Annotated in this window: 53 protein-coding genes; 15 read left to right on the top strand and 38 right to left on the bottom strand. The window is 70.8% G+C overall.

Annotation, left to right across the window (positions count from 1 at the left end; genetic code table 11):
• Positions 1-101 precede the first annotated feature (101 nt).
• The 9 genes from ACIA8R_RS23255 to ACIA8R_RS23215 all read right to left on the bottom strand — a co-directional run bounded on the left by ACIA8R_RS23255 (position 102) and on the right by ACIA8R_RS23215 (position 10,014).
• Positions 102-1,004 (bottom strand): serine hydrolase, encoded by a 903-nt coding sequence (locus tag ACIA8R_RS23255; RefSeq protein WP_397040267.1) that lies wholly within the window; start codon positions 1,002-1,004, stop codon positions 102-104.
• A gap of 81 nt (positions 1,005-1,085) precedes the next feature.
• Positions 1,086-2,030: a zinc-binding dehydrogenase gene (locus tag ACIA8R_RS23250; protein ID WP_357707180.1), complete on the bottom strand. Its 945-nt coding sequence runs from the start codon at positions 2,028-2,030 to the stop codon at positions 1,086-1,088.
• 38 nt (positions 2,031-2,068) lie between these two features.
• The gene (locus ACIA8R_RS23245) at positions 2,069-2,980 is read right to left on the bottom strand and encodes an alpha/beta hydrolase (protein WP_397040265.1); all 912 of its coding nucleotides are present in this window, start codon (positions 2,978-2,980) and stop codon (positions 2,069-2,071) included.
• A gap of 60 nt (positions 2,981-3,040) precedes the next feature.
• Positions 3,041-4,435, bottom strand: coding sequence for an FAD-dependent oxidoreductase (locus ACIA8R_RS23240; protein WP_357707178.1), 1,395 nt, complete (start codon positions 4,433-4,435; stop codon positions 3,041-3,043).
• A gap of 179 nt (positions 4,436-4,614) precedes the next feature.
• Positions 4,615-5,406: an ABC transporter permease gene (locus ACIA8R_RS23235; protein ID WP_357707177.1), complete on the bottom strand. Its 792-nt coding sequence runs from the start codon at positions 5,404-5,406 to the stop codon at positions 4,615-4,617.
• Positions 5,403-6,254 (bottom strand): ABC transporter permease, encoded by an 852-nt coding sequence (locus ACIA8R_RS23230; protein WP_364099747.1) that lies wholly within the window; start codon positions 6,252-6,254, stop codon positions 5,403-5,405. The genes ACIA8R_RS23235 and ACIA8R_RS23230 overlap by 4 nt, the downstream gene beginning before the upstream one ends.
• 2 nt (positions 6,255-6,256) lie before the next feature.
• Complete coding sequence (locus ACIA8R_RS23225) at positions 6,257-7,489, bottom strand: spermidine/putrescine ABC transporter substrate-binding protein (RefSeq protein ID WP_397040263.1); 1,233 nt, start codon at positions 7,487-7,489, stop codon at positions 6,257-6,259.
• Between the two features lie 9 nt (positions 7,490-7,498).
• Positions 7,499-8,566, bottom strand: a complete 1,068-nt coding sequence (locus ACIA8R_RS23220; RefSeq protein WP_364099751.1) for an ABC transporter ATP-binding protein — start codon at positions 8,564-8,566, stop codon at positions 7,499-7,501.
• Positions 8,567-8,580: 14 nt separating this feature from the next.
• Complete coding sequence (locus ACIA8R_RS23215; RefSeq protein ID WP_357707173.1) at positions 8,581-10,014, bottom strand: gamma-aminobutyraldehyde dehydrogenase; 1,434 nt, start codon at positions 10,012-10,014, stop codon at positions 8,581-8,583.
• A 203-nt stretch (positions 10,015-10,217) separates the two neighbouring features.
• Between ACIA8R_RS23215 and ACIA8R_RS23210 the strand changes: the two genes are divergently transcribed.
• Positions 10,218-10,709, top strand: coding sequence for an Lrp/AsnC family transcriptional regulator (locus tag ACIA8R_RS23210; protein ID WP_125631294.1), 492 nt, complete (start codon positions 10,218-10,220; stop codon positions 10,707-10,709).
• Here the strand turns inward: ACIA8R_RS23210 and ACIA8R_RS23205 are convergent.
• From ACIA8R_RS23205 to speB, 3 genes are read right to left on the bottom strand one after another with little or no spacing between them, the layout of a single operon-like run.
• Entirely contained in the window at positions 10,706-11,362 is a 657-nt protein-coding gene (locus ACIA8R_RS23205; RefSeq protein ID WP_397040319.1) for a cyclase family protein, read from the bottom strand. The genes ACIA8R_RS23210 and ACIA8R_RS23205 overlap by 4 nt on opposite strands.
• Complete coding sequence (locus tag ACIA8R_RS23200; protein WP_364099755.1) at positions 11,362-12,867, bottom strand: cytosine permease; 1,506 nt, start codon at positions 12,865-12,867, stop codon at positions 11,362-11,364. The genes ACIA8R_RS23205 and ACIA8R_RS23200 overlap by 1 nt, the downstream gene beginning before the upstream one ends.
• Entirely contained in the window at positions 12,864-13,796 is a 933-nt protein-coding gene (gene speB, locus ACIA8R_RS23195; RefSeq protein ID WP_357707171.1) for an agmatinase, read from the bottom strand. The genes ACIA8R_RS23200 and speB overlap by 4 nt, the downstream gene beginning before the upstream one ends.
• A 70-nt stretch (positions 13,797-13,866) precedes the next feature.
• Between speB and ACIA8R_RS23190 the strand changes: the two genes are divergently transcribed.
• Entirely contained in the window at positions 13,867-15,321 is a 1,455-nt protein-coding gene (locus tag ACIA8R_RS23190) for a PucR family transcriptional regulator (RefSeq protein WP_397040260.1), read from the top strand.
• 10 nt (positions 15,322-15,331) lie between these two features.
• Here ACIA8R_RS23190 and ACIA8R_RS23185 read toward each other — a convergent pair whose 3' ends face one another.
• From ACIA8R_RS23185 to ACIA8R_RS23170, 4 genes are read right to left on the bottom strand one after another with little or no spacing between them, the layout of a single operon-like run.
• Complete coding sequence (locus ACIA8R_RS23185) at positions 15,332-18,055, bottom strand: alpha-mannosidase (RefSeq protein ID WP_397040258.1); 2,724 nt, start codon at positions 18,053-18,055, stop codon at positions 15,332-15,334.
• Entirely contained in the window at positions 18,046-19,134 is a 1,089-nt protein-coding gene (locus ACIA8R_RS23180; RefSeq protein WP_357707167.1) for a Gfo/Idh/MocA family oxidoreductase, read from the bottom strand. Before ACIA8R_RS23180 ends, ACIA8R_RS23185 begins: the two co-directional genes overlap by 10 nt.
• Positions 19,131-20,030, bottom strand: coding sequence for a TIM barrel protein (locus tag ACIA8R_RS23175; protein WP_364099770.1), 900 nt, complete (start codon positions 20,028-20,030; stop codon positions 19,131-19,133). The genes ACIA8R_RS23180 and ACIA8R_RS23175 overlap by 4 nt, the downstream gene beginning before the upstream one ends.
• The gene (locus ACIA8R_RS23170) at positions 20,021-21,199 is read right to left on the bottom strand and encodes a CehA/McbA family metallohydrolase (RefSeq protein WP_364099772.1); all 1,179 of its coding nucleotides are present in this window, start codon (positions 21,197-21,199) and stop codon (positions 20,021-20,023) included. The genes ACIA8R_RS23175 and ACIA8R_RS23170 overlap by 10 nt, the downstream gene beginning before the upstream one ends.
• A gap of 225 nt (positions 21,200-21,424) precedes the next feature.
• Here ACIA8R_RS23170 and iolC point away from each other — a divergent pair, with 225 nt between their 5' ends.
• The 5 genes from iolC to ACIA8R_RS23145 all read left to right on the top strand — a co-directional run bounded on the left by iolC (position 21,425) and on the right by ACIA8R_RS23145 (position 26,999).
• The gene (iolC, locus tag ACIA8R_RS23165) at positions 21,425-22,363 is read left to right on the top strand and encodes a 5-dehydro-2-deoxygluconokinase (protein ID WP_397040255.1); all 939 of its coding nucleotides are present in this window, start codon (positions 21,425-21,427) and stop codon (positions 22,361-22,363) included.
• Positions 22,360-23,265 carry a deoxyribose-phosphate aldolase gene (locus tag ACIA8R_RS23160; protein ID WP_364099778.1) on the top strand — a complete coding sequence of 302 codons (906 nt, stop codon included), beginning with the start codon at positions 22,360-22,362 and terminating at the stop codon, positions 23,263-23,265. The genes iolC and ACIA8R_RS23160 overlap by 4 nt, the downstream gene beginning before the upstream one ends.
• Positions 23,262-24,101 carry a 5-deoxy-glucuronate isomerase gene (gene iolB / locus ACIA8R_RS23155; RefSeq protein WP_397040253.1) on the top strand — a complete coding sequence of 280 codons (840 nt, stop codon included), beginning with the start codon at positions 23,262-23,264 and terminating at the stop codon, positions 24,099-24,101. Before ACIA8R_RS23160 ends, iolB begins: the two co-directional genes overlap by 4 nt.
• Positions 24,098-25,933: a 3D-(3,5/4)-trihydroxycyclohexane-1,2-dione acylhydrolase (decyclizing) gene (iolD, locus tag ACIA8R_RS23150; RefSeq protein WP_397040251.1), complete on the top strand. Its 1,836-nt coding sequence runs from the start codon at positions 24,098-24,100 to the stop codon at positions 25,931-25,933. The genes iolB and iolD overlap by 4 nt, the downstream gene beginning before the upstream one ends.
• Before the next feature lie 61 nt (positions 25,934-25,994).
• Complete coding sequence (locus tag ACIA8R_RS23145; protein ID WP_364099787.1) at positions 25,995-26,999, top strand: AI-2E family transporter; 1,005 nt, start codon at positions 25,995-25,997, stop codon at positions 26,997-26,999.
• Here ACIA8R_RS23145 and ACIA8R_RS23140 read toward each other — a convergent pair.
• A complete protein-coding gene (locus ACIA8R_RS23140; RefSeq protein WP_364099790.1) occupies positions 26,980-27,573 on the bottom strand; it encodes a PadR family transcriptional regulator in 594 nt (197 codons plus the stop codon). The two genes, ACIA8R_RS23145 and ACIA8R_RS23140, sit on opposite strands and share 20 nt — an antisense overlap.
• Before the next feature lie 96 nt (positions 27,574-27,669).
• Between ACIA8R_RS23140 and ACIA8R_RS23135 the strand changes: the two genes are divergently transcribed.
• Both ACIA8R_RS23135 and ACIA8R_RS23130 read left to right on the top strand, forming a co-directional pair.
• Positions 27,670-29,208 (top strand): FAD-dependent monooxygenase, encoded by a 1,539-nt coding sequence (locus ACIA8R_RS23135; protein WP_397040249.1) that lies wholly within the window; start codon positions 27,670-27,672, stop codon positions 29,206-29,208.
• 17 nt (positions 29,209-29,225) lie between these two features.
• The gene (locus ACIA8R_RS23130) at positions 29,226-29,873 is read left to right on the top strand and encodes an HAD family hydrolase (protein ID WP_397040247.1); all 648 of its coding nucleotides are present in this window, start codon (positions 29,226-29,228) and stop codon (positions 29,871-29,873) included.
• On the opposite strand, the gene ACIA8R_RS23125 is transcribed toward ACIA8R_RS23130, so the two are convergent.
• On the bottom strand, positions 29,870-30,370 hold the full coding sequence (locus ACIA8R_RS23125) for a DivIVA domain-containing protein (protein ID WP_397040245.1): 501 nt from the start codon (positions 30,368-30,370) through the stop codon (positions 29,870-29,872). The genes ACIA8R_RS23130 and ACIA8R_RS23125 overlap by 4 nt on opposite strands.
• A gap of 136 nt (positions 30,371-30,506) precedes the next feature.
• On the opposite strand from ACIA8R_RS23125, the gene ACIA8R_RS23120 reads away from it, so the two are divergent.
• From ACIA8R_RS23120 to ACIA8R_RS23110, 3 genes are read left to right on the top strand one after another with little or no spacing between them, the layout of a single operon-like run.
• Positions 30,507-31,274, top strand: a complete 768-nt coding sequence (locus ACIA8R_RS23120) for an ATP-binding cassette domain-containing protein (RefSeq protein ID WP_397040244.1) — start codon at positions 30,507-30,509, stop codon at positions 31,272-31,274.
• Complete coding sequence (locus ACIA8R_RS23115) at positions 31,271-31,942, top strand: hypothetical protein (protein WP_397040242.1); 672 nt, start codon at positions 31,271-31,273, stop codon at positions 31,940-31,942. The genes ACIA8R_RS23120 and ACIA8R_RS23115 overlap by 4 nt, the downstream gene beginning before the upstream one ends.
• A 31-nt stretch (positions 31,943-31,973) precedes the next feature.
• The gene (locus ACIA8R_RS23110) at positions 31,974-32,681 is read left to right on the top strand and encodes an SGNH/GDSL hydrolase family protein (protein ID WP_397040240.1); all 708 of its coding nucleotides are present in this window, start codon (positions 31,974-31,976) and stop codon (positions 32,679-32,681) included.
• Positions 32,682-32,739: 58 nt separating this feature from the next.
• On the opposite strand, the gene rlmN is transcribed toward ACIA8R_RS23110, so the two are convergent.
• Complete coding sequence (gene rlmN, locus ACIA8R_RS23105) at positions 32,740-33,840, bottom strand: 23S rRNA (adenine(2503)-C(2))-methyltransferase RlmN (protein WP_364099810.1); 1,101 nt, start codon at positions 33,838-33,840, stop codon at positions 32,740-32,742.
• Between the two features lie 132 nt (positions 33,841-33,972).
• Between rlmN and ACIA8R_RS23100 the strand changes: the two genes are divergently transcribed.
• Positions 33,973-34,995: a suppressor of fused domain protein gene (locus tag ACIA8R_RS23100; protein ID WP_364099813.1), complete on the top strand. Its 1,023-nt coding sequence runs from the start codon at positions 33,973-33,975 to the stop codon at positions 34,993-34,995.
• Here the strand turns inward: ACIA8R_RS23100 and ACIA8R_RS23095 are convergent.
• From ACIA8R_RS23095 to ACIA8R_RS23070, 6 genes are all read right to left on the bottom strand, one after another.
• The gene (locus ACIA8R_RS23095) at positions 34,975-35,814 is read right to left on the bottom strand and encodes a phosphatidate cytidylyltransferase (protein WP_357707146.1); all 840 of its coding nucleotides are present in this window, start codon (positions 35,812-35,814) and stop codon (positions 34,975-34,977) included. The two genes, ACIA8R_RS23100 and ACIA8R_RS23095, sit on opposite strands and share 21 nt — an antisense overlap.
• Before the next feature lie 57 nt (positions 35,815-35,871).
• Positions 35,872-36,429, bottom strand: coding sequence for a ribosome recycling factor (gene frr, locus ACIA8R_RS23090; protein ID WP_352350337.1), 558 nt, complete (start codon positions 36,427-36,429; stop codon positions 35,872-35,874).
• A 45-nt stretch (positions 36,430-36,474) separates the two neighbouring features.
• Complete coding sequence (gene pyrH, locus ACIA8R_RS23085; RefSeq protein ID WP_357707145.1) at positions 36,475-37,173, bottom strand: UMP kinase; 699 nt, start codon at positions 37,171-37,173, stop codon at positions 36,475-36,477.
• Between the two features lie 145 nt (positions 37,174-37,318).
• The gene (tsf, locus tag ACIA8R_RS23080) at positions 37,319-38,152 is read right to left on the bottom strand and encodes a translation elongation factor Ts (RefSeq protein ID WP_357707144.1); all 834 of its coding nucleotides are present in this window, start codon (positions 38,150-38,152) and stop codon (positions 37,319-37,321) included.
• A 926-nt stretch (positions 38,153-39,078) separates the two neighbouring features.
• On the bottom strand, positions 39,079-40,032 hold the full coding sequence (gene rpsB, locus ACIA8R_RS23075; RefSeq protein ID WP_364099819.1) for a 30S ribosomal protein S2: 954 nt from the start codon (positions 40,030-40,032) through the stop codon (positions 39,079-39,081).
• Positions 40,033-40,274: 242 nt separating this feature from the next.
• Positions 40,275-40,889 carry a helix-turn-helix domain-containing protein gene (locus ACIA8R_RS23070; RefSeq protein ID WP_364099822.1) on the bottom strand — a complete coding sequence of 205 codons (615 nt, stop codon included), beginning with the start codon at positions 40,887-40,889 and terminating at the stop codon, positions 40,275-40,277.
• 133 nt (positions 40,890-41,022) lie between these two features.
• Here ACIA8R_RS23070 and ACIA8R_RS23065 point away from each other — a divergent pair, with 133 nt between their 5' ends.
• Positions 41,023-42,351, top strand: a complete 1,329-nt coding sequence (locus ACIA8R_RS23065; protein WP_364099825.1) for an MFS transporter — start codon at positions 41,023-41,025, stop codon at positions 42,349-42,351.
• Positions 42,352-42,807: 456 nt separating this feature from the next.
• Positions 42,808-44,031: a M23 family metallopeptidase gene (locus ACIA8R_RS23060; protein WP_397040236.1), complete on the top strand. Its 1,224-nt coding sequence runs from the start codon at positions 42,808-42,810 to the stop codon at positions 44,029-44,031.
• 1,416 nt (positions 44,032-45,447) lie between these two features.
• Here the strand turns inward: ACIA8R_RS23060 and ACIA8R_RS23055 are convergent.
• The 13 genes from ACIA8R_RS23055 to rpsP all read right to left on the bottom strand — a co-directional run bounded on the left by ACIA8R_RS23055 (position 45,448) and on the right by rpsP (position 55,691).
• Complete coding sequence (locus ACIA8R_RS23055; RefSeq protein WP_397040234.1) at positions 45,448-46,368, bottom strand: tyrosine recombinase XerC; 921 nt, start codon at positions 46,366-46,368, stop codon at positions 45,448-45,450.
• Between the two features lie 216 nt (positions 46,369-46,584).
• Positions 46,585-47,823: a DNA-processing protein DprA gene (gene dprA / locus ACIA8R_RS23050; RefSeq protein WP_397040232.1), complete on the bottom strand. Its 1,239-nt coding sequence runs from the start codon at positions 47,821-47,823 to the stop codon at positions 46,585-46,587.
• Between the two features lie 93 nt (positions 47,824-47,916).
• Positions 47,917-49,458, bottom strand: coding sequence for a YifB family Mg chelatase-like AAA ATPase (locus ACIA8R_RS23045; RefSeq protein ID WP_397040230.1), 1,542 nt, complete (start codon positions 49,456-49,458; stop codon positions 47,917-47,919).
• On the bottom strand, positions 49,459-49,812 hold the full coding sequence (locus ACIA8R_RS23040; RefSeq protein ID WP_357707132.1) for a YraN family protein: 354 nt from the start codon (positions 49,810-49,812) through the stop codon (positions 49,459-49,461).
• Between the two features lie 649 nt (positions 49,813-50,461).
• Complete coding sequence (locus ACIA8R_RS23035; protein ID WP_026215037.1) at positions 50,462-50,785, bottom strand: DUF2469 domain-containing protein; 324 nt, start codon at positions 50,783-50,785, stop codon at positions 50,462-50,464.
• Between the two features lie 39 nt (positions 50,786-50,824).
• A complete protein-coding gene (locus ACIA8R_RS23030; RefSeq protein ID WP_357707131.1) occupies positions 50,825-51,493 on the bottom strand; it encodes a ribonuclease HII in 669 nt (222 codons plus the stop codon).
• A gap of 50 nt (positions 51,494-51,543) precedes the next feature.
• On the bottom strand, positions 51,544-52,140 hold the full coding sequence (lepB, locus tag ACIA8R_RS23025) for a signal peptidase I (protein ID WP_357707130.1): 597 nt from the start codon (positions 52,138-52,140) through the stop codon (positions 51,544-51,546).
• Positions 52,140-52,997 carry a signal peptidase I gene (gene lepB, locus ACIA8R_RS23020; RefSeq protein WP_357707129.1) on the bottom strand — a complete coding sequence of 286 codons (858 nt, stop codon included), beginning with the start codon at positions 52,995-52,997 and terminating at the stop codon, positions 52,140-52,142. Before lepB (ACIA8R_RS23020) ends, lepB (ACIA8R_RS23025) begins: the two co-directional genes overlap by 1 nt.
• Before the next feature lie 143 nt (positions 52,998-53,140).
• On the bottom strand, positions 53,141-53,503 hold the full coding sequence (rplS, locus tag ACIA8R_RS23015; protein WP_357707128.1) for a 50S ribosomal protein L19: 363 nt from the start codon (positions 53,501-53,503) through the stop codon (positions 53,141-53,143).
• A gap of 137 nt (positions 53,504-53,640) precedes the next feature.
• Positions 53,641-54,420 carry a tRNA (guanosine(37)-N1)-methyltransferase TrmD gene (gene trmD, locus ACIA8R_RS23010; RefSeq protein ID WP_364099846.1) on the bottom strand — a complete coding sequence of 260 codons (780 nt, stop codon included), beginning with the start codon at positions 54,418-54,420 and terminating at the stop codon, positions 53,641-53,643.
• Positions 54,420-54,920: a ribosome maturation factor RimM gene (rimM, locus tag ACIA8R_RS23005; protein ID WP_397040227.1), complete on the bottom strand. Its 501-nt coding sequence runs from the start codon at positions 54,918-54,920 to the stop codon at positions 54,420-54,422. Before rimM ends, trmD begins: the two co-directional genes overlap by 1 nt.
• A 74-nt stretch (positions 54,921-54,994) precedes the next feature.
• Positions 54,995-55,240 carry an RNA-binding protein gene (locus ACIA8R_RS23000; RefSeq protein ID WP_020546537.1) on the bottom strand — a complete coding sequence of 82 codons (246 nt, stop codon included), beginning with the start codon at positions 55,238-55,240 and terminating at the stop codon, positions 54,995-54,997.
• 1 nt (position 55,241) lies between these two features.
• Positions 55,242-55,691 (bottom strand): 30S ribosomal protein S16, encoded by a 450-nt coding sequence (rpsP, locus tag ACIA8R_RS22995; protein WP_357707125.1) that lies wholly within the window; start codon positions 55,689-55,691, stop codon positions 55,242-55,244.
• Between the last annotated feature and the right edge of the window lie 850 nt (positions 55,692-56,541).

The raw sequence follows: 56,541 nt of genomic DNA, 5'->3' as shown, positions 1-56,541 counted from the left end.
TTCACTTCAGTCAAACGTGACGAGAGCCGATCCTATTGCAGGAATCGGGCTGCTCACCGCCGGCAGGGTGCGACGGCCGAGAGGGGCCGAGAGGAACACCGTCAGGCGCCAGGGTTCCTCGGGCAGGACCGGGGCGTCGTCGGGGACAGCTCGTCGAGCCGGGAGCCGATCATCCTGGCCACCCCTTCGATGGTCTCGATGCCCACCCCCTCCCCCGGCTGCCCGTCGGTCTGCACCGCCAGCAGCAGGTCGCGCCCCGGCCCGACGACGCGGCCGTAGCTGGTCACCGCCCACGTGTTGTGGGTGAACGGGCGCGGCGTCCAGCCGTTCTTCAACGCCACCCGGTCCACCGGGCGGGCGGCCGCGCTGACGCCCCACGACTGGTCCTTGGCCACCCGTCCCATCAGGCCGAGCACGAGGGCGCGGTCGCGGTCGGAGAGGCCCTCGCCGCCGTTCACCAGCACCTGGAGCAGGCGGATGCGGTCGGCGGGGCTGGTGTTGGTGCCGCCCCAGAAGACGCCGGGCCCGGGGACGGTCTCGTTCAGGCCCATGCGCCGGTAGAACTCGCCCATCGCGCCGCCGACCCGGCCCCACAACGCGTCGGCGGCGCCGTTGTCGCTCTCGATGATCATGCGCTCGGCGAGGTCGCGCTCCTCCTCGCCCAGGGTCCCGTGGCCGAGCACGAGCGCCGTGAGGATGTCCACCTTGACGCCGCTGGCGGTGATCATGTCGTGCTGGTGCTCGGCGCGGCCCAGGGTGAGGCCGCTGGTGAGCTCCAGCATGCTGTAGGCGACCCGTCCGGGGCGTCGGGAGACGTACTGCTCGACGTCGTGCTCAAGCCGGGCGCGGGCCGCCCTCCCGGCCCTCTTGTCCCGAAATTTCAGGACGCATCGGTCGACCTTCGCTCTGACCTTCACCACGCCCGGCACCCCGGGCAGCCGCTCGGCCGAACAACCGGTCACGAACGCCCAGACCACCACCACGACCAGCAATCTCCACCACACCTACAAAACCCCCGCGATCATCACTTCTCGGGGGTTTTGACCACCCTCTGCCCAGTCGCGGCATTGGCCACACCCTGCCCGTCAGGGCAGGAGCACCACTTTTCCGACAGTTCGCCGTCCGGCCAGGTCCGCCACGGCCCGGGCCGCCTCCGCCAGCGGGTACTCGCCGCCCACCAGCGGACGCAGCCGTCCGGCCGCGGTCAGCGCGAGCAGCTCGCCCAGCGGGGGCCCGACCATCTCCCGCCGCCCCCGCAGCGGACGCAGCCAGAACCCGAGGACGGCGAGGTTGCCCGCGGTCAGCCGCGCGGGATCGACCGGCCGGGCCTGCTCGCCCGACGACGACCCGTAACTCACCAGCCGCCCGAAGGGGGCCAGGACGGTCAGCGCCGCGTCGAAGACCGCCCCGCCGACGGCGTCGAGCACCACGTCCGCCGGCCGGTCGCCGTTGGCCTCGATGACGCGCTCGGCGTACCCGTCGGCCGCGCCGTCCACGGCGGCGTCCGCGCCCAGGTCGAGGGCGAGCGACCGCTTGTCCTCGCTGGAGGCGGTGGCGATCACGCGTCCGGCGCCGAACACCTTGGCCAGCTGCACGGCCAGGCTGCCCACGCCGCCCGCGCCGGAGTGGACGACCACGCTCTCGCCCTCCCTGAGCCGCGCCGACGAACGCAGCAGATGCCAGGCGGTGAGCCCCTGGACGAGCAGCGCCAGCGCCTCGCCGGCCCGCAGCGAGTCGGGCACGACCACGACGTCGCCCTCGTCCAGGACGGCCTTGGAGGCGTAGCCGTTGGCGGTGAAGCCCATCACCCGCCGTCCCCGGTGGTCGCGCCCGACGACCTCGCTGCCGGGGATGTGCGGCAGGCGGTCCGGGCTGGAGTAGTGGCCGGAGATCTGCCGCACGTCGGCGAAGTTCAGCCCCGCGGCCTCGACGTCCACCAGCACCTGGCCCGGTCCCACGACCGGATCGGGCACCTCGGCCTCTTCGAGCACCTCCGGGCCGCCGAAGCGGGTGAACTGGATGGCACGCATGAATCCCCCATTCCGCGCGATACCCCCCAGCGTAGACGTCAGGCTCCGGAGCCGCCCGACCGGAGGTGCTCGGCGAGGAAGTCCGCGGTCGCGTCCACGGCCTGCGACACGTACGGCTCGCGGTCGTAGAGGTCGATGTGCTGCTTGGCGTCGACCCAGACGAGCTTCTTGGGCTCGTCGAGCCGCCTGAACGCCTCCTCGGCCCCTGACGGCGGGCAGAACCGGTCGATCACGCCGTGCACGATCAGGGCGGGCTTCGGCGACAGGAAGTCGGCGCCCATCATGTTGTCCATGGTGATCAGCTCGCGCAGACCGGCCCTCGTGACCGCGTTCCGCCAGGAGGAGGAAGCCCCGCGCTCGGTGCCGTAGTAGGCGAACGGCTCGTCGCCCGGCATCGCGGCCCCGCCGTCCTCGCCGTCCTCGCCGTCCTCCGCCACGGCGGGCAGGTACTCGACCGGGCCGCCCAGGTCCTGCCGTTCCAGCACGCCGGCGAACCCGGCCAGCGCCTCCTGGTAGTCCATGCCCGACCGCATCGTGTACGGGTTGTTGTAGGCCCCGGCGATGCCCGCGAACACCCGTACGCGCGGGTCGAAGGCGGCGAACTTCAGCGCGTACCCGGCGCCCAGGCAGATGCCGACGGCCCCGATCAGGTCGCCGTCCACCTCGGGGCGCGACCGCAGCAGCGACACCGCCGCCCGCAGGTCGTTCAGCTTGGCCTGCGGATCCTCGTGCCCACGTGGCTCGCCGCCGGACTCGCCCCAGTTGCGGTGGTCGAAGGCCAGCGTCACGTAGCCCCGGCGGGCCAGCCGCTCGGCGTACAGGCCCGTGACCTGGTCGCGCACCCCGGTGAACGGCCCGGTGAGCACCAGACCCGGCCAGGGGCCCGTGCCCTCGGGCAGCCGCAGGTCACCGGCCAGGGGCACGCCGTCGGCGGCGAACTCGATCCTCATGGTCACAAGTGTGCGCCAGGCCCGCGGCACGCGGGCCCGGCGCCCCCTCGGAACACCGGATCAGGAGTCGAACCCGAGGCCCATCCTGTCGAGCGTGCGCAGCCACAGGTTGCGCCTGCCCTGATGCTGGTCGGCCTGAGCGATCGACCACCGGGTGAACTGGATCACCCCCGACCGGACCGGCTCGGGCGGGAACGGCACCGGCTTCTCCTTGACCATCCGCAGCTCGGTCCGCTCGGTGGCCTCCCCCGACAGCAGGTCCAGCATCACGTTCGCGCCGAACCTGGTGGCCCCGACGCCCATGCCGGTGTAGCCCACGGCGTAGGCCAGCCGGCCGCCGTGCGCCGTGCCGTAGAAGGCGCTGAAGCGGCTGCAGGTGTCGATCACGCCGCCCCAGCGGTGCGTGAAGCGCACCTGGGACAGCTGCGGGAAGGTGGTGGCGAAGTGCTCGGCGAGCTTGACGAAGGTCTCGTCGCGCTGCTCGTACTCCGGCTTGACCAGGCCGCCGTTGTAGTAGACCGCGTCATAGCCGCCCCACAGGATGCGGTTGTCGTCGGTGAGCCGGTAGTAGTGGAACTGGTTGCCCGAGTCGCCGACGCCCTGCCGGTTGTGCCAGCCCACCTCGGCGAGCTGGGACGCGGTCAGCGGCTCGGTCATCAGGGCGTAGTCGTACACCGGGACGACGAAGTGCTTGAGCCTGCGCAACAGGGGCGGGAAGACCCCCGTGCCCAGCGCCACCCGCCGGCCCGTCACCGACCCGTACGGGGTCCGCAGGGTGATCGTCGTGCCGTCGTCGCGCAGCGAACGCACCGGGCTGCGCTCGAAGACCCGTACGCCGAGCCGCAGGCACGCCTCGCGCAACCCCCAGGCCAGCCGCGCCGGGTCCAGCATGGCGCAGCCGCTGCGTTCCCAGAGCCCGCCCAGGTAGGTCGGCGAGTTGACCTCGGCCCGCACCTGACGCTCGTCCATCGGCACGTAGTCGAGGCCGAGCTCGGAGATCAGGTCCAGGTGTTCGGCCAGCGAGTCGAGCTGCCACGGCTCGGTGGCCACGTGCAGCTCGCCGGTGCGCTCGAAGGAGCAGTCGATGCCGTGCCGCTCCAGCGTGCGCTCGATCTCGTCGAGGTTGTCCACGCCCATGCGTTCGAGGCGGCCGATGTCCTCCGGCCACCGTTCCAGGCCGTTGGCCAGGCCATGGGTGAGGGTCGCCATGCAGAACCCGCCGTTGCGGCCGGTCGCCGCCCAGCCGATCCTGCGCCCTTCGAGCAGGACGACGTCCAGCGAAGGGTCACGTTCCTTGGCCATCAGGGCCGTCCACAGCCCCGAGAAGCCTCCGCCGACGACGACCAGGTCGGCGTCGGTCTTTCCGATGAGCCGCGCGCGCGGCTCGGGTCTGGCCGGACTGTCCAGCCAGTACGGCTTGCGCTCCGCGTCAGCCAGCGCCTTCAGCGGATCCACAAATCCCACTTCCCTACGAAGTTCTTAGATTGTTCATTGTTTTTATTGCGGGATCCAAAGGGGTGATGTGATCACGCGCGGGTTCCCCCCGCCGAAATCCGATCTCGCCTCCCTGTTCTTGGTCGGAATACACCAATCCCCCCGCCGGATCGCGGGGGGAAAGCCTGTTGGAGCAGATCCTAGGCGCGGCGTCTGGCGGCCACCGCGTTCGCCACGGCGATCAGGACACCGATCCCGAAGATGAGCGTACCCATCACGTTGACCTGCGGTGGAATGCCGGTCTTCACCGCGCCCACGATCCACAGCGGGAACGTGACGGTCGAGCCGTTGACGAAGCTCGTCACCACGTAGTCGTCGATCGACAGCGCGAAGGAGAGCATCGCGCCCGCGAGCACGCCCGGCATGATCGAGGGCAGGGTCACCTGCCGGAACGTGCCCCACGCGGTCGCGCCGAGGTCCTTGGCCGCCTCCTCCAGCGACGGGTCGAGCGTGATGACCCGCGCCCTGACCGTCACCACGACGAAGGAGAGCGAGAACAGCACGTGCGCCACGATGATCGTGTTGCCGTCGCGCGGCACGTTGCCCGAGACGAACAGCGACAGCAGCGAGGCCCCCATCACCAGCTCCGGCGTGGAGATGGCGGCGAAGACCAGGAAGTTCGTGGCGCCGAGGCCGCGGAAGCGGTGCCGGCCGACGGCCAGGCCCAGCATCGTCCCGATGACGACCGTGATCACGGTGCTGACCAGCGCGATCACGATCGAGTTGCGCAGCGCCGTGGTCAGGTCGGAGATCTCGAAGAGCTCGCCGTACCACTTGAGGGTGAAGCCCTGCCAGCTCGTGTTCGACTTGCTCTTCTTGTCGTTGAAGCCGAACAGGATCATGACGGCGATCGGCGACGACAGCCACAGGATGATCAGCCAGGTGTAGACGTGCAGCAGGCGGTCGCCGAACCTGCCCCGCGCGCCCCTCATCGCGCCGCCGCCTCAAGGACGTTCTCGGTGCCGAGCGCGCGAGCGTAGATGAAGATGCCCACCAGCAGGATCGCCATCAGCGTGAACGACAGCGCCGAGGCGGTCGGGTAGTCGAGGTTGGTCAGGTACTCGGTCTGGATGATGTTGCCGATCATGGTGTTGGCCGTGCCGCCGAGGATCTGCGCGTTGACGGGGTCGGCCGTCGCGGGCACGAACGTCATCAGCACCCCGGCGAAGACGCCCGGCAGCGACAGCGGCAGCACCACCCGGCGGAAGGCCCCGGCTCGGGTGGCGTACAGGTCCTGGGCCGCCTCGACCACCCGCGGGTCGACCCGTTCCAGGGCCACGTAGATCGGCAGGATCATGAACGGCAGGAAGTTGTAGGTGAGCCCGCCCACCACGGCCACGGTCGTGGCCAGCACGTGGAAGCCCTCGGGCAGCACACCCCAGCCCTTCAGCGTCCCGAACAGGATGCCGTTGTCGGCCAGCAGGAAGTTCCACGAGATCGTCCGCAGCACGAACGACACGAAGAACGGCAGCAGCAGCAGGAACAGGTACACCGACTTGCGACTGCCGCCCTTGAAGGCGATCCAGTACGCCACCGGGTAGCCGATCACCAGCATCGCCACGGTGGCCAGGCCGCCGTACAGGAGCGAGCGCAGCAACTGGTCGCTGTACCTGCCGAGCGCGTCGGCGTAGTTGGAGAAGCTGAACGTCATGGCGTAGCCGTCGATGGCGTTGCCCGTCTGGAGCGAGACCGACGCCATCGCCACCATGGGCACGACCAGGAAGATCGCCAGCCACAGCCAGCTCGGCAGGGCGAGCAGGTAGGGGGTGAGCCGTTTCATGGCTATGCCTGGGTGATCGACTGGAAGATGGAGTTGAACACCTGCTCCTGCTGCGTGGTCAGGGTGGTGTACGTGCGCAGCTTGGCGTAGTCGGCCGCCGAGGGGAACATGAGCGGGCTGTCCACCATGTCCTCCAGGGCCTTCTTGTCCTCGCCCTTGGCCGTCGCGGCCTTCTCGCGCAGCAGGTCCTGGACGGCCGGGATCGGGGTGACGAACTGGATGAACTCATCCAGTTCGGCGGCCACCGCGGGCTGGTACAGGTAGTCCATGAGGGTGAGGGCGTCCACGGGGTTGGCCGCGCCCTTGGGGATGAGCATGTTGTCGGTCCAGATCGTGCCGCCCTCGTCGGGCACCACGAACTTGACCGGCTCGCCGGCGAGCTGCCGCTGGAAGATGTCGCCCGACCAGGCCATGGTCAGCCAGACGTCGCCCTTGGAGACCGCGTCGATGTAGCTCTGGTCGTAATATTTCCGGACGATTCCCGCGTCGCGCTGCTGCTTGAGCTTCTCCCCGGCCTTCTTCCAGTCCGCCTCGGTCGACTTCTCCGGATCGACGCCGAGGGCGAACATGCCGAAGTTGCCGATCTCCTGCGCGTCGGCCATCATCCCGACCCGCCCCTTGTACTTGGGGTCGAACAGGGCCTCGATGCTGGTGATGCCGTCCTTGACGTACTTGGTGTTGTACGCGATGCCGGTCACGCCCGAGGAGTAGGGCATCGTGTACTGGTTGCCCGGGTCGTAGGCGCGTTCCTTGTACTTGTCACCGGCGTTGGCCAGGAAGTTCGGCATCCGGCTGTGGTCGAGCGGCACGATGTAGCCGAGCTCGACCATGTGCTGGAGCTGCACGCCGTTGGTCATCACGACGATGTCGTAGCCGAGCGACTGACCGGCGCGGAGCACGGGGTCGGCCTTGCCGAAGAACTCCGCGTTCTCCTGGATGACCTCCTTGTACTCCACGGAGATCCCGGTGGTCTGGGTGAACTTCTTCAGCGGGGCCTGGTCCTCGGGCATGTACTCGGGCCAGTTGGCGAAGACGAGCTTGCCGTGCTTGCTCTGCTTGGCCCAGTAGTCCTTGACGGCGTCGGCCTTCGGAGGGGCGGCCTTCTGGCCCTGGACGCCGCAGGCGGCGAGCGCGAGGCCGGCGGCCGACAGTCCGGTGACACGGAAGAAGTCGCGGCGGGTGCGGGGCTGGGTCATGCCCCTGAGGAGGGCGGGGGTGATCTGGCGGGGGTTCATGGGGTGCTATCAACTTCCAATCACGTAAGAGTGCTGCGCCTCCCACGACAGCCACACGGAGTCGCCCCGCTCCGCGGTCGCCGTCGCGTCATGCGCGTTCTGCTCAAATACGGTCATCTCGGCCCCGTCGGCGAGCTGCACCGCATAGCTGTTGGAGGTGCCCAGGTAGACCATCTCCGTGACGGTCCCGGGGACGGCGCTCAGCCCGCGCCCCGGCTCGTCCGCGCAGATTGTGATCTTCTCGGGGCGGACGGTCACCGTCACGTCGCCCTCGCGTCCCGGCACCAGCACCCGGCCGCCGCCGATCTCCAGCACCCCGCCGGTCACCGTCCCGCTGATCAGGTTGGAGGTGCCGATGAAACCCGCCACGAACGCGGTGGCCGGCCGTTCGTAGATCTCCCGCGGGCTCGCGAGCTGCTCGACCAGCCCGTCGTTCATCACGGCGATCCTGTCGCTCATGGTCAGCGCCTCGTTCTGGTCGTGCGTCACGTACACGAACGTGATGCCGACCTCGCGCTGGATGCGCTTGAGCTCGATCTGCATGGCCTGGCGCAGCTTGAGGTCGAGCGCGCCCAGCGGCTCGTCGAGCAGGAGCGCCCGCGGCCGGTTGACCAGGGCGCGGGCCAGGGCCACGCGCTGCTGCTGGCCGCCGGACATCTCCCGCGGCCTGCGCTTCTCCCGGCCCGAGAGGTCGACGATCTCCAGCATCTCGCCGACCCGCCGCTGGATCTCCTCCTGCGGCGTCTTGCGCTGCTTCAGGCCGAACGCCACGTTGTCCCACACGCTCATGTGCGGGAACAGGGCGTAGGACTGGAAGACCATGTTGACGTCACGCTTGTTCGGCGGGACGTTCGTGACGTCCTTGCCGTGCAGCCTCACGAGCCCTTTGGTGGGCTCCTCGAAGCCGGCGATCATCCTCATGGTCGTGGTCTTGCCGCATCCGGACGGGCCGAGGAGGGAGAAGAACTCCCCCTCGGCGATGTCCAGCGACACACCTTTGACCGCCTGGACGACCTCGCCGTGCGAGAGGTACTCCTTGACGACGTCCTCTAGCTGGATCGCGAATAGCTCGGTCATGTCCAGGCTCGTCCTTATTCGCCGATGTAGTGCATGACGTGCTTGACCCTGGTGTAGTCGTGCAGACCGAACACCGACAGGTCCTTGCCGTACCCGGAGTGCTTGAAGCCGCCGTGCGGCATCTCCGAGACGAACGGGATGTGCGTGTTGACCCAGACCACGCCGAAGTCGAGACGGTTCGACATGCGCATGGCGCGGCCGTGGTCGGAGGTCCACACCGAGCCGGACAGGCCGTACCGGACGTCGTTGGCCTTGGCCAGCGCGTCGGCCTCGTCGGTGAACGTCTGGACGGTGATGACGGGGCCGAAGACCTCGTTCTGCACCATCTCGTCGTCCTGCTTGAGGCCGTCCACGACGGTCGGGGCGAAGAAGTAGCCCTTGTCGCCGACGCGGTGACCGCCGGTGAGCACCTTGGCGTGGCCGGGGACCCGGTCCATGAAGCCCTGGACCCTGGAGAGCTGGTTCTCGTTGTTCAGCGGGCCGTAGAGCGCGTCCTCGTTGGCCAGGTCGCCGGTCACGGTGGCGGCGGCGGCCTCGCTCAGCGCGGCCACGAACTCGTCGTGCACGCTCTCCTGGACGAGCACCCGGCAGGCCGCGGTGCAGTCCTGGCCGGCGTTGTAGAGACCGGCGGTGGCGATGTCGGCGGCGGCCTTGGCGAGGTCCTTGACGTCCTCGAAGACCACGACCGGCGCCTTGCCGCCGAGCTCCAGGTGCACCCGCTTGAGGTCGTCGGCGGCGCTCTTGGCCACCGCCATGCCCGCGCCGACCGACCCGGTGATCGCCACCATGGAGGCGGCCGGGTGGCCCACGACGAGGGCGCCGGTCTCGCGGTCGCCGGTGACGACGTTGAAGACGCCGGGCGGCAGCACCGAGCCGACGATCTCGGCCAGCTTGAGCGTGGAGGCCGGGGTGGTGTCCGACGGCTTGAGCACGATCGTGTTCCCGGCGGCCAGCGCCGGGGCGATCTTCCACACGGCCATCATCATCGGGTAGTTCCAGGGGGTGACCTGGCCGATGACGCCGACGGGCTCGTGCCTGATGACGCTGGTGTGCTCGGCGAGGAACTCCCCGGCCGTGGGCCCCTCCAGCGTGCGCGCGGCGCCGGCGAAGAAGCGGAAGTGGTCGGCCGCGACCGGCGTCTCGTCCTCGGCCATGCGGGCGCGCGGCTTGCCGGTGTTGAGGCACTCGGCCTCGTTGATCTCGTCGGCCCGGGCGTCGATCGCGTCGGCGACCTTGAGCAGCAGGTTCGCCCGCTCACCGGGGGTGGTCCGACCCCACGACTCGAACGCGGCGGCCGCCGCGGCGTACGCCGCGTCGACGTCCTCGACACCGGAGATCGGGGCCTGGACGTAGGCCTCTCCCGTGCAGGGGTCGATGATGTCGGAGAACCGGCCGCTCTGGGCGTCCACGAACTCACCGTTGATGAAGTTCTGCAGACGGGTGGTCAATGCACGACCTCCTCGTTGAGGTGGCTGAGATGCCGCGACTCTTACAGAGCAGTTGCATCTGGACAAGGGATTTCGTGGTGAAGATATCAAATTGCTACGAATTCGCTTGACACACCGCCAAGAACTGACAACATGTCGCACCAGGACGGCAACCGAGCGGGAACGCCCCCGTAACGCCGGACCGCTAGGAGGATTCCTCTGACATGACGACGCCGCCCCGCGTACGACGAACCAACGCCAGTTCCGGGCCCGTCGTGCTCGACGATCTCTCCAAGCAGATCATCGAGCAGCTCCAGTCCGACGGGCGCATGCCGTACGCCGCGATCGGCAAGGCCGTCGGGCTCTCCGAGGCCGCGGTCCGTCAGCGTGTCCAGCGGTTGCAGGACGCCGGGGTGATGCAGATCGTCGCGGTCACCGACCCCCTCACCCTCGGCTTCCCCCGCCAGGCGATGATCGGCGTCAACTGCGAGGGCGACCTCGAATCGGTGGCCGACGAGCTGTCGGCGATCGAGGAGATCGACTACGTGGTGCTCACGGCGGGCTCCTTCGATGTGATCGTCGAGGTGGTCTGCGAGGGCGACGGGCACCTGCTGGAGATCCTCAGCAAGATCCGCGCCATCCCCGCCGTACGGGCCACGGAGTCGTTCGTGTACCTGAAGCTGCGCAAGCAGTCGTACTCCTGGGGCACGCGCTAACCGATCCGCGCCACGGCCCGTACGGGAGCGCCGTCGGCGCCGTCGAGCCGCAGCGGCATCATCCAGACCTCGATCGGCCTCCCCTCGCCCTGGGCGTCGAGCAGCCGGTCGAGGCCGGTCAGGTTCTCCGCGATCACGGCGTGCGCCCCGCACAGGACACGGTGGGCGGGGAAGTCGTCGGCCGGGGTCGGGTCGACGCTCAGCGCGTCGATGCCGACCGTGCGCACGCCCCGCTCGACCAGCAGCGTGGCGGCCTCCTCGGCGAGGAAGGGGTGGCCCAGGTAGGTCTCTCTCCCCCAGTGGGCCGACCAGCCGGTGGCGACCAGCACGATCGGCGCGTCACCGCCGCCGGGCCAGGGCAGGCCGGCCAGGAGCCCGGCCCCGATCGGCGAGCGGGGCGCGAGCCCCCGGGCGTCCGCCACGACGGCGGGCCCGGCGAAGCGCGACAGCGGCAGCTCGCCGAGCGCCGGCAACGCGTCGTCGATGTGGACGGGCGCGTCGACGTGGGTGCCCGACTGGGAGCCGAGGTGCAGGCCCAGCACGTTGACGCCGTCGCGGGCGACGGTGAGCGCGGGGGCGACCGAGACCTCGGGATCGCCCGGGTAGACGGGCATCCCGGTCTCGACGGGCACCGACAGGTCGACGAGTTCCATCACGCCATCGATTCTGCCGCGTCCACGATGGGCAGGATCGGCGTGTCGGCCGAGCGCACCAGGCGCGGGCCCTGCGGGCCGTACACCTCGCGCGGTTCGGGGAAGAGCGCGAGCAGCGTCAGGTACAGCACGGCCGCGACCGCCAGGCCCAGCGGCAGCGAGATGTCCACGCCGCCGGCCAGGTCGCCCAGCGGCCCGACGAACTGGCCGGGCAGGTTGACGAACATCAGCGCCACGGCCGCCGCGAGCAGCCACGCCGTCAGGCCGCGCCAGTTCCAGCCGTGGGTGAACCAGTACCGGCCGCCGCGCTGGCGCCGGTTGAAGACCTGGAGGGCGTCGGGGTCGTACCAGCCCCTGCGGGTCACGTAGCCGAGCATCATGATCACCATCCAGGGCGCGGTGCAGGTGATGATCAGGGTGGCGAACGTGGAGATGCTGGCCGTCAGGTTCGCCGCGAAACGCCCGACGAAGATGAACACGATCGACAGGGTGCCGATGAACACGGTCGCCTGCACCCGGGAGAAGCGCGGGAACACGCTGGAGAAGTCGAGCCCGGTCCCGTACAGGGAGGTGGTGCCGGTGGACATGCCGCCGATCAGCGCGATCAGGCAGACCGGGACGAAGTACCAGGCCGGCGAGATCGCCAGCAGCCCGCCCACGTAGTTGGGGGCGGCCGGGTCGACGTACTCGGCGGCCTTGGAGGCGATGATCGAGGCGGTGGCCAGCCCGAAGAAGAACGGCAGGATGGTGGCGATCTGCGACAGGAAGGCCGCCGCCACCACGCGGGAGCGGGGGGTCGAGGCCGGGATGTACCGGGACCAGTCGCCCAGGAAGGCGCCGAAGGAGACGGGATTGGACAGCACGATCAGCGCCGCCCCGATGAACGACGGCCAGAACAGCGGGTCACCGGCCGCCAGCGTCCCCGGATAGGACGGGTCGAAGTCCCCGGCGAAGGCGAACAGCCCGAGGACGAACAGCAGCGACGCCGCCGCCACCGCGATCTTGTTGACGAACAGCATGAAGCGGAAGCCGTACACGCAGACCACGAGGACGAGCAGGGCGAAGACGGCGTAGGCCACGCCGTAGGACAGGTCGGTGTCGGGCAGGCCGACGAGCCGGTGCGCGCCGCCCACCAGCGCGTCGCCCGACGACCACACCGAGATCGAGAAGAACGCGATGGCGGTCAGCAGCGACAGGAACGAGCCGACGACCCGGCCGTGCACGCCCAGGTGGGCCGAGGAGGAGACGGCGTTGTTGGTGCCGTTGAGCGGCCCGAACAGGGAGAGCGGCGCCAGGATCAGCGCCCCGACCACCAGTCCGAGCACGGTGGCCGCGAGCCCCTGCCAGAACGACAGGCCGAACAGGATGGGGAAGGCCCCGAGCACGCAGGTGGCGAACGTGTTCGCGCCCCCGAAGGCGACCCGGAACAGGTCGAAGGGCCCGGCGGTGCGGTCGGCGTCGGGGATGCGCTCGACGCCGTAGGTCTCGATCTCGGTGATGCTCATGTCTTCTCCTGCATCGCCAGCAGGCTGACGAGGTCGTAGGCCACGTGGGAGGCGGCGACCGAGGTGATCTCGGCGTGGTCGTAGGCGGGGGCCACCTCGACCACGTCGGCCCCGATCAGGCGGCAGCCGGCCAGACCGCGGAGGATCTCCAGCAGTTCCCGGCTGGTGAGCCCGCCGGCCTCCGGCGTGCCGGTGCCGGGGGCGTGAGCGGGGTCGAGCACGTCGATGTCGACGGAGACGTAGAGCGGGCGGTCGCCGACGCGCTGCCGCAGCACGTCGATGACCTCGTCCAGGCCGCGGCGGAGCACGTCGGCGGCGGTCAGGATGCCGAACCCGAGCCGCCGGTCGTCCTCCAGGTCCTTCTTGCCGTACAGGGGGCCCCGGATGCCGACGTGGCTCAGCGCCTCGGTGTCGAGGATGCCCTCCTCGACCGCGCGCCGGAAGGGGGTGCCGTGGGTGTACTCGGCGCCGAAGTAGGTGTCCCAGGTGTCGAGGTGCGCGTCGAAGTGCAGCAGCGCCACGGGACCGTGCTTCTTGGCCGCCGAGCGCAGCAGCGGCAGCGCGATCGTGTGGTCGCCGCCGATGGTGACGAGCTTGGCGTCCAGCTCGTCGGCCGCGGCCTCGATGGTCTCGACGGCCGCGCCGATGTCGAACGGGTTCGCCGCGATGTCACCGGCGTCGGCCACCTGCACGCGCTCGAACGGCGACACGTCCAGCCCCGGGTGGTAGGGCCGCAGCAGCCGGGACGCCTCCCGTACGGCGGCGGGCCCGAACCGGGCGCCAGGACGGTAGGACACGCCCGCGTCGAAGGGCACGCCCACGACGGCCACGTCCGCCCGCTCGACCTGGTCGAGCCGGGGCAGCCGGGCGAAGGTGGCGGGCCCGGCGAAACGCGGGACCCGGGAGGAGTCAACGGGACCGATGTGCATGTCCGTCAGTGTTCGTCACGCTTCTGACCTGCGGCAATTGTTACTCCCACAAAGTAATACGGTGTGTGTTGTGGTTGACCACAAGATGACGGTCGAAGACCTTCTCCGCTCCCCGGCTCTCCAGCTCCGCGTGCTCGCCGGCGAGGCCGGGCTGTCCCGCTCGGTCTCGTGGGCGCACGTCAGCGAGCTGGCCGACCCGACGCCCTGGCTGCTCGGCGCCGAGGTCATCATGACGACCGGCATCGGCCTGCCGCGCTCGGCCACCCGGCAGCGCGCCTACCTCGAACGCCTCGACGACGCCGGGGTCTCGGCGCTCGCCCTGTCGGCCCAGCTCCACGTCCCGCCGCTGCATCCGGCGTTCTTCGAGGCCGCCGAGGAGCGCGGCATGCCGGTGCTGGAGGTGCCGCTCGCGGTGCCGTTCATCGCCGTCTCGCAGGAGGTGGCGGCGGCGCTGCAGGAGGACGCCAGCCACCGGCTGGGCGCCCAGCTCCAGGTGTTCGGGGCGCTGCGCTGGCTGGCCGCGGAGGACCTCGACACCGTCACGTTGTTCAAACGCCTGGAACGCCTGTCCGGCTACGACGTCTACCTGTGCACCCCGCAGGGCCGGCCGCTGCTGCCCGGCGTGCCGGTCCCCTCGCTCGACGTCCTGCCCGCCGAGCCCGACGCGCCGCCCACGATCCCGGGCGGCTTCGCGCTGCCGGTGCCGGCGCCCGGCGGCCCCGCCGGGTTCCTGGTGGCCTTCGAGCGCGAGGGCGCGCGGCCCGCCGGGCTGGCCGTGGTCCAGCACATCGCCACCGTGGCCGCCCTCCAGGTCGCCATGGCCAGGCACGAGCGCGAGACCCTGCGCAGAGAGGGCGCCGAGACGCTGGCCGAGCTGCTCCAGGACGTGCTCGACCCGCCCGCGGCCCGCCGCCGCCTGGCCCGGATGGGCCTGCCGCTGGAGGCCGGGTCGGTGCTGCTCGTCGTGCGTCACGCGCCCGACGACGCGCTGCGCAGGGCGGTGGGCGAGCTGCCGCACCTGATGCTCAGGCGCGGCGACGACCACTACCTGCTGGGGCCGCCCGGCCTGGCGCCGGCGGTCGCCGCCGTGCCCGGGGTGAGCGCGGGGGCGAGCCGCCCGTTCCCGCCGGGCGAGTCGCTGCGGGTCGCCCAGCGCGAGGCCGTGTGGGCCGCCGCGCACGCCGCCGAGTCGGGCAAACCGCTGGTCCACTACGGCGACGACACCACGGGCCGCTGGCTGCCCGACGACCCCTCGACGCTGTCGGCGCTGGTCGACCACGTGCTGGGCGAGGTGCTGGCCTACGACGAGGCCCACGACTCGCGGCTGCTGCTGTCGGTGCGCACCTGGATGGAGCGCAACCGGCACGTCGAGAACGCGGCGGCCGCGCTGCACGTCCACCCCAACACGCTGGCCTACCGGCTGCGCAGGTTCGCCGCGCTGAGCGGACGCGACCTGTCCTCCAGCGCGGCGTTCGCCGAGGTCTGGCTGGCCGTGCGCGCCGCCCGCCAGCTCGGCCTGTGCTGAGCCCTTCCGGTCAGCGGAGCTGGACGGTGGCGATCTCCCATGGCTTCAGCGGCAGCCTGAGCGTGCCCTCCTCCGCCTCCAGCGGCTCCTCGGGGCGGCCGGTCAGACCGGCCCGCCTGGCCCTGGTGAAGGCGCCCCGCACGACGGCCTCCGTGTCCGTCTCGGTGAGCGCCACCAGGCGCAGCTCGTGCCAGTCGTCGCGGCGGCGCAGCGAAGTCATCGTCACGCCCTGGCCGGACACCGACAGCCCGGCCGCCGCCGGGGGCTGCGGCAGGTCCCATTCGCCCCTGCCGGGCACGACCAGCAGGTCGTGCCGGAACCTCTCCGCCTCCGGCGGCACGTCCCGCCAGTCCATGTACGGCATCAGCGCCAGCGACACGGTGTGCGGCCCGCGTGACTGCGCCGCCGGGGTCGGGAGCTGCGGACCGGCCGGCTCGGGGCGCAGCGCGTTGTGGTTGCGCGACAGGTAGCCGACCGAGCGGAGCAGCGTGAGCGCCAGCTCGTAACCGTCGTCCAGCAGCTCGTACTCGGTCACGTGCTCCAGCAGCGCGGCCACGCCGCCGGCGGCCACCCAGCCGGAGGCGGGGAAGGTCGGCAGCGGGGTCTCGCCGCAGCCGCCCTCGCTCTCCAGCCCCCGCCTCACCACCGCGAACTGCCCCTCGGCCAGCGAATGGTCGGCATGCCGGGGCAGCGGCACGTGCAACCGCACCCGATGGTCGGCGCACCGGTTGTCGAACGACACCCGCAGCCGGACGAACGGCTCACCCGCCCGCAGCTCGACCCGCATGGTGACCATGACGTCCTCGGTCTCGCCGGTGCGCGCGGGCGGCGGGAGCTGCGGCGAGAACTCGACGCCCTCGCCCGCCGCCGGCCACAGGTACATCCGGGTCACCTCCACGACGGCCACGAGCGGGCCCGGGCAGATGAGCTCCGTGCTGATCGACACCGGCTCGGACACGACCAGGTCGTCCTTGGGGGGCGCGTGGTTGTAGGTGTCGCCGGAGTCGCCCCCGTCCTCGATGCGGCACACGCCGGTGATCGTGCGGCCGTCCTTGCCGAACAGGCCGAGGGTGCCGTCCGGCTCGATCTCGACCCGCAGCAGGCCGTTGTCCAGCGCGCTCTCGTCGGCCTGGACGGGCAGGACCTCGGTGTCGGAGCCGAACCAGCAGTGCTGATGATGCCGGCTCTTCCAGGTCTCCCCCGGCGGCAAGGAGTACGGGACCCCTTCCTCCCCCGGCAGCAGGTTCGTGTGGCCGAGGGCGGGCACCTCGACGAAGGCCGCGACCGTGCGCCGGACCTCGGCCTCGACGCGGACGTACTCCACGCCGTCGAGCGCGCCGCGCAGCTCGGCCGGGTCGAACGGGCCGATCGGCTCGCGGGCCACGGTGAGGATGAGGGTGTCGTCCAGCACCTCCCAGTCGACGATGTGCTGGCCGTACAGCTCGGTGCCGTGCACGTAGGTCAGCACGGTGGCCGGGTCGATGCGCTCGTCCAGCAGGAGCGTCGGCGCGTACTCCAGGGTGTGGGTGGGCACCGGGAGGCCGGCGGGGTCCACCAGCGGTTCCAGACCGGCCATGTCGACGATCACCACGCCGCTGCGGTCGGCCGGCGTCGGGTTGACGACGAGCACGCCGTGGACCGGCACCGCCGCCGCCAGCCGCGCGGTCACCATGTCGCGGACGGCCTGCCCCAGGTGCTCGGCCTCGGCGATGCGCGCGGCGACCTGCTGGGCGGTCTCGTCCACGCCGCAGCCGGTGACCGAGTCGTGGCCGCTCGCGTCCACCAGCCGCCGCCAGGCCATGTCGAGGAACCGGCCGGGCCACGGGCCGCCCCAGAGCGCGGCCAGGGGCTCGGCGTAGCGCTCGACCATGCGCTCGGCCCGGCCCATGGCCTGCTTCACGGCGGCGCGGACGGAGATGACGCCGGGCAGGATGTTGGCGCGGGCGTGCGAGCGCAGCTCGCCGAAGACCTCGGGCAGCCCCGCGGTGTCACCCGGAAATTTCTCGATATAGCCGGACAAGGTGTCCATGCGGGCGCCGATGGCCGCCACCATCTCCGGCAGCCCGCGCACGGGGGCCGAGTGGTCGGTGCCGTACATGGCCAGCAGCTCGCCCTCGGGGCCGTGCCAGGCCCGCATGGACGTGACGAACTCCGCCGCCCGCCCCTCCAGCCCCTTGACGTCGGAGAACAGGTGGGCGCCGTTGCCGTAGCCGCCCTCGGGCAGGTACTGGGTGCGGATCGCCGTGCCGTCGGGAGCCACCCAGGCGAAGGCGTCGGTCGTCACCGACGAGGGCACCCCGCGGTAGACGCAGGCGTGCTCCAACCCGGCCCGCCGCAGGATCTGCGGCATCTGGGCGGCGTGGCCGAACATGTCGGGCAGGTAGCCGACCCGCATCGCGCCGCCGAGCTTCTCCGCCCCGGCCAGCCCGAGTTCGAGGTTGCGGACGATGTTCTCGCCCGAGCACAGGAACTCGTCGAGCAGGATCTGCCACGGCCCCACCGCCAGCCGTCCGGACTCGACGAGCGCGGCGACGCGGTCCCGGTTCTCCGGGCGGACCTCCAGGTAGTCGTCCACGCAGGCGAGCTGGCCGTCGAGGGTGAAGTGGTAGGCGGGCTCGGCCTCCATGGTGTCGAGCACCTCGTCGAGCAGGTCCACCAGCCTCAGGCGGAAGCGCTGGAAGGGCTCGTACCACTCTCTGTCCCAGTGTGTGTGCGGAACGACCACTATGTCCATGCCGCCGCCTCCCCTCCGATGGGCAGCCGATGCTGGACGGCGTAGCGGGCGGCGATCCGCTGAGCCGTCACGATGTCCTCCAGTGCGCCGCCCGCGTCGGTGATCGGCGGGCTGCCATCGTTCACATAAGCATGGAAGGCCGTCAGTTGTACCTCGAACGCCTCGGTCACCTCGCGGTGCTCGGCGCGGGTCTCGGCCCCGGAGACCACGGTGAGGGTGGTGGGCGCGTTCATCAGGTAGGGGGTGGGGAAGGCCAGCTCGAACGTGCCCTCTTCGTGGTGGATCGCGACGGTCTCGCGGTAGGCGGGGTAGTCGTCCAGGTAGTGCCAGCGGATGTGGAAACGGCCCGCCACGGGCAACGGCCCGGAGATCTCCAATGAGCCGGGCGTCGGCCCCCAGCTCTCCACGTACGAGATCTCCTCGGGCGAGCCGGTGAAGCGCCGCAGCAGCGACAGGTCGTGGCAGATCGACCCCAGGGAGACCGCGTACACGTTGCGCAGCGACTCCGGGGCCGCCTGGCCCAGCGCCCGGGAGACGAGCGCGTCCTCGGCCTCGCGCAACGCCCCGAGCACGCCGGGCTCGACGTCGCCGGCCCGCGTCAGGTTCGCGAACGCCAGCTGCGACTCCCCGCTCGGATGCAGCACGGTCACCTCGACCGACCGGATGGCCGCCGGCCCGCCCAGCTCGTCCAGCAGCGCGGCGGCCCGGCGCACGGCGGGGTCGTACTGCTTCATGTAGCCGACCATCAGCCGTCCCTCGGGCAGCGCCGCCACCTCGGCCCTGGTCAGCGCCAGCGGCTTCTCGCACAGCACGGCGTACCCGGCGGCCAGCGCCCGGCGCACGGTCTCGCCGTGGGAGCCGGAGGCCAGCACGATCACGGCCTCGAAGCCGCCGTCGGACAACATCTCCGCCAGGTCGGTGTGGCGCCGGGGCGCGCCCAGCCGGTCGCCGACGGCGTCGGCCAGCGTGCGCGACAGGTCGCAGACGGCGCTCACCTCGAACAGGTCCCGCCGCCTGGACAGCAGCGGCACGTAGACCGCCTGGGTGACGGCCCCGCACCCGACCAGCGCGATCTTCACAGGCCCAGCTCCCTCAGCCGGTCGCGGTTGGCCGCCTGGTCGGCGATGTTCCGCTCGACCGGCCGACGGCCCGGCATCGTGTCCTGCTCGACCACGATCCAGCCCTCGTAGCCGATGGCGTCGAGCGCCGCCACGACCGCGGGCAGGTCGAGCTCGCCCGCGCCCAGGCGGGTGAAGCCGCCCCTGCCCATCAGCTCGCGCAGGTCGGCGCCGTCGTCGAGGGCCTGGGCGAGGATCTTGGTGTCGCCGTCCTTGACGTGCACGTGCCCGATCCGGCCGGCCCAGTCGCGCAGCGCCGCCACCGGGTCACCGCCGGCCAGCAGCAGATGGCCGGTGTCCAGGCAGAGCTGCACGTCGGTCAGCTCCAGGAGGCGCTCGACGTCGCCGGGGGTCTCGACGTAGGTGCCGAGGTGGTGGTGGAAGGCGGGTTCCAGGCCGCGTTCGCGGCAGCGGTCGGCGGCCTCCTGGACGCGGGCGGCGTACCCGGGCCAGTCGGAGGCGGGCAGCCCGGGGGCGCTCCCGCCGGGCCTGGCGAACCTCTCGGGCGAGCCCGAGCAGGCCAGCGTGGGCCGAGGCGCGAACGGCGCGGGCGCCTCGGGCGCGGCGGTGAACACGTCGAGCGCGGCCTCCAGCGCGGGCAGCCCCCGCCGGTACGCCTCGGCGTCGCCGTAGCGCAGGTCGACCCAGCCGCCGGCGAGCAGCAGGCCGTGCGCCGCCAGCCGGGCGGCCAGCTCGGGGCCGGTGCCGAGGTAGCCGATGGGCCCGGAGTCGATGCCCTGGTAACCGGCCTCGGCCAGCGCGCGGACCATCTCGTCGGGGCCCAGGGGCGGCGGCGCGTCGCTGAGTTCGAAGACGCCGAAGCTCACCGGCGCGTTCGCGACTCTCCTCACTCGCATAGGGCGATCACCTCGTTCTCGTAGGTCTCCAGGCGGTGGCGTCCCTCGGCGGCCGGCAGCAGCACCCGCTCGCCGCGGACGGCCTGGCGGGCGCCACCTGGGCGGACCAGCACCAGGCCGTCGGCGTCGAGCGCGAGCAGTTCGTCGCCCAGTCGGAGCAGCAGTGGCGCGTCCGGCCCGGCCGAGACCGCGGTGCGCCCGGCGCGTACGCCGTCGAGCACCGCGCCCGGCTCCTCGGCCAGCACCCACGTGGTCGGCGCGCCCGGGAGCCCGTCGCTGCCGTCGCGGTGGAAGTCGCTGCCGCCGATCGCCACCACGTCGTCGCGCCAGGCGTCGGCCCAGGCCAGCGGCGCTCCCCAGCGGCGGTCCCACCATCCGGAGCTCCACACCTCGGCCACCCTCGGACGTTCGGCGAGGGGCAGCAGCCAGGCGCAGTCGCCGCCCAGCGGGTGGTTGATGGAGATCAGGCCGCCCGCGCGGCCGGCGTGCTCGGCCCAGGAGTCGGCGGGCCGCCGGAAGTCCACCCAGCCGACCTCGCCGAACACGTTGGCGTGGCCGCGGTCGGTGGTGACCTCCTGGCCGGGGATGAGGGTGACGCCGCGGTCGGTCGCACGCAGCCAGGGGTGGTGGCTGACGGTGTTGTGGTCGGTGACGGCCAGGAAGTCCAGGCCCCGGCCGCGGGCCAGCTCGGCCAGCTCGGCGACGGTGAGCGAGCCGTCGCTGTGGACGGTGTGCGCGTGGAAGTCGCCGGCGAACCAGCGCAGCCCACCGACGTCGGGGACGTCCCTGCGCGGCGGCCGTTCGCCGGGCGGCGGCTCGGCGGCGACCGGCTCGGACGGGGCCGTGCGCAGGACCGAGACCTCCAGGATGAAGTCGAGCCCCTGCGGCGGCACGCGGTGCAGCCCGAGCCACACGTGCCAGGTTCCGGGCTCGGGGTCGCCGGGCAGGTAGCCGGGGGTGGCCCAGTCGCGGGTGATCGTGAACTCGGCGCGCGCCCCTCCCGACCAGCCGCGGAAGCCGTCGGGTGAGCCGCAGCCGAGGTCGAGCACGCCCTGGGACCGGTCGTAGTCGAGCCGCACGGTGACGGCCCCGGACCCGGCGGGCACCTCGAAGGGCAGCTCGCGCAGCGCCCGTTCGAGGCGGTCGTCGAGGCTCCAGTGGCCTTTCACGCCACTCCGCCCTTGCCTGAGGCGGGGCGGAAGGAGAGCTTGGTGGTGTGCTGTTCGTGGTGGACGCCGTTGGGGACGAACATGAGCGAACCTCCTCACCGTCCGACACTACAGAAGTGAGGTGACGGGGGCCCGGCCTGAACGATCATTCCTAACTTAGCGGACATCCTTATGTCATGACAATATGCCATAGTGTCGAGATAGGGTCCGTCCTCTGGAGGTGCGTTGTACGACCTGATCACGATCGGCCGCTGCGGCGTCGACGTCTATCCGTTGCAGACCGGCGTCGGGCTGGCCGACGTCGAGACCTTCGGCAAGTTCCTCGGCGGCAGCCCGACCAACGTCGCCGTCGCGGCGGCACGCCATGGGCTGCGCTCCGCGGTGATCACCGCGGTGGGCGCCGACCCCTTCGGCGCCTACGTACGACGGGCCATCCGCGACTTCGGCGTGGACGACTCCCACGTCAGCGTCATCGAGGGCCCGGCCACCCCCGTCACGTTCTGCGAGATCTTCCCGCCCGACCACTTCCCGATCTACTTCTACCGCGGCGAGCACCCGCCCGACCTGCGTCTCACCCCCGGCCACCTCGACCTCGACGCCATCCGCGCGACCGGCCTGTTCTGGTTCTCGCTCACCGGCCTGAGCAAGGAGCCGAGCCGCGCGGCGCACGCCGCCGCCCTGTCGGCCCGCACCTCCGGCTGGACCGTGTTCGACCTCGACCACCGCCCGGCGCTGTGGGAGTCGCGCGAGGCCGCCCGCGCGGCGGCGCGCGAGGCGCTGCCGCACGCGAACGTGGCGGTCGGCAACCTCGACGAGGTGGAGAACGCGGTGGGCGTGCGCGACCCGGAGGCGGCGGCGAGGGCGCTGCTCGACGCCGGGGTCCGGGTGGCGATCGTCAAGATGGGCCCGGCCGGGGTGCTCGCCCGCACGGCCACCGAGACCATCGTGGCCGAGCCGGTCGAGGTGAAGGTGGTCAACGGCATCGGGGCCGGGGACGCGTTCGGCGGCGCGGTCTGCCTCGGGCTGCTGCGCGGCTGGCCGCTGGAACGCACGATCCGCTTCGCCAACGCCGCCGGGGCCTTCGTGGCCGCCCGCCTGGCCTGCGCCGACGCCATGCCCACCACCGACGAGGTGCACGAACTGCTGGACGAGGTGCCCACGTGAGCGACCTCACGCTGCCGGGTACGGCCCGCTACGAGTGGCTCACGCGCGTCCGCGCGACGCGCCCCGAGGAGATCGCCGCGGCCGCCGCCCGCCGGCGACGCCGGAGGATGCCCGAGGCGGACGAACGGCTGCTGATCATCGCCGCCGACCATCCGGCCAGGGGCGCCCTGTCCGTACGCGACCGCCCGCTGGCCATGGGCAGCCGCCACGACCTGCTCGACCGGCTCCAGACGGCCCTGGCCCGGCCGGGGGTGGACGGCATCCTCGCCTCCCCCGACGTCCTGGAGGACCTGCTCCTGCTGGGCGCACTGGAGGGCAGGCTGGCGTTCGGCTCGATGAACCGGGGCGGCCTGCAGGGCTCGGTGTTCGAGCTGGACGACCGCTTCACCGGCTTCGACCCCGAGGCCATCGACTCGATGCGCCTCGACGGCGGCAAGATGTTGTGCCGCATCGACCCCGGCGACCACGCGACGGCCGCCACCCTGGAGTCGTGCGCCCACGCGGTGACCGGGCTGGCCCGCAGGCGGCTGGTGGCCATGGTGGAGCCGTTCTGGGCGGCGCGCTCGGAGTCGGGCGTGCTGCGCAACGACCTGTCCCCCGACGCCGTGATCCGCTCGATCAGCGTCGCCCAGGCGCTCGGCGCCACCTCGGCCCACACCTGGCTGAAGATCCCCGTGGTGGCCGAGATGGACCGGGTGATGGCCGCCACCACGCTGCCCACGCTGCTCCTCGGCGGCGACCCGCCCGACATCGGCGCGGCCTACGCCGACTGGCACCGCGCGCTGGCCCTGCCCGGCGTGCGCGGCCTGGTCGTCGGCCGCGCCCTGCTCTACCCATCGGACGACGACGTGGCGGCTGCGGTGGACGGCGCCGCCGCCCTGGTGAGAGAGGCACACGCATGACCTACCTGCCCTACGGCAAGGCCGCCGGCGGCCCCTGGTCGGTGGAGATCACTCCGTCGCTGGCCGGATGGACGTACTCGGGGCTGCGGGTGGCGGACCTGACCGGCGCGCCGCTGGAGTTCGACACCGGCGAGGAGGAGATGATCGTCCTTCCGCTGGCGGGGTCGTGCACGGTCGAGGTCGCCGGGGAGACGTTCGTGCTGGCCGGGCGCGGCTCGGTGTTCGAGGGGCCGAGCGACTTCGCGTACCTGCCGATCGGCGTCCGGGCCACGTTGAGCGGCTCGGGACGCATCGCGCTGCCGTCGGCCCGCGCGACCCGGGTGCTGCCGCCGCGGCACGTGCCCGCCTCCCGGGTGCCGGTGGAGATCAGGGGCGCGGGGCAGGCCAGCCGGCAGGTGAACAACTTCTGCGCCCCCGGCGTGTTCGACTGCGACAAGCTCATGGCCGTCGAGGTGCTGACGCCGGGCGGCAACTGGTCGTCCTATCCGCCGCACAAGCACGACACCCCCAACCCCGGCGAGGCGGTGCTGGAGGAGGTCTATTACTTCGAGGTCGCCGGCGACGGGCTCGGCTACCAGCGCGTCTACTCCTCCGAGCGGGGGCAGGTCGACACGCTGGCCGAGGTCTCCTCCGGCGACGTCGTCCTGGTCCCGTACGGCTACCACGGGCCCTCCATGGCCGCCCCCGGGTACGACCTGTACTACCTCAACGTGCTGGCGGGCCCGGCGGAGGAGCGTTCGATGGCGTTCTGCGACGATCCCCGGCACGCCTGGATCCGTTCGTCCTGGTCGGGCCAGGACATCGACCCGAGACTGCCGTTCGGGGGGCGCGCATGACCCGGTTGACCGTCGCGCAGGCCGTCGTGCGCTTCCTGGCCGCCCAGTGGAGCGAGCGGGACGGCGTGGAGCGCCGCTTCTTCGGCGGCTGCTTCGGCATCTTCGGCCACGGCAACGTCGCCGGGCTCGGCCAGGCGCTGGCCACCGGCGGCGAGGAGCTGCCCTACCACCTGGCCCGCAACGAGCAGGCCATGGTGCACACGGCCGCCGCCTACGCCCGGACCGCCAACCGGCTGGCCACGCTGGCCTGCACGACCTCGATCGGCCCCGGCGCGACGAACATGATCACGGGGGCGGCCGGCGCGACCGTCAACAGGCTGCCCGTGCTCCTGCTGCCCGGCGACGTCTTCTCCACCCGCGTCGCCAACCCGGTGCTCCAGGAGCTGGAGGACCCGCGTTCGTACGACGTCTCGGTCAACGACTGCTTCAGGCCGGTCTCGCGGTACTGGGACCGGATCAACCGTCCGGAGCAGCTGCCGGCCGCGCTGACGGCGGCCCTGCGGGTGCTCACGGACCCGGCCGAGACCGGCGCGGTGACGCTGGCGCTGCCGCAGGACGTGCAGGCCGAGTCCTGCGACTGGCCCGAGGAGCTGTTCGCCCGCCGGGTGTGGCACGTGCCGCGCCCGCGGCCGGACCGCGCCGCGCTGGCCAGGGCGGCCGAGCTGATCAGGTCGGCGGCCCGTCCGCTGATCGTCTCGGGCGGCGGGACGATCTACAGCGAGGCCACCGCCGAACTGGCCGCCTTCGCCGAGGCGCACGGCATCCCGGTCGCCGAGACCCAGGCCGGCAAGGGGTCGCTGCCGCACGGCCATCCGCTGGCGATGGGCGCGGTGGGCGCGACCGGCACCACCGCGGCCAACGCGCTGGCCCGCGAGGCCGACGTGATCATCGGGATCGGCACCCGCTACAGCGACTTCACCACCGCGTCGAGATCGCTCTTCGCGGCGGACGCCAGGTTCGTGAACGTCAACATCACCGCCTTCGACGCCGCCAAGCTGTCAGGGCTGCAACTGGTCGCCGACGCCCGGGAGTGCCTGACCGACCTGACCGCGGCCTGCGCCGGCCGGCGCCCCGACGACGCCTACCTGGCCAGGGCCGCCGAGCTGTCCCGCGACTGGGACGCGAGCGTGGACCGCGCGTACTCCCTCGACGGCTCCCCGCTGTCGCAGGCGGCGATCATCGGCGCCGTGAACGCGGCGGCGGGCGCGGACGGCGTCGTGGTGTGCGCGGCCGGGTCCATGCCGGGCGACCTGCACAAGCTGTGGCGGCCGAGCGGCCCCGGCAACTACCACGTCGAGTACGGCAACTCCTGCATGGGCTATGAGATCGCGGGCGGCGTGGGCGTCAAGATGGCCGCGCCGGAGCGCGAGGTGTTCGTCCTGGTGGGTGACGGGTCGTACCTGATGATGGCGCAGGAGCTGGTCACCGCGGTCGCCGAGGACGTGAAGCTGGTCGTCGTCCTGGTGGACAACTCGGGTTTCGCCTCCATCGGGCGGCTGTCGGAGAGCGTCGGCGCGCGCCGCCTGGGCACGTCCTACCGCTCCCGTACGGGCGGCCCGCTGCCGGTCGACCTGGCGGCCAACGCCGCGAGCCTGGGCGCGGCCGTGCTGCGTCCGGAATCGCTCGCCGACCTGCGCAAGGCCCTGGAGGAGGCCCGCTCGTCCGCCGGGACGACCGTCGTGTACGTGCGCACCGACCCCATGGCCGACGACGCCCCCTCCTCGCAGGCGTGGTGGGACGTGCCCGTCGCCGGGGTGGGCGCGGCGGCCGAGCGGGCGGCGTACGAGGAGGCCAAGCGGTCGCAGCGCGCGCACCTGAGCCCGCCGTCCTGACCAGGGTTGCCCTCGATCACCGCCGGGAAGGCCACTGACCAGGCACGATCGGGGGTTGGACATGAGGCCGTGGCGGGTGCTGGGGTGGATCGCGATCATCGCGGTCGCCTTCTTCTGCCTCTATCACCTGCGCACGGTCGTCATGTCCGTGATCATCGGCGTCTTCCTCACGGCGCTGCTGCACCCGCCGGCCCGCTGGCTCACCTCCCGCGGGCTCGGCCCGGCGCTGGCCACCACGATCGTCTTCGTCGGCGGTCTGCTGCTGGCCGGCGCGCTCATCGCGCTGCTGGTGCCGCCCACGGTGGACAGCCTGAGCGAGATGCGCACCAGCCTGGGCAAGGCGTTCGGCGACCTGCACGGCCTGGCCGCCCGGTTCGGGCTCGACGACCAGCGGCTGCTCGCGCAGGCCAGGGAGTACGTGTCCAAGCAGGGCAGGCAGATCACCAGCGGCGCCATCGCCGGGGTCAGGACGGCCGGCGAGATCGTCGTCGGCGCGGTGCTCGCGGTCATCCTGTCGGTGTACTTCGTGCACGGCGGCGAGCGGCTGTTCGCCTGGATCGTCGATCTCGTGCCCGAGGGGGCCAAGGCGCGCTGCCGCGACACCGGCACGTTGATCTTCGCGGTGATCGGGCGCTACATCCGCGGGGTGGCGATCGTGGGCGTGGTCGACGGGTTCTTCATCGGGCTCGCGCTGTGGATCCTCGGCGTGCCGATCGCGCTGCCGCTGGCCGTGCTGACGTTCGTGGGGGCGTTCCTGCCGGTGGTGGGGGCGTTCATGGCCGGGCTGCTGGCGGCGGTGGTGGCACTCGTGGCCAAGGGGTGGCTGGTGGCGCTGATCGTGGTCGCGGTGACGGTGGCGGTGCAGCAGCTCGAAGGGCACGTGCTGGCGCCGCAGGTCTACGGCAAGGCGCTCGACCTACCGGGAGCGGTCATCCTGGTCGCGATCACGGTGGGCAGCGTGATCGCGGGCATCACCGGGGCGTTCCTGGCCGCACCGGTGACCTCGGTGCTCGTCGCGCTGCTGCGGCGGCCCGCGGCCCATCTGATCACTCCCGGGCCGCGCTGACCTCCTCAAGCTGCTCACGCGACCACTCGATCCGCCCCTCCCGCAGGTCGGCGATGACGGCGCGGAGCCAGCGGGCCTCGGCCGCCGTCACCTCGCGCAGGTATTCGCACTCCAGCATCGTGACCCGCGGCAGGCCCTCCTCGGCCAGGCCCGACTCCAGCTCGGCGAGCGTGCGCTCCACGGCCGCCGCCCGCCGCTCCAGCGCATCGGCCAGCCCGCCGGGGCCGAGCAGCATCGCGTTCGCCAGCGCCGCGGGGAACTGCGGGAACTCCTGTTTTGGACGGCTGAGCATGTCGTCCATCCAGGTCAGCAGCCGCTCGCGGCCAGCGTCGGTGATCTCGTAGACCGTGCGCTCCGGGTACTGCTGGTCGCGCCCGGTCTCCCTGACCCTGATCAGCCCGGCCTCGCCCAGCCGGTCGATCGTGCGGTAGAGCCCGGCCCGCTGGCCCACGTTGACCACCAGGTCCTTGCCCCACTGCTTGAGCAGCCGCTGGATGCCGTACGGGTGCAGGGGCTGGTGGTTCAGCAGGGTGAGCACGGTCAGAGCGAGCGGCGAGCCGCGGTCGAGCGCCATGGGTTCACTTTATCGTTCGGCGAGACTAGTTGACTTGCTACTAGTTGCAATGCAACTATCGAGCCCATGACCACAGCAGACCGCCCAGAGGGCGTCATGACCGAAATTCCCGTGCTGATCGTCGGCGGCGGCTACGCCGGGCTCACCGCCGCCCTGTTCCTGTCGCACCACGGGGTGCCCTGCGTGCTCGTCGACCGCCACCCCGGCGTGTCGCTCCTGGGCAGGGCGCGCGGCATCACCCCGCGCACGATGGAGATCTACCGGCCGTTCGGCCTGGAGCAGGCCGTCAAGGAGGCCGGACGGCCCTTCGACGAGGAGGGGGGCGTGGCCCGCTGCGCGACGCTGGCCGGCGAATGGCAGTGGCTCTTCGAGGGCGGCTCCTCCCGGGCGATGCCCGAGCTGACCGCGGGCGAGTACGGCATGGCCGACCAGAGCACGGTCGAGCCGGTCCTCGCCGAGGCCGCCCGCGCCCGGGGCGCCGACCTGCGCTTCGACACCACGTGCCGGTCGGTCGAGCCCGACGCCGACGGCGTCACGGTGGTGACCGAGGACGTTCGCACCGGCGAGCGCCGGACCCTGCGCGCCCGCTACCTGATCGCCGCCGACGGCTACCGCGGCACGATCAGGGAGCAACTGGGCATCGCCCGCGAAGGGCACGGCGTCCTGCGCAACTACCTGTCCTTCGTCTTCAGGGCCGACCTGTCGGAGCTGGTCACCAAGCGGGCGCTGTTCTGGATCCTCGGCGCGCCCGGCGGGACGGCCTCGGGCGCGATGGTCTCCCACGCGCTGCCGAACCATTGGGGCATGGCCCTGACGTACGACCCCGCGTCCGAGTCGCCGGCCGACTTCACCGACGAGCGGCTGGCCGCCTCGGCCAAGGAGCTGATCGGCCGCGACCTGCCGGTGGAGATCGTCAGCAGGGCCGCGTGGGAGGAGGCGGTGGGCGTCGCCGCCCGCTACCGCGAGGGGCGGGTCTTCCTGGTCGGCGACGCGGCGCACGTCTGGCCGCCGGCCGGCGGGCTGGGCGCCAACTCGGCCGTCCAGGACACGCACAACCTGGCCTGGAAGCTGGCCGCCGTGCTCGACGGCCGGGCCGGCGACGCGCTGCTCGACACCTACGAGGCCGAACGCCGCCCGGTGGCCCTGACGCTGGCCGACCTGACCGTACGCAGCCAGGCGGCCAGGTTCGGCCCCGGCCAGGAGGACGACCCGCTGGACCACGTGCTGGCGATCTTTGGACAGCGCTACCGGTCGTCGGCCATGGTCGGAGCCACGCACGAGACGGTGCTCGGCGACGCGGTGGCCCAGGGCGCCCGTCCCGGCACCCGCGCCCCGCACCTCTGGCTCGACCGGGACGGCGTGCGCATCGGCGTCCACGACCTGTTCCACGACGCCTTCGTCCTGCTGTGCGGCCCCGGCGGCGCCGACTGGGCGCGGGCCGCCGGCCCCGGCGTACGGGTCCACCAGGTGGGCGCGGACGTGCTCGACGTCGAGGGCGCCTGGGCCGCGCGCTACGGCGACGCCGCCGCCGTCCTGGTCCGCCCTGACGGCTACGTGGCCTGGCGGGCCGACGGGCCGGCGGTCGAGGGCGAGGTCGGCAGGGTGCTCGCCCAGGTGCTCGGATCCGGCACATGACCGTCATATGGTGAGTCATGCGATGGATCACGTTCGACTGTTTCGGCACCCTCGTCGACTGGCGGCACGGCATCGGCAGCAGCCTTGAGCTGATCGCGCCCGGCAGGGGGGAGGAGCTGCTGGAGGCGTACCTGCGGCACGAGACCGCGGTCGAGACCGAGACGCCGCGGGCCCGCTACCGCGACGTCATGGCCGAGGCGCTGCGCCGCGCCTGCGCCGACGCCGCGTTCCCGCTGAACGACGACGACGCCCGGGTGCTGGGCGACACCCTGCCCTACTGGCCGGTGTTCGGCGAGGTCGGGGAGGAGTTGTCGGCCCTGCGGGCGGCGGGCCGGCGGCTGGCGCTGCTGACCAACTGCGACCGCGACCTGATCGCCCAGACGCTGCGACGGCTGCCCGTGCCGTTCGACGCGGTGGTCACCGCCGAGGACGCCGGGGCCTACAAGCCGGACGAGGCGCACTTCGAGCACTTCAGGAAGGCGTACGAGCCGGCGGAGTGGGTGCACGTGGCGCAGAGCCACTTCCACGACATGGTCCCGGCGCAGCGCCTCGGCCTCCGCCGGGTGTGGATCAACCGGCACGGCGAGCGGCCCGCCGACCCGGAGGTCGTCCGGGTGATCCTGCCCGACCTCCGCGGCCTGCTCGCCGCCGTCGAACGGGCCTAGCGGGGCTTGTCCAGGATCTCGGCGACGCCTTCGAGGAAGGAGTCGACGTCGGCGATCAGGTAGCCGGCGCGGAAGAGCACGGTCGAGAACCGGGCCTCGCGCACCTCCTCGGCGGTCACGGCGAACTCGGTCGTGCCGCGCAGGGTGGCGACGACGCGGTCGAGGAAGGCGTCCACCTCGTCCTCGTCGTAGCCGGTGCCCATGCGGCCGGGGCGGAAGGCCACCCGTTCGACGCGGGCGGCCTGGGTCTCGAACCACTCCTCGCGCAGCAGTTCCCCGGTGGGTTCGGCCATGGCCGGCCGTACCGGGCGCTTGGCCTGGGTCTCCAGGGCCACGACGAACGCCTCCAGCGCGAAGTCCACCGCGGTCTCGTGGTAGCCGCCGCGCTTGGCGCGGAAGGTCGCGGCGCGGACGTCGTCCGCGGTGACGGGCTCGACCATGTGCGGGCCCCTGCCGAGGGTCGACTCGATGCGCACGATCAGGGCGTCGACTTCCACGGGGTCATAGCCTGAACGCATACCCATGACGCGCGGAAAGCGGTTCAAGCCCACTCCTCCAGAGATGTGCCGGGGTGTCTCCATTGTGAGGGCCTTTATCCCCGCCCTGCGCCCTGACATATAACGTTGCAGCACCATGCGACTGTTACAGGTCTCCTTCCGCTACCGGAGACGTCAGCCGTTCATCCTCGAAGAAGCCGACGCGCAGCTCGCACCGGGCGACGTGATCGAGCTGACCGGGGTCAACGGGGCGGGGAAGTCAACCTTGCTGCGGCTCCTCGCGGGGCTCGCGCGGCCGACGCGGGGGCGCATCACCGACCGTCCCGGCGTCGTGGGCTTCGCCCCCGACCGCTTCCCGACGTCCCAGCCGTTCACGGTGACCGCCTACCTGAACCACATGGCTTCCGTACGCGGCGGCGCGCGGTGGCGGCCCTGGGCCGAACGCCTGAACATGGGCCACCTCCTCGGCCTGCCGCTCGGCGAGCTGTCCAAGGGCAGCGCGCACAAGGTCGGCCTGGTCCAGGCCCTGATGGCGGACCCCGGCCTGCTGATCCTGGACGAGCCCTTCGCCGGCCTGGACGCCGACGCCCGCGAGACGCTGCCCGCCATCGCCACCGAGGTCGCCGGACGCGGGGGCATCGTCATCGCCAGCGACCACCAGGGCGGCCTGCGCGGCCTTCCCGGGCTGCGCTCGTGGTCGGTCGTGGACGGCCGGCTCAAGGAGGCCACCCCCGCGGCCACCGGCCACGAACGCGCCCCGGAACGCCCGAGGGTCACCGTGGCGGTCAACCTGCCCGCCGACGAGCTCCCGCTCTTCCTGACCAGGATGCGCGACAAGGGCTACCAGGCGGGCGAGATCGAGGACGCCCAAGCCCTCCCCCACCCCGCCGAGGAGCCCGGATGATCGCTCTGGCCGTCTTCCGCCTGGCCGCGTACGTGCGGTCGCACCGCGTCCACCAGGCGCTCCTGCTCACCCTCGCGATGCTCGCGATCGTCTACGGCAGCCGGGCGCCCAAGGGCACGGAGGCCGCCGTGCTGGCCGACGGCGCCGTGCTGATCATCCCCATTCTGGCCTGGGCCACGCGAAGCCTGCTGGACACCGAGCCCGACCGGCAGCGCGAGCTGTCCGCGATCATGGTGGGCGGGCGCGGCAAGGAGGTCGCGGCGGGGCTCGTGGCGAGCCTGGCCGCCTGCGCCGGGCTGGCCGCCCTCGGGCTCGGCTGGGCCGTCCTGCTCGGGCTGAGCGAGCGTCCCGGCCGGGACGTGCTCGGCGCGGCCCTCGTCCTGCACGCCCTGGCCGTGCTCGCCGGGACCGCGCTCGGGGCGCTCACCAGCCGGGCCGTGCTGCGCTCCCCCGCGGTCTCGATCATGTCGCTGGTGCTCGGCTTCCTGGTGATGCTGCTGCTCAGCGCGTCCCCGGCGTACTGGCTGACGGTTCCGCTGGTGGTCTGGATGCGGACGGCCGGGTCCGGTGAGCTACTCGACCAGCTGCCCCAACTGGCCGCGATCTCCCTGGTGTGGTGCCTGGCGGGACTCGCCCTGTATGCCTGGAGGCGCCGTAGGGTAGGTTAGTGAGCATTCACTCACCCCCGAGGAGGCAACGGTGAAGGTGATCTGCCTGGGTGACAGCATCACCCGTGGGCAAGTGAGCGTCGACTACGTGGCCATGCTGCGCGACCGGCTGCCCGGCGAGACGGTGATCAACGCGGGCGTCAACTACGAGCCGTCGTCCGAGCTGCTCAAACGCCTCGACGACGTCGTGCGGCAGGATCCGGACGTGGTCACCGTGCTCATCGGCACCAACGACGCCAACGCCACTCTGAGCGAGAAGCGGGCGAGGGCCCTGCGCAAGCGCTGGAAGCTCGCGGAGAACCCCACGCCCGCCGCGTACGCCGCCAACCTGACGGCCATCGCCGCCCGCCTGCAGAACGAGACCATGGCCCGCGTGGCGCTGATCTCCCCGCCGGTCATCGGCGAGGACCTGAACTCGGTCCCGGTGCGCCGCACCCAGGAGTTCGCCGAGATCGTCAGGACGGTCGCCGCCGAGCAGGGCGTGACCTACCTGCCGCTCAACGAGCGCATGACCGCCGACCTGGAAGGCACCTCGCCCCGCACCCACTACCGCCCCGAGGGCAATCAGGCGCAGACCGCCGCGATGCAGCACTTCCTGCTCGGCCGCAGCCTGGACGCCATCTCCAGCGGCCGCGGCCTGCGGCTCACCACCGACACCGTGCACCTCAACAGCCGGGGCGCCGCCATGATCGCCGACTTGGTCGAGACCTTCGCCGCCCGCTCGACCGCCACGAGATGAACCGCCCCCGCCGACCGCCGCGAGGTGAAGGCGCGCTGATCGGTGGCGGGGCCGGACCCTACTCGGCCGCGGCGAGCTGGCCGCAGGCGCCGTCGATCTCGCGGCCGCGGGTGTCGCGCACGGTCACCGGCACCCCGTGGAACTCCAGCCGGCGCACGAACGCCCGCTCGTCCTCCGGCCGGGAGGCCGTCCACTTGGAGCCGGGCGTGGGGTTGAGCGGGATCAGGTTGACGTGCACGAGCTTGTTCCTGACCAGCTTGCCGAGCAGGTCGGCCCGCCACTCCTGGTCGTTGACGTCCTTGATCAGGGCGTACTCGATGGAGATGCGGCGCTTGGTCCTGGCCGCGTACGACCAGGCCGCGTCGAGGACCTCGGCCACCTTCCAGCGCGTGTTGATCGGCACGAGCGTGTCGCGCAGCTCGTCGTCGGGCGCGTGCAGGGACAGCGCCAGCGTGACCGGCAGCCCCTCGTCGGCGAGCTTGCCGATGGCGGGCACCAGCCCGACGGTCGAGACCGTGACGCCGCGGGCGGAGATGCCGAGGCCGTGCGGCGCGGGCTCGACGATACGGCGCACGGCGCCGATCACCTGCTTGTAGTTGGCCAGCGGCTCGCCCATGCCCATGAAGACGATGTTGCTCACCCGGCCGGGCCCGCCCGGCACCTCGCCCGCCGCCAGCGCGCGGGCCCCGGAGACCACCTGCTCGACGATCTCGGCGGTGGACATGTTGCGGGTCAGGCCCGCCTGGCCGGTGGCGCAGAACGGGCAGTTCATGCCACAGCCGGCCTGCGACGACACGCACATCGTGACCCGCTCGGGATAGCGCATGAGCACCGACTCGACCAGCGCGCCGTCGAACAGCCGCCACAACGTCTTGCGGGTCGTGCCGCCGTCGGTGGTCAGCTCCTTGACCGGCGTGAGCAGCGTCGGCAGCAGCGCCGACAGCTTGTCGCGGGCCGCCGGGGACAGGTCGGTCATCGCGGCGACGTCGGTGGTGTGGCGCTCGAAGTAGTGGCGCGAGAGCTGGTCGGCGCGGAAGGCCTTCTCACCCAGCTCGGCGACCGCGGCCCGGCGCTCGGCCATGGACAGGTCCGCCAGGTGCCGCGCGGGCTTGGCCCGCCGCGGCGCGACGAAGGTGAGCTGGCCTGGCTGCTGGGACACGTTTCTGCCTTTGCTCGGGGGACTACCGGGATTTCTCACCGGCCAGGTTAGTGAACGCCGGCCGCGGAGGCGGCATTCCTGATCACGGTACGGCTCGCGTCAGGGTCGCCGCCCGATCTACAGTCATCTCGTATGGCGATTTTCCGGTCGGCATCTGGCGAGGGTGGGACCGAGGTCGTCCTCGCCGCCGGTAACCCCTACGGCAGCCGCACGCTCGTGGTCGAGCGGGACGAGGACTCCTCGGTAGCTTACCTGTGCTCGCCGGAGGGCGCCGTCCACGGAGCGGTCTGGCTGGCCAACCATCGGCCGGCCCCGGCCGTGGTCGACCTGGCCCGGATCAACTCCGGCCTGCCCCCGCTGATGCCCAGGAGCAACACGACGCATCCCGAGGGACGCAGGCCGCTCGGGCAGCTGTCCGCCCTGTGGTTCGAGGAGGGCGACGGCGTGGCCCTCTACGAGGACGACGACCTGCTCGCCGTCATCCCCGGCTGGGCCGACATGAGCAGGGGCATGCCCGGGTACGCCCGCGACGCCGTGGGCGAGTCGCCGTTCGCGTGGGCGCTGTCGGAGGCGCTGGAGGGGCTGCGACCGCGCATCTCCAACGCCACCTCCTACTGGCGCTGGCGGCACGGCGAGGGGTCGTGGCCGTCGTTCCAGCAGTTCGTCATGGGCCATCTCGACCGGGTGCTGGGCCCGGCGGGCCGCTACTGGGACGCCAGCGGCGAGCGCCTGCCGACCGTCGGCATCACCGAACGGCCCCCGTACGAGGGCCGCGAGCCGACCGTGCTGTCCACGGTGGGCATGAGCTGCCAGCGCATGCCGACGGTCGAGCAGTGGATCGACCGCCCCGACGCCTACGCCCGCATCGAGCTGGCCGTGGCCACCCGGGACGACCCCAGGGACGCGGCGCTGCTGCTGGTGTGGCTGGCCCAGTATCCGTGGCACTCGGTGACCTGGCTCGGCCACGGGCACACGGCCAAGTGGTACCACGAGCCGTCGACGTTCCCGCTGGGGCCACAGTACTCGGGGGTCCTCATGCGGGCCGACCCACCCGACATGCCAGACATGTCGGGGTTCGCGTTCGGCGGGGAGGCCGTCCGGTGGTTGTGGCTCACCCCCGTGACGACGGAGGCGTTAGAGGAACAGCGTCAGTAGCAGCCAGACCGGCACCAGCGTGGTCACCAGCGAGTCGAGGCGGTCCATCAGGCCGCCGTGCCCCGGCAGGATCGTGCCGAGGTCCTTGATGCCGAGGTCCCGCTTGATCATCGACTCGATGAGGTCGCCCACGGTCGCCAGCAACGCCGCCAGCGCTCCGATCAGCGCGCCCAGCCAGAGCGGGCCGTCCAGCAGCCAGGTCACCAGCCAGCCGCCGACCAGCGTGCAGGCGATCACCGACCCGGCGAAGCCCTCCCAGGTCTTCTTCGGGCTGATGACCGTCATCTTGTGCCTGCCGAACAGCACACCCGCGACGTAGCCGCCGATGTCGCTGGCCACGGTCACCGCGATGAAGATCAGCACCCGGTCGCGTCCGTCGGGCGGCGCGAGCAGCAACGCCACGAACGCCGCCAGCATCGCCGGGTAGAACAGCGTGAACACCGAGGCCGTGCCGTCGCGCACGTAGCCGTCGGTGCCGTCGCTGAACATCCGCCACACCAGCAGCACGAACGCGAACACCGCGAACGACCCCAGCAGCCAGAAGGGACCGCCCCAGTACGCCCCGGCCTGCATGGCCACCAGGCCCGCGAGCACCGGGACGGCCGGGACCTTGATCCCGCGCGTGGCGAACGCCTTGGTCAGCTCCAGCACGCCCACGCCGACGCACACCACGACCACCAGGAGGAAGAGCTCCTTGATCGTGTAGAGGGTACCGAGGACCAGTGCACCCAGCCCCACACCCACCGCGATCGCGGCCGGCAGGTTCCTTCCGGTACGGCTGCCGCCGTCGGGACCGGTGCCGGCCGTACGTTCTTCCACAGACACTCTCCATAGCCACGGCCCCCGCCTTCCGGCGAGGGCCGCGAGGCGTGCCGCTCAGACTTCGAGCAGCTCGGCTTCCTTGTGCTTGAGCAGCTCGTCGATCTTGGCGACGTGCTTCTGGGTGAGGTCGTCGAGTTCCTTCTCCGCCCGGCGGACCTCGTCCTCGCCCGCCTCGCCGTCCTTGATCATCTTGTCGAGGGCCTCCTTGGCCGTACGACGGATGTTGCGGATCGACACCTTGGCGTGCTCGCCCTTGTTCTTGGCGACCTTGATGTACTCCTTGCGGCGCTCCTCGGACAGCTCCGGGAACGTCACGCGGATCACGTCGCCGGTGTTGGTCGGGTTGACGCCGAGGTCGGAGTCGCGGATGGCCTTCTCGATCGCACCCATCGCGCTCTTGTCGAAGGGCTGGATGATGACCATGCGCGCCTCGGGCAGGTGGAACGAGGCCAACTGCTGCACCGGTGTCGGAGTGCCGTAGTACTCCGCATTGATCTTGTTGAACATCGCGGGGGTGACCCGGCCGGTCCGGATGGTCGCGAAGTCCTCCTTCGCGACCGAGACGGCCTTGTCCATCTTCTCCTCGGCTTCGAGGAGGGTTTCGTCGATCACAGCGGCTCCCTGTCTACTAGCTGGCGGTGTCGGGCTAGAGCTCCCTCATTTGCCTGCGGGACTCACCAGCGTGCCGATTTTCTCACCGCGTACCGCTCGCAGGATGTTGCCCTCGCCCATCAGGTCGAAGACCACGATCGGCAGATCGTTGTCCTTGCACAGGCTGATCGCGGTCGCGTCCATGACCGCGAGGTCGCGGAGCAGCACCTCGCCGTAGTCAAGGTGGTCGAACCGGACCGCGTCGGGGTTCTTGCGCGGGTCGGAGTCGTAGATCCCGTCGACCTGCGTGCCCTTGAGCAGCGCCTCGGCGCCGATCTCCAGGGCCCGCTGGGACGCCGCGGTGTCGGTGGAGAAGTACGGCGAGCCGAGACCCGCCCCGAAGATGACCACGCGGCCCTTCTCCAGGTGCCTGATCGCGCGGCGCGGCAGGAAGGGCTCGGCGACCTGCTGCATGGTGATGGCGGTCTGGACGCGGGTCTCGACGCCCCGCCTCTCCAGGAAGTCCTGCAGCGCCAGGCAGTTGATCACCGTGCCGAGCATGCCCATGTAGTCGGCCCTGGCGCGGTCGATGCCGCCCTGGGACAGGGTGGCGCCGCGGAACATGTTCCCCCCGCCGACGACGACCGCGACCTGCACGCCCTCGCGCACGGCCTCGGTGATCGAGTCGGCCAGGTGGTCGACGACGGCCGGGGCGATGCCCAGCGGGTCGTCTCCGGCGAACGCCTCGCCTGACAGCTTCAACATCACCCGCTTCCACCTCAGTGGACTCTGCGGGCTGGGTGATGAGGAAGCCGCCGTCCGTGTGGATTCGTGGGCTGACTCCCGGTGGTCCTGCACGGCGGCGGCCTCCTTCATAGGGTGGAACTCTGGGCAGGCAGTTTGCTCAAGCCTAAGCCTGGCCGACCTTGAATCGGACGAAGGCGAGCACCTCGACGCCGTTCTCCTCGGCGTACTTGCCCACGCTCTTCTTGTTGTCCTTCACGAAGGCCTGCTGGACCAGGGTGAAGTCCTTGTACCAGCCGTTGACGCGACCCTCGACGATCTTGCCGATGGCGGCCTCGGGCTTGCCCTCCTCGCGGGTCATCTCCTCGAAGAGCTTGCGCTCCTTCTCGACGACCTCGGCGGGGACGGAGTCGGCCTTGAGGTACTGCGGGGCCATCGCCGCGGCGTGCTGGGCGATGTCCTTGGCGACCTCGGCGTTCGGCTTGTCGAGCTGCACGAGCACGCCGACCGCCGGCGGCAGCGCCGGGTCGGTCTTGTGCATGTACGCGCCGATGTAGCCGCCCTCGAGCACGGCGAAGCGGCGGATCTCGATCTTCTCGCCGAGCGCGGCGTTGGCCACGTCCAGGTGCTCCTTGACGGACTTGCCGTCGAAGGAGGAGTCGAGCAGCGTCGCCACGTCGGCGGGCTTGCTCTCCAGGATGTGCGCGACCACACCGGCGGCCAGCTCCTGGAAGCGCTCGCCCTTGGCCACGAAGTCGGTCTCGCAGTTGAGCTCGAGCAGGGCGGCGGAGGAGTCGCCGTCCTGCTGGAGGGCGACGAGGCCGTTGGAGGCCGTACGGGCCTCGCGCTTGCCCACGTCCTTGGCGCCCTTGAGGCGCAGGAGCTCGATGGCGCGGTCGAAGTCGCCTTCGGACTCCTCAAGCGCCTTCTTGCAGTCCATCATGCCGGCAGCGGTGATCTCGCGAAGCCGCTTGACGTCGGCCATGTTCACGGAAGCCATTGCTCTTATTCCTTGTGGGATTTCGTCGTCGTCGTGGGATCGGGGTGGACGCCCTGGGCGCCCTCCCCTGGTCGGTGCGGCAGGAGCGTGCCGTACCAGGGCCTTGTCGTGCGCGGGTCGTGCGCGGGTCGTGCGTTCTGCCTCGGTCTTGCGCGGTCTCAGGCTGTGATGCTCGGTTGCGGACTGTCGTGCCGGGTCGTCCTTGGACGATGCCCGGACGCCGAACTTCCGCCGACAGGCCGGCCTTCCACCCGCCCCCGGACTCCCGTCCGACCGGCTGGGCATTCACCCGGCCTTCCGGCCATCCGCCCGATCGCCCCGGGTTTCCACCTGGCCTGCCTGGCTTTCACCTGGCCTGCCCGGCTGTCGCCCGGGACTCCACGTCAGCAGGACGGGCTCCGCCGGTGGAGCGCCGCTCCGCCTCGCTCGGCATACTGCCCAGCGAGGCTCGGCTTATCGCTCCGGCCCGATGGTCATCCCCCTCGGCTCACCGCCTCGGTTCCCGATGGCCACCCGGCCTCGCTCACCGCCTCGGCCCGACGCCACCCTGCTTCGGCTTACCGCCTCGGCGTGGTGCCGTCCTGCCCGGCTTGCCGTCCCGGCTCGGCCGTTTGCCCAGTCGAGACGCGTACCTTGCCCTTCCAAGCCTCAGCCCTCACAGGACCCGGGCCCTTCCGGAACCCTCGCCCCTCACGGGACGGGGCCCTTCCGGAACCCTCGCCCCTCGTAGGACCTCGGCCCTTCCGGAAGCCTCACCTGCAACCGGACCTGGGCCCCTTTCGGAGCCTCAGCCCTCGCAGGACCTCGGTTCCGCTCGCCCTCGCTCAGCCGGGTGCCCGCCCCGCGCCGCGGTCTGTGACGACCTGCGGCGCGGAACCGGCGCCTGTGCCATGCCCGGCCTCACGCCCGAGCCCGGCGGCCGGGTCTCAGGCCTGCGGCTCGGACTCGGGCTTCGCCTCGGCGGCCGGAGCGTCCTCGGCCGGAGCCTCGGCAGCGGGGGCCTCCTCAGCGGGGGCCTCAGCCGGAGCCTCCTCGGCCGGAGCCTCGGCGGCGGGAGCCTCTTCGGCGGCGGCCTCAGGAGCGGCCTCCTCAGCGGCGGCCTGGCCCTGGCCCTGCTCGATGAGCTCGCGCTCCCACTCGGCCAGCGGCTCGGCGGCGGCCGGCTTCTCGTCGCCGCGGGCGGCGCCGGAGCGAGCCATCAGACCGGCGGCGACACCGTCGGCGACGACCCTGGTGAGCAGGCCGACAGCGCGGATGGCGTCGTCGTTGCCCGGGATCGGGTAGTCGACCTCGTCGGGGTCGCAGTTGGTGTCGAGGATCGCGACGACCGGGATGCCAAGCTTCTTGGCCTCGCTGATCGCGATGTGCTCCTTCTTCGTGTCCACGATCCACACCGCGCTGGGCACGCGGCCCATGTCACGGATGCCGCCGAGCGTGCGCTCGAGCTTGTCCTTCTCGCGACGGCGCATGAGGAGCTCCTTCTTGGTGAGCCCCGAGCCGGCGACGTTGTCGAAGTCGAGCTCCTCGAGCTCCTTCAGACGCTGAAGCCTCTTGTGCACGGTGGAGAAGTTGGTGAGCATGCCGCCCAGCCAGCGCTGGTTCACGTAGGGCATGCCGACCCGCGCGGCCTGCTCGGAGATGGCCTCCTGAGCCTGCTTCTTGGTGCCGATGAACAGGATCGTGCCGCCGTGGGCGACGGTCTCCTTGACGAAGTCGTAGGCACGGTCGATGTACGACAGCGACTTCTGCAGGTCGATGATGTAGATGCCGTTGCGCTCGGTGAAGATGAAGCGCTTCATCTTCGGGTTCCACCGACGGGTCTGGTGGCCGAAGTGAACGCCGCTCTCGAGCAGCTGTCGCATGGTGACGACGGGGGCCATGTGATGGTCCTCCAGGTCTGGGCGCCCTGCGGATGGGCGCAGTTCTCGGTTGTGCCGCGGCAGCGCGTTGTCTACCGCCCTGATGCCCCAAAACCGCTCCAGCCGGGCCGAGGCCCGGACCGAGGGTGCGGTCCGCAACGGGGCATGCGAAGTCGGCCTGTTGCCACAGGCCATCGAAAAGTCTACCTCCCACACCGCCCCAGGCTGACCGTCTGAGGTCAAACCGACATTCCGGGTACGGCTCAGCCCGCACCGTGGTCCTCCGTGGGCAACCCCGGCCACGTCCTGGGGGCGACCGGAAAGAGGCTGATCTGCGCCTCGGCGACCCTGGCCCCGCTCGGCGCCTCCTCCGGGCTGCGCCGATGAGCGATGTACGGCTCCAGCAGCTTCTCGATCTCCGCATTCAGCCGTCCGAGCTCGCTCGCGTCGACCCTGATCCGGGTGCGGCTGAAGCGGATCACGTCGCGCCATTCGTCCGGCTCGTGCTCGCTCCTGGCCAGGGCCCGGTCCGCCTCGTCGCCGGCCTCCTTGCGGAACGCCTTGATCAGCAGGGTCTTGGCGTCACGGACCTCCGGCTGGTCGTCCGGCAGCACGCCCACGCTGAACGGCTTGTGCGTCGATCTCCACAGCCGTTCGCGTCCGTCGCCCCTGGGCGGGGCGTCCTCGACGAAGCCGTACTTGGCCAGCATGCGCAGGTGGTAGCTCGCGGCGCTGGGCGTGATCCCGGCGATCTCCGCCACCTCGGTCGCCGTGGCACTGCCCTCCACGCCGAGCCGGTTGAGGATCAGGAGCCTCGCCGGGTGGGCCAGCGCTCGCATCATCTTGGGATCGCTGAGCCTCTCCATGTCCTGCGTCATGTGCCAAAGGTACCCGCCGGCAGATGTGAAGCATTCCCTTTACAACTCTGAAGGGATTCCTTCATACTTATGAAGTCTTCCTTTCACATCTGCCCCCGCACTCCCCGAACTCGGCACCCCGGAGACCCTGAGCATGGACACGACGCCCCCAGTCCCCCTTCGCAAGCAGCGCGACTACCGCCTCCTGTGGAGCGCCCGCACGATCTCGATCACCGGCTCGGAGGTCTCCAAGCTGGCCGTCCCCCTGACCGCCATCACGCTGCTGACCGCCTCCCCCACCGAGATGGGGCTGCTCACCGCCGCCGCGCCCCTGCCCGCCCTGCTGTTCGGCCTCCAGTCGGGCGCCATCTCCGACCGCCTCGCCCGGCACCGCCCGCTGATGATCGCCTGCGAGCTCGTGTCCTGCGCGGCGGCCCTCACCGTCCCGCTGGCCTGGCTGTTCGGCGTCCTCACCGTGCCCTGGCTGGTCATCGTGGCCCTGGTCATCGGTACGGCCGGCGTCATGTTCAAGTCCGCCAACTTCCCCTACATAGCCGCGGTCGTGGACCCGTCGCAGCGCACCGAGGCCATGGCCGGCTTCCAAGCCTCGTACTCGGTGGCCTCCGTGAGCGGACCAGGCCTGGCCGGCATCCTGGTCCAGACGCTCACCGCGCCGTTCGCCGTACTGGCGGAGGCGCTGTCCTTCCTCGCCTCCGCCTTCCTGCTGCGCTCGATCCGCACGCCCGAGCACAACGAGCCCAACCGCTCGTCCAGCATGTGGCGCGACATCGTCGAGGGCCTGCGAACCAGCCTCACCAACCGCACGCTCCGAGCCGTCCTCGGCGCGGGTGTGACGATCAACTTCTTCGCCATGGCGTACATCGCCGTCTACATGCTCTACATGGTCAACACGCTCGGCATCCCCAAGGGGATGATCGGCTTCCTCACGGCCCTGAGCGGCCTGGGCGGTCTCCTGGGCGCCTGGCTCACCTCCCGCCTGGCCAAGCGCTACGGCGAGAACCGCGTCCTGCTCGTCGCCGTCCTGTTCTTCCCGCTGGACATCCTCGCCGTCGGCGTCGTGGACGGTCCCCTCTGGGTGAAGCTCACCGTCCTCGGCCTCACCGGCGTGATGACCGGCGTCATCGTGGTCGCCTTCTCCACCTGCATGGGCGTGATCACACTCCGCGACACCCCCACCGCCCTCCGGGGCCGCGTGAACGCCACCATGACCTTCGCCGTGCAGGGCGTCCTGGCCCTCGGCGGGCTGACCGGCGGCGTACTGGGCGAGTTCATCGGGCTGCGACCGGTCATTCTGCTGAGCGCGGCGGGCATCGCCCTGAGCACCCTGTGGATCTGGCTCTCCCCCCTACGCCCCAACAGTCCTCAGAAGCAGCACCTCCACACCCCGCCCCCTCCCTCTCAGCCCTCCCTCCCCCACGCGCTGACCCACCTCATCGAATCCAAGCGCCGCTCCCTCATCTAGCCCCTCGACCGCGCCCGATGAACTCCACAGCACCGCACAACGCCCCGCACCCCCCTGGCCTCCCGCCGCCACGGCTCTCCCCCCCCTGAGGCTCCTCGCCCCCGCCACCACAGACCCTCCCCCAGAGGCTCCTCGCCCCCGCCGCCACAGATCCTCCCCCTGAGGCTCCTCGCCCCCGCCGCCACGGCCCTTCCCTCTGAGGCTTCTCGACTCGACGCCACGGACCCTCCCCTGCGTCACGGTCGCGCGGCGCTCAACAGCGCCCGTTCTGGTGACGCCGACGGCGCCGTTCTCCGCCCCCACCCATCGCCACCACCTCTTGCCCCCACAGCTCCCCCACCCGCCCCCCTAACTGGCTGCTACCGCCGTCCACAGGAGGCTCACCCCCGCTCCCTTCGTCCACAGAATCCCGCTCGCCTCGACCTCCGGAGGGCGCCCCCGACAAGACTCCCCGCCATGTCCCCTCACCCAGCACCCCCACCGCCGGAGCCCTGCCCCCGGAACAAGGCACGCCAAGCCCTGACCGCATTGGCCATGCTCACAACGGTGATCAGCATCACGGCCATCACCACCCCGGTTCCTCCGGCAAGGGCCACCCCACCCGCCTGGCGCTGGCCACTCGACGGCACCCCCCGCATCCTGCGCCGCTTCGCCCCGCCCTCCGCCCCATGGCTGGCCGGACACCGAGGCATGGACCTGGCCGCCCCTGCCGACACGCCCGTCCTGGCCGCCGGCACAGGCACCGTCCACTACGCAGGCTCAGTAGGCGGAAGAGGGGTCGTCACCATCGACCACCCAAGCGGCCTCCGAACGACGTACCTGCCGATCACCGCGTCGGTGAAGCAAGGCGAGCCGATCATGATGGGCGCCCGTCTGGGAGTCGTACAAGCCGTACAGGGCCACTGCCAGGAGCCATGCCTGCACTGGGGCCTCATCCAAAGCTCCCGCTACCTGGACCCGCTGCTCCTGTTGGGCCACGCCTCCATCCGCCTCCTCCCCCTCTGGCCCACATCCACCACGCCCCCAGTCACCCCACCCCTGCTGCCTCCAACCCCCAAGGCACGGTCCGAAGCGCCCCTCACCTTCCCCTTCGCCCCCACTGAAAGCTCTGCGCCCAACACCACAACCTCGCCCACCAGCGCGCCCCAGCCCCTGCCTCAGCCCCTACCTCCGCCCCCGCTCCTCGTCCCCCTACACCCGTCCCTGCTCACGCTCCTGGGGCACCACGACTCCCCTTCCGCCCCGCAGAACCCACCCCCATCCCCCAACGCGACCGCCCTGCAAACGCTCGCGCCTGTCGCACTTCCGGGCACCGAACCTCTGATCATCACCCCTGAAGCCACCCCCTCTCGTACCGAGATGCGCTCCAGCAACCTGCCCCTCCGCACCCGATGGGCCTCAGCTCCCAAGCAACCGTTTGATCCAACCGAGCGCCCCACCACACCCCGCAAACCCGACATCCAGCTCCTCGCACATGCGGCCTCCCTGTCCACAGCCACAGCAGCCGGACTGGGCACTCTCCTTGGCGCCGTCCTCCTGATCACGGCCCTACGCCGCCGCCGACGCCTCCACAAGAAGCCGCACAGCCCAAGAACCGGCCAACCCGGTCAACATCGCAAGCCCCCACGATCGGAAGGAGCACACAGACGCCCGGATCCCCCCTCACAGCGCTCCTCCTGAAGCCCGAAAACCCACCAAAAAAAGAGACCTTCGCCCTCAGCGCTCCAACGCTCGCGTATACAGCCCCAAGCTCACGCCGAGACCCACAGCTGTCACTCCGAGAACCGCATAGCTCCCTCCAGAGCGGCCACGATGCTCCTTCGCCCCGGAATGACACACGCGACCCGCCAACCCTCATCGGGGCACGCTTGAGTCTCCGAACCGGACCAAGCCCCTCCCCCAGAGTGACTCCTTCGCCCCTCGTCCCCCTCACCGCCGCCGGCGCCATCGCCGCCGCGGGCGCCATCGCCGCCGCGGGCGCCATCGCCGCCGCGGGCGCCATCGCCGCCGCCAGCGCCGCCGGACCCTCGGACCACCAACTCGCGAGGCGACAGGCTGCTCTGCCGAGTTGTGGCTTGAAGTAGCGCACGAGTCGCACAACCCCGTGGAAGTTGTGAGTCGCGTGTTGCAACACGCCGTCCGTTGCAAAGTGAGTTGTGGCTGTTCGTGGCGACCAGGGCGCCCCGCCCCTAACGAGCAGCGCCGATGAAGTTCGTGGCCGCATGGGAGGCCAATGTCACTGGCTGCCCGGCCATCGCTTCCCTACATGCGAGACACCTCCCTGCGTCGCGAAGGGAAGCTGATGAAGCGACAACCACGCCTTGGTCCCCCTCTGGGCACACAGGGGCGACCCATGTCTTCTTTTCGTACGCACTCCCAGCGGGTGATCCCTCTTCCCCTGCTCCGCTGCGGGAAAGTCGGCTCCCCCTGCTCCGTTGCAGGAAAGTCCGGCGATGCGCGCGCCCTGTGATCTGGAAGACGCTGGGCCATCTGGGATAGGGCCGGCGAAATGGGGTGTCCCCTATACCGGCACAAGCCAGGCTCTTCAAGCGTTCAGCGCAGGCCCCCCTCGTCTCCGCACGCCTCCTGTCCAGCTGTACTCGCGCGTCTCCTGTCCAGCCGTACTCGGACCCCGGCGCTCCGCGGCCAGGTGGATCACCGCCTCCTTGTCTCTCCGGGCCGTCGTACGTTCACGATCTGCGCCCGCGGAGGCACGTGCCTGCACTCCGTCGCTTCTCATCCCTCCAACAGCTCTCGCATTGGCGTCACCGCTGTGTCTCCACACCGCCGGGTCCTCAGGTCGATGTGTCGTCATGCCTAAGGTGTCGGCGTCGCCTGGGCGGTGCGCGTTGAACCCACCTGCGTCCGTGAGCTCAAGCTTCGACGCCCAACGGCCCACTCGCTCCCTCGTCTCCCAGCGGGTCAGCGAAGGCCACAGAGCGAAGGGTTTCTGGGGCGAAAGGCCGCAGGTCGCCAAGGTGGAGGGTTGTGAGGGGACGGAGGGCCGTAGGCAGTCAGTGGGAACGGTGTGAGGAGGTCAGTGAGGAGGGGCGTGAGGGATTTGTGAGCGGACGGTTGCAGCCCTGGTTTCATCGATCAGGCGCGGGGGTGGGCTTGGCGGTAGGCGGTGCGGAGGCGGTCGATCGAGACGTGGGTGTAGATCTGGGTCGTGTTGAGGGAGGCGTGACCGAGCAGTTCCTGGACGCTCCGCAGGTCCGCTCCCCCTTCGAGCAGATGGGTTGCCGCGGTGTGCCGCAGGCCGTGTGGGCCCATGTCCGGGGCGCCCTCTGTCTGGGCCAGTCGCGCGTGGACCACCCGCCGTACGGTGCCCGCGTCGATCCGGCCGCCACGGACGCCGAGGAAGAGGGCCGGCCCGGAGCGTTCTCGAACCCAGATGGGGCGTCCGTTGATGCACCATCGGTCCAGGGCTCGAAGGGCCGGTAGTCCGAACGGCACGGAACGCTCCTTTCGTCCCTTGCCCAGGACCCTGATGACGTGCCGGTCCCGGTCCACGTCGTCGACGTCGAGCGCGCAGAGTTCACCCACCCGCACGCCTGTGGCGTACAGGAGCTCCAGGAGAGCCTGGTCTCGGAGGTCCTTGGGGTCGCCCGTGGAGGCGGGCGCGTTCAGGACGGTCTGGGCCTGCTCCTGGTCGAGCACGGCGGGCAACGGGCGTGGCGCCTTGGCGCTGCCCAGCAACAGCCCGGGATCGGCGGCCAGCCAACCCCGGCGATGGCAGTACGCGGTGAAGGTGCGGACGCAGGCTGTTCTGCGGGCCAGCGTGGCCCTCGCCTTGCCGGCTCCGTGCTGGTCGGCCAGCCAGGCTCGCAGCTCGCCGATGTCCAGGCCGTCGAGCCGACCGCGAAGGTGGTCGAGGAGGGCGGTGATGTCGGAGAGATAGGCACGCACTGTGTGCGGAGAGAGGTCGCGTTCGAACCGCAGGTACCTCTCGAACTCCGCAAGGACTTCGTCGGCATTCAGGTCGGGGTTCAGGCTGTCGTTCAAGTCGTTGTCCAAGGCTTCCCCACTGTCCGCGCGGACATCCACCAGTCGTATCACTGCTCGCTCATGCCCGGCTCAGTACGGTGCCCACCGGGCCGCGTCGGCAACCCCACCGTCCCAGTGATCGCGCACGTCCCGCTACAGGCGCTGACGGCGGCTCGGCTGCGCGTCGCGCCGTCCACATGTCGGTCACCTGCGTGCGACTCATCCCATGAACTCGTGCGTGACCGGTCAGAAGGGGGTTGCGAGTTCTTGGGGGTGGGGTGGGGGCGGAGTGTCGTCTTCCGCGGGGGGAGGTGGGTCTGTGGCTGGGGCTTCGTTGGCGGGAGGCGGGGCCAGAGCCATGGTTTCAGGGGCTTTCAGGTAGCTGGTTGTGGTTTTGCGGAGGCGCCAACCGCCGGCTGCTCGTTCTATGTAGCCGGCCGCGGCCAGGCCGCCCAGGGCGCTCAGCGTGATGTCCATGCTGACGCCGGCCGAGACAGCTATCGATGCGGGACCGGCGCCGCCGCGGGTGGGGATGGCGTCCAGGACTCTCTTGGTGGATTCGCTGAGACGGTCACGGGGGACGACTGGGGTTCTCGTCTGTTGGGCCAGGTCGTCGCCTATGACGCCGACCAGGTCGATCATTTCCTCTGGCGTCGTGACGCAGACCGCCTTGCGTTCGCGCAGGAGTTTGTGGCACCCGGCCGACAGCGCGGACGTGGTGGGGCCAGGCACGGCGCCCAGGTGCCGATTGAGGGTGAGCGCGTGGCCTGCGGTGTTCAGGGCACCGCTGCGCAGGGCTGCCTCCACCACGGCCGTTCCTCTGGTCAGGGCGGCGATGAGACGGTTCCTGATCAGGAAGCGAGCGCGGGTGGGGTGGACGCCGGGCGGACATTCGCTCATCACGACACCCTGGTCGCGAACCTTGGCGAACAGGTTCTGATGGCCGCTCGGATAACAGATGTCCACTCCGCAGGCCAGGACGACCACCGTGGGCGACTCGGCCAGCAGGGCACCTTTGTGCGCCGCGCCGTCCACCCCGTACGCGCCGCCGGAGACGACGGACCAGCCTGCCTCGCTGAGGCCGATGCCGAAGTTGGCCGCGATGTGCAGGCCGTACTGGGTGGCCGCTCGCGCTCCTACGACGGCCACGGATTTGAGACAGGCGAAGCGGAGGTCGGCCGAGCCGTGCAGCCAGAGGCCGAGGGGACGGCTCGGGCCGAGGTGGTCCAGCTGCGTGGGCCATTCGGGATCGCCGGGGATGATCAGCCTGGCTCCGAACCGCTCGCCGGCTTCCAGGTCGGCGGCGGGCTTCGAGGCCGCCAGCCGGACGAACCAGGCGTTCAGCCGCCCCGGCAGGTCACACGGACGTTCCTGCCGCGACTCCTGAGCGGTGAAGGCCGGGGGAAGTGCGCGCTCGCGGATCGCCTCCACCGCGCCGGAGGCACCGAGGTGCGCCACCAGACGGCCCATGGCCGTGTCGCCCACGTCGGCGGCTCGCATGAGGGCCGCACGTGCCACATGCTCCGGACTGGTCACATTGCCTCCTGATGATCTTCATGGGCGTGTGGGTGGCCGGGGTCACGGTCGTACTCCGAGCCAGAAGCCGAGGGCTGCGGTGGTCTCGTCTTCTTCGGGGCGGTCTTTGCCTGCGAGGTCGGCGAGGGTCCAGGCGACGCGCAAGGTGCGGTCGAGGCCGCGGGCGGTGAGGGAGCCCGAGTCGAGACAGGAGGTCATGGGCTTCATCGCCGCCTCGGAGGGACGGAAGTCGGCATGGAGGACGGAGGAGGGGATCTCGGCGTTCGTCCGCCAAGGGGTGTGGGCCAGGCGTTTGACGGCGCGTCGGCGAGCCAGCAGGACGCGTTCCGCCACCGTCTCGCTGGACTCGACGAACTGACGGTCGGCCAGAAGCTCGCGTCTGGACGAGCGGGCGACCGTGACCTTCATGTCGATGCGGTCGAGCAGGGGGCCGGACAGTCGGCCCAGGTATCGGCGTCTGGTGGTGGGCGAGCAGCGGCAGGTGGCGCCGGCCTGGTCGTCGGCCTGGGCGCAGGGGCACGGGTTCGCGGCCAGCACGAGCATGAACCGGGCGGGGAACGTGACCGAGGCCACGGATCTGGACACGGTGACGCGCCCGGATTCCAGCGGTTGCCGCAACGAGTCGAGGACGTGACGAGGGAACTCGGGAGCCTCGTCCATGAACAGCAGGCCCCTGTGGGCGAGGGACACCGCGCCCGGACGGACGACCGTGCTGCCGCCGCCGATGATCGCGGCCGCCGTCGCCGTGTGGTGAGGGCTGACGAACGGCGGACGGCTGATCATGGGACTGTCGGGCGGCAGCAGACCCGCGACGGAGTGGATGGCCGTGACCTCCAGGGCGTGGTCGAGCTCCAGGTCCGGCAGGAGAGTGGGAAGGCGTTCGGCCAGGAGGGTCTTGCCGGTGCCGGGCGGGCCGACCATCCACAGGTTGTGGCCGCCGGCCGCACACACTTCCAGCGCTCGGCGCGCCACGGGCTGGCCGACGACGTCCGCCAGGTCGACGGCGGGCTGTGTCACGGGCTTGGGCGTCTCGGCACGCCCATGGGCCTCGGGTTCGGGCGGCTTGTCGCCTTTGCGGAGCCACTCGACCAGCTGACGCAGATGAGCCACCGGGATCACCTTCACGTCGGGGACCAGACCGGCTTCACCCGAGTTCTCCGACGGGACGATCACCGTGGCCTCCTCGTGCGCGGCCGCGGCGCCGAGGATGGACGGGAGCACGCCGCGTACGGCCCTGATGCGGCCGTCGAGGCCGAGTTCGCCCAGGAAGAAGGGCTCGGCGATGCGCTCCGCCGGGACGACTCCGGAGGCTCCCAGGATGGCCATGGCGATGGCGAGGTCGAACTGGGAGCCGCGTTTGGGGAGGCTGGCGGGGAAGAGACTGACGGTGATGCGGGCGTCCGGCCACGGGTAGCTGCTGTTGACCACGGCGGAACGCACCCGGTCGCGGGCCTCGCTGAGCGCCGTGTCGGGCAGGCCGATGAGGTGGATTCCGGCCAGGCCGTTGCCCACGTCGGCCTCCACCTCGACGCTGCGGCCGCTCACCCCGACCAGTGCGACGCTGCGGGTCCGGGCCACGGTCATCTAGATCGCCCCCCGGATGTGGCGCAGGGCGAAGTTGCCCGCGAAGCGCTCAAGGGCGATCACGTCGATGCGCACGGCATCGAAGGAGCGGGACTGCGCCGACAGCCATTTGGCCGCCAGCATGCGGAGCCGGGCCAGTTTGGTGTGGCTCACGGACTCCAGGGCTGTGCCGTGGGACCTGCTCGATCGGGTCTTCACCTCGACGACCACCAGGACCTGACCGTCGACGGCGATGATGTCGATCTCGCCGCGGCGGCAGCGCCAGTTGCGTTCGAGGATCGTCATCCCCTTGGCTTCGAGGTAGATCGCGGCCAGGTGCTCGCCTTCTTTGCCGAGCTCGTCTTTGGGGGCCATGCGGCCGTCTCCGTTCATCCGTCCGTCGGGGTTGTTCGGTGACCGACCTTGGCGGATGGCGAGGGGATCGGAAGGAGGCGAACGGGATTCTGGGGACAGCCGGGGGATGACGGTGATGGCCTGTGGATAACTTCGCGCTACGGGGTGCTCTCCCGCCTCGGCGCGCGACACCGGTGCGCTGGCCTCAGGGATGAGGGACGCCGGCGAGCGCCCCAGGGCGGGCCGTAGGACGCCAGAACCCTAACTCCGGGACGGCGGAGAACGCCGGAGCGCCCTACGCCGGGACAAACGACGCCAGCGCGCCGCAGGGCGGGTTGAGGCACGCGCGCCGCAGGGCGGGTTGAGGCACGCGAGCGCTGCGACGTGGCCGACCGCGGGCCAGACGCTGCGCGCTCAGCCCGGTGTGGCGCCCCGGGAGAGACGGCTCCCGGGAGCGCGCCAGCAGCCGCACGGCTCGATCAGGCGGCGATGGACGGATGTCTCTGCGGGCCGTTGCGGCGCTGCCATCGACTGACGTGTGGCAGGTGAGGGATGGCGCGTGGAAGACGGCACCTACGTGAACGGTGATGTTGCCGTGAAAGGAGGGGACGGCAAGCCCCGCCCCCCGCGGCCAGACGCCGTCGGCGCCCAGCGCCGACGGCCCCCGGTTCTACCCCGAGAACCCTTCCTTGGGCATCTCCAGGTCCGCCTTGGCCAGCTCTTCCACGTTCACATCCTTGAACGTGACCACCCGCACGTTCTTCACGAACCGCGCCGGCCGGTACATGTCCCACACCCAGGCGTCCTGCATCTTCACATCGAAGAAGACGTCGCCGTTCTCCGCGGTACGGACGTCGAGGTCGACCGAGTTGGTCAGGTAGAACCGACGCTCAGTCTCCACGACGTATGTGAACAAACCGACGACATCACGGTATTCGCGGTAAAGCTGCAGCTCCATCTCGGTTTCGTATTTTTCGAGATCCTCTGCGCTCATCGCGGTCCTCCTGTCGTACCGGTCCCCCGGTTCGCCTGCTCAGGCAACCCCGGCCCCCATCTCATTTTCACCCATGCCCCTGGCCACCGTGACGAAGGAGTAACGGTGTTCGGGGCACGGGCCATGCCTCTCCAGTGCCAAACGGTGTCCTGGCGTGACATACCCCTTGTGCTCGGCGAAACCGTACTGAGGAAATCTTCGATCCAGATCGACCATCAGGCGGTCCCTCGTCACCTTGGCCACGATCGACGCGGCCGCCACGCAGGCGGCCACCTGGTCCCCCTTCCACACCGCCAGGGACGGTGCGGGCATACCGGGCACCGGGAAGCCGTCCGTGAGGATGTACTCCGGGTCACACGGCAACTGCGCCACGGCCCGCCGCATTCCCGAGACGTTGCTCTTGTGCAGCCCCCGGGCGTCGATCTCCGCGGCCGGGATCACCACGATGCCCACGTGGGCGGTGGCGACGACGCGGTCGTACAGACGCTCGCGCACCGGCGCGGACAGCAGCTTGGAGTCGCCGAGACCGGCGATCTCCCTGCGCAGGACGACGGCGGCGACGACCAGCGGCCCGGCGCAGGCGCCGCGGCCCGCCTCGTCGACCCCCGCGACCGGGGTCAGCCCACGGCGGGCCAGCGCCCGCTCATAGGCGTAGAGTCCGGAATCGCGCCGGACGACGCTCGGTCGAGGGCGGAACGCAACTGTCATGACACTCGCAGCGTACGCCCCATTCGCCGCAAACCGCGACCGAAAGCCCCTTACTTGACCTTGTCGAAAGTCTCGGGTGTGGAGAACAGGTAGCCGCGCGACAGCGGCCAGTAGCGGACGACCGCCTTGCCGATCACGTCGTCGACGGAGATGAAGCCGCCGCCGGGCTCGTCCATGTGGGCGCGCGAGTCCGCCGAGGCGGTGCGGTGGTCGCCCATCAGCCACAACTTGCCGGCCGGGACGGTGACGTTGAACTTGTCGCCGCCGCCGAAGTCGCCGGGGAAGAGGTAGGACTCCTCGTCGAGCGGCGTGCCGTTGACGAGGATGCGGTGCTTGGAATCGCAGCACTCCACCTTGTCGCCGCCGACGCCGATGACCCGCTTGATGGTGTCCTCGCCGGTGCGCCAGCCCTTGAAGACCACGATGTCGCCGCGCTCGGGACTGCCCGCCAGCTTGTTGACGAAGACCCGGTCGTTGATCAGCAGGGTGTTCTCCATCGACTCCGACGGGATGTAGAACGACCCGATGACGAACGCCTGCAGCAGCAGCGCGATGCCGACCCCGAGCACCAGCAACAGGACGGTCTCCCGGAAGCCGCCCTTTTTCTTCTCTTTGGCCACGCCCTCCGCCTTCTTGGTGACGGCCATCAGCGCTTCCTCCCCAACCGTCGCCGACGAACCAGGACCAAGGGTACGGCCAGCCCGAACCCGGCCACCAGCGGTACGGCGCCACCGAGTGCCTGCAGCGCGGGTTGCGCGAAGGTGTCGGGTATGGACAGCACGCCCGCCCGGTTGAACGGCCAGACGATCACGAAGGCCCGGCCGATGACCTGACCTTCGGGAATCGAGCCGCCGCCCTGGTCACCGGTGTGGGAGCGCGAGTCGAGCGAGACGGAACGGTGGTCGCCCATCACCCACAGCCGCCCGGGCGGCACGGTGATGTCGAAGAACCTGTCGGACGGCACATTGCCCGGATAGAGGTAGCTCTCCTCGTCGATGGCCGTGCCGTTGACCGTGATGCGCCCCTTGGAGTCGCAGCACTTGACGTGGTCGCCGCCGACGCCGATGACCCGCTTGATGTAGTCCTTCTCGCCGGGCACGACGCCGAAGGCCGTGCCGACCCAGCGGAAGAAGGCCCCGATGGGGTTGGACGGCTCCTCCATCTCGAACTCGCCGTCCCAGGAGTCGACGCCGGAGAAGACCACCACGTCGCCGCGCTCGATGTCACGGGTGTGGTAGACGAGCTTGTTGACCAGGACCCTGTCGTTCTTGAGCAGGGTGTTCTCCATGGACTCCGACGGAATGTAGAAGGCCTGGATCACGAACGTCTTGATGATCAGGGCCAGCACGAGGGCCACAACGACTAGAACGGGCAGTTCTTTCCAGAACGACCCCTTCTTCTCCTTGTCGCCTTTTGCTGGCTTCTGAGTCTCTTCGGCGACCACGTCCACCTCGTCCTCGACAGGGCGGCGCGAGGCGCCGTACTCCTGGTCTTCGCTTGTCATCGCTGACGAGCCTAGATGATGGAACGGCTCGACAAGCCTCGACCGACGTTACACCCAAGGGCGAGTCGCTCCACATAAAGGAAATGGCCCCGCAAAGCCGAAAGGCCCGTGCGGTGCACGGGCCTTTCGGGAAAAGATTCGGGTTACTTCGCGGGGGTCGCCTCGCGCTTCTCGCGGATACGGGCGGCCTTGCCGCGCAGGTCGCGCATGTAGTAGAGCTTGGCGCGACGCACGTCACCGCGGGTCACGAGCACGATCTTCTCGATGACCGGGCTGTGCACCGGGAAGGTGCGCTCGACGCCGACGCCGTAGCTGACCTTGCGGACCGTGAAGGTCTCGCGGGCGCCGCTGCCCTGCCGCCGCAGCACGAAGCCCTTGAAGACCTGGATGCGGGAGCGGTTGCCTTCGACGACTCGTACGTGGACCTCGAGCGTGTCACCGGGACGGAACGCCGGGACGTCGCTCCGAAGGGTCGCCTTCTCGAGCTCCTGGATCTTCGTGTGCATGAGAGCAGTCCTCAAGTCCTCGCGAGCACGCGGAGGTCCACCCGGCCGGAGCTCGCGGCGGACACGCCTGCTGATTTGATGAACCCGGGACCGTTACCCGGGCATGACGGACCAACCGTATGACGGTCGGCAGCGATTCAGTTTGCCACATCTTCCGGCCGGACGCGAAACGACAGCTCTTCGAGCAACTTCCTGTCGTGCTTGTCGAGCGTCTCCGGATCGAGCGCCGCCGCCAGTTCCGGCCGGTTCGCCACGGTACGCCGGAGCGCCTCGTCCCGCCGCCACCGGGCGACTTTTCCGTGATGTCCGGACAGCAGCACGGCGGGAACCTCGTGCCCGCGCCAGACCGGCGGCTTGGTGTAGACCGGGCCTTCCACCAGGTTCTGCATCGAACCAGGAGCGAAGGAGTCGTCGACGGCCGACTGCGCATTGCCCAGCACGCCGGGCAGCAGCCTGCCGACGGCCTCGACCATCACCAGCACCGCGACCTCGCCGCCGGCCAGCACATAGTCGCCGATGCTGACCTCGTCGACCCGCAGCCGGGCGCCGTACTCGGCCATGACGCGCGAGTCGATGCCCTCGTAGCGCCCGCAGGCGAACAGCAGCCACGGCTCGGCGGCCAGCTCCTGGGCCAGCTCCTGGGTGAAAGGCCGACCGCTCGGCGTCGGCACGATCACCCGCGGCGTGCCGTCGCCGATCACCGAGTCGATGGCCTCGCCCCAGACCTCGGGCTTCATCACCATGCCGGGACCGCCGCCGTACGGCGTGTCGTCGACCGTCCTGTGCACGTCGTGCGCCCAGTCGCGGAGCTGGTGGACGCGTACGTCGAGGGTGCCGCGCTCGCGTGCCTTGCCGATCAGGGAGACGTCGAGCGGGGCGAAGTACTCGGGGAAGATGGAGATGATGTCGAGGCGCATCACAGCAGGCCCTCTGGCGGGTCGACGACCAGGCGCCCGCCCGTCAGATCGACCTCGGGCACCAGGGCCTTCACGAACGGGATGAGCGCGTCGTCCTGCCCGCGCCGGCGTACGACCAGCAGGTCCTGGCCGTGGTGCAGCACGTCGGTGATCTCGCCGACGGGCTCGCCCGACACGGTCTCCACCGCCAGCCCGACGAGCTGGTGGTCGTGGAACTCGTCCGGGTCGTCCGACGGCTCCACCTCGGCGGAGTCGATGACCAGCATGGTGCCCCGGAGCTCCTCGGCCCCGTCGCGCCCGTGAACCCCCTCGAACGCGATCAGCAGCACACCCTTGTGCCAGCGGCGGCTCTCGACGACGAGCGGCCCCCTGCTCGCCGGGTCGGTCACGACGGACGCGCCCTCGGCGAAGCGCAGCTCGGGATCGTCGGTGCGCACCTCCACGGTCACCTCGCCGCGTACACCGTGCGGACGGCCTATCCGGCCGACGACCAGCTGCACGTGAAACCCACCTTCTCCTAACGCAAGCGCCCCCATCGGCCTTTCAGGACCGATGAGGGCGCGAATTCCTGACGCTAACGGACTGCTTCGTCCAGGTCGAGCAGATCGACCCGTACGTACTTCCCGTCGGCCAGGGCGTTCACAACGGTGCGCAGCGCCTTGGCGGTGCGTCCGCCGCGTCCGATGACCTTGCCCAGGTCCTCGGGGTGCACCCGGACCTCCAGGACGCGCCCGCTGCGAATGCGGCGAGCGCGGACCCGGACATCGTCAGGATGTTCGACGATGCCCTTAACGAGGTGCTCGAGAGCCTCCTCGAGCACGTCAGCCCTCGCCCTCGGTCGGGGTCTCGGCGGCGGGGGCGACCTCGGCCTCTTCCTTCTTCTTGGCACGCTTGGGCGCCGTGGTGGCGGCCGCACCGGTGTCGCCACCGGACAGCGCCTCCTTGGCCGCGGCCTCGTAGAGGGCGTGACGGTCGGGCGCGGGCTCGGCGACCTTCATCGGCGCCGGGGCGGCCTCGCCCTTGAACTTCTGCCAGTCACCGGTGAGCTTGAGCAGCTTGAGCACCGGCTCGGTCGGCTGCGCGCCGACACCCAGCCAGTAGGCCGCACGCTCGGCGTTGACCTCGATGCGCGAAGGGTTTTCCTTCGGGTGGTACAGGCCGATCTCCTCGATCGCCCGGCCGTCACGCTTGGTGCGGCTGTCGGCGATGACGATTCGGTACTGAGCGTTGCGGATCATGCCGAGCCGCTTGAGCTTGATCTTGACTGCCACTGGTGTGGTCTCTCCTGCATTCGAGCGTGGGTGAACGGCACCTCATCGAGTGGGGCACGATGAGACGACGCTCCAGGGACAGGCGCGGCCGGCGGGAGATGAGAGGGCACCCACCTGGTCACGATGTTCCAACATGTCATTCTGCCAGACCGCGGACACTGCCTTCGACCAGTACCGGCAGGCCGCGGCAAAGGCTCGGCAAGGGCCGCGTGTCACCTCGTCCGACTTGATCAACTTCCCTGCGGAATGAGTTGGGTGACCACCACGACCCATCCGCTGCTCACCCGCCCGCGAGTGCTCACCGCCGGCGTGTCCGTCCTGCTCACCGGCGCCTTGTTCGGGCTTACGGCCACCGCCGCGGCGGGCGAGTTCGCCAACGCCAATGGTATGACCCTGACCATCACCGAGATCCCCGAGGTGGGCCAGCCCGGCTTCTCGGGCACCTGGGGCACCGCCTCCGTGGGGCCCGACCCGGGCGTCGACAACGGTGACTGGAGCGACCCCGACAACGTCACCCAATTCACCGACCTCGCCAACGAACAGCTCCAGGCGAGCGGCCTCGACGCGCCCGATGTCTGGGAGGCCAGCGCCTCATTGGTCGTCGACAACCTCTATCTCAACCAGAACGCCTCTGAGCCGCTGCTCGTCACGGGGAACGTGTCCACGCACGCGCGGTGCACGCCGCCGGCTCCGGCGATGTCGTCCACCCTGGTGACGCCCGGGTCCGTCACAGTGCTCGGCGTGCCTGTGGAGGTGGGGACCACCGAGGTTCGCGCGACGGGCGAACAACTCGGCTACCCCGGCGGGGGGGGGGGGGGGGGGGGGGGGGGGGGGGGGGGGGGGGGGGGGG

Origin of the sequence: Nonomuraea sp. NPDC051191, from assembly GCF_044455665.1 — a bacterium.
Taxonomy (GTDB): domain Bacteria; phylum Actinomycetota; class Actinomycetes; order Streptosporangiales; family Streptosporangiaceae; genus Nonomuraea.
Note: the sequence above shows the minus strand (reverse complement) of the source record. Positions and strands in the feature narration are given on the sequence as shown.

Bases quoted from the DNA above. Each gene is read 5' to 3' on its own strand.
- ACIA8R_RS23250 (WP_357707180.1), bottom strand. From the start codon at position 2,030: ATGCGTGCCATCCAGTTCACCCGCTTCGGCGGCCCGGAGGTGCTCGAA.
- ACIA8R_RS23245 (WP_397040265.1), bottom strand. From the start codon at position 2,980: ATGAGGATCGAGTTCGCCGCCGACGGCGTGCCCCTGGCCGGTGACCTG.
- ACIA8R_RS23235 (WP_357707177.1), bottom strand. From the start codon at position 5,406: ATGAGGGGCGCGCGGGGCAGGTTCGGCGACCGCCTGCTGCACGTCTAC.
- ACIA8R_RS23230 (WP_364099747.1), bottom strand. From the start codon at position 6,254: ATGAAACGGCTCACCCCCTACCTGCTCGCCCTGCCGAGCTGGCTGTGG.
- ACIA8R_RS23225 (WP_397040263.1), bottom strand. From the start codon at position 7,489: ATGAACCCCCGCCAGATCACCCCCGCCCTCCTCAGGGGCATGACCCAG.
- ACIA8R_RS23220 (WP_364099751.1), bottom strand. From the start codon at position 8,566: ATGACCGAGCTATTCGCGATCCAGCTAGAGGACGTCGTCAAGGAGTAC.
- ACIA8R_RS23210 (WP_125631294.1), top strand. From the start codon at position 10,218: ATGACGACGCCGCCCCGCGTACGACGAACCAACGCCAGTTCCGGGCCC.
- ACIA8R_RS23205 (WP_397040319.1), bottom strand. From the start codon at position 11,362: ATGGAACTCGTCGACCTGTCGGTGCCCGTCGAGACCGGGATGCCCGTC.
- ACIA8R_RS23200 (WP_364099755.1), bottom strand. From the start codon at position 12,867: ATGAGCATCACCGAGATCGAGACCTACGGCGTCGAGCGCATCCCCGAC.
- speB (WP_357707171.1), bottom strand. From the start codon at position 13,796: ATGCACATCGGTCCCGTTGACTCCTCCCGGGTCCCGCGTTTCGCCGGG.
- ACIA8R_RS23185 (WP_397040258.1), bottom strand. From the start codon at position 18,055: ATGGACATAGTGGTCGTTCCGCACACACACTGGGACAGAGAGTGGTAC.
- ACIA8R_RS23175 (WP_364099770.1), bottom strand. From the start codon at position 20,030: ATGCGAGTGAGGAGAGTCGCGAACGCGCCGGTGAGCTTCGGCGTCTTC.
- iolB (WP_397040253.1), top strand. From the start codon at position 23,262: ATGACCTACCTGCCCTACGGCAAGGCCGCCGGCGGCCCCTGGTCGGTG.
- iolD (WP_397040251.1), top strand. From the start codon at position 24,098: ATGACCCGGTTGACCGTCGCGCAGGCCGTCGTGCGCTTCCTGGCCGCC.
- ACIA8R_RS23145 (WP_364099787.1), top strand. From the start codon at position 25,995: ATGAGGCCGTGGCGGGTGCTGGGGTGGATCGCGATCATCGCGGTCGCC.
- ACIA8R_RS23140 (WP_364099790.1), bottom strand. From the start codon at position 27,573: ATGGCGCTCGACCGCGGCTCGCCGCTCGCTCTGACCGTGCTCACCCTG.
- ACIA8R_RS23135 (WP_397040249.1), top strand. From the start codon at position 27,670: ATGACCGAAATTCCCGTGCTGATCGTCGGCGGCGGCTACGCCGGGCTC.
- ACIA8R_RS23130 (WP_397040247.1), top strand. From the start codon at position 29,226: ATGCGATGGATCACGTTCGACTGTTTCGGCACCCTCGTCGACTGGCGG.
- ACIA8R_RS23120 (WP_397040244.1), top strand. From the start codon at position 30,507: ATGCGACTGTTACAGGTCTCCTTCCGCTACCGGAGACGTCAGCCGTTC.
- ACIA8R_RS23115 (WP_397040242.1), top strand. From the start codon at position 31,271: ATGATCGCTCTGGCCGTCTTCCGCCTGGCCGCGTACGTGCGGTCGCAC.
- ACIA8R_RS23100 (WP_364099813.1), top strand. From the start codon at position 33,973: ATGGCGATTTTCCGGTCGGCATCTGGCGAGGGTGGGACCGAGGTCGTC.
- pyrH (WP_357707145.1), bottom strand. From the start codon at position 37,173: ATGTTGAAGCTGTCAGGCGAGGCGTTCGCCGGAGACGACCCGCTGGGC.
- tsf (WP_357707144.1), bottom strand. From the start codon at position 38,152: ATGGCTTCCGTGAACATGGCCGACGTCAAGCGGCTTCGCGAGATCACC.
- rpsB (WP_364099819.1), bottom strand. From the start codon at position 40,032: ATGGCCCCCGTCGTCACCATGCGACAGCTGCTCGAGAGCGGCGTTCAC.
- ACIA8R_RS23070 (WP_364099822.1), bottom strand. From the start codon at position 40,889: ATGACGCAGGACATGGAGAGGCTCAGCGATCCCAAGATGATGCGAGCG.
- ACIA8R_RS23065 (WP_364099825.1), top strand. From the start codon at position 41,023: ATGGACACGACGCCCCCAGTCCCCCTTCGCAAGCAGCGCGACTACCGC.
- ACIA8R_RS23060 (WP_397040236.1), top strand. From the start codon at position 42,808: ATGTCCCCTCACCCAGCACCCCCACCGCCGGAGCCCTGCCCCCGGAAC.
- ACIA8R_RS23045 (WP_397040230.1), bottom strand. From the start codon at position 49,458: ATGACCGTGGCCCGGACCCGCAGCGTCGCACTGGTCGGGGTGAGCGGC.
- ACIA8R_RS23040 (WP_357707132.1), bottom strand. From the start codon at position 49,812: ATGGCCCCCAAAGACGAGCTCGGCAAAGAAGGCGAGCACCTGGCCGCG.
- ACIA8R_RS23035 (WP_026215037.1), bottom strand. From the start codon at position 50,785: ATGAGCGCAGAGGATCTCGAAAAATACGAAACCGAGATGGAGCTGCAG.
- ACIA8R_RS23030 (WP_357707131.1), bottom strand. From the start codon at position 51,493: ATGACAGTTGCGTTCCGCCCTCGACCGAGCGTCGTCCGGCGCGATTCC.
- lepB (WP_357707130.1), bottom strand. From the start codon at position 52,140: ATGGCCGTCACCAAGAAGGCGGAGGGCGTGGCCAAAGAGAAGAAAAAG.
- lepB (WP_357707129.1), bottom strand. From the start codon at position 52,997: ATGACAAGCGAAGACCAGGAGTACGGCGCCTCGCGCCGCCCTGTCGAG.
- rplS (WP_357707128.1), bottom strand. From the start codon at position 53,503: ATGCACACGAAGATCCAGGAGCTCGAGAAGGCGACCCTTCGGAGCGAC.
- trmD (WP_364099846.1), bottom strand. From the start codon at position 54,420: ATGCGCCTCGACATCATCTCCATCTTCCCCGAGTACTTCGCCCCGCTC.